This window comes from Ekhidna sp. (genome assembly GCF_040223195.1).
Taxonomy (GTDB): Bacteria; Bacteroidota; Bacteroidia; order Cytophagales; family Cyclobacteriaceae; genus Ekhidna.
Genome location: NZ_JAVKDX010000017.1, coordinates 173015 through 230685, shown reverse-complemented (window position 1 = coordinate 230685; position 57671 = coordinate 173015). Strand labels below are relative to the sequence as shown.

Genomic DNA, 57671 nt, shown 5'->3' with positions numbered 1-57671 from the left:
TGCCATCATTTCTGCGTCCAGGTGTATAGAGAGTACCAGGATTCTTTTTTCGACCTTGTAAGGCTCATAAGAGTTGTATTTGACATTGGCATAGAGACCAAATGAAGATACAAGGAGAATGACGGATGACACAATCTTCATACACCATTCAACGATTGACGTTTATTTGGGTGATTGGTGTTTAATCGTGATTTTTTAATGTGGAAAATACTTAAATGAAGTTTTTTAATAGGTTGATTAAAGTCAATTGCCTATCTTTTGTTTGTCATGTGAATAGGTACTCTTATCTCATACTTTTGGTAGTATAATTCAACAATAGCACGGAAATGAAAAAAATATTAGTCCCGGTCGATTTTTCAGAGGTGAGCGGTCATGCCACCAGGTTCGCTATCCAAATAGCAGAGAGCTTTGATGCAGAAATCACCCTTCTGAATAGTGTGCAATTCTATTACTTCACCGATTATGAATTTGCTTCATTTTCCGGTGCTAAGACACTCATGCAGGATGTGAAGGATGCCATGGTGAAGAAGATGGACGAGTTTGTAAAGGGCCTTGATTCGAAATGCAAGATCAACACCATTGTAAATGAAGACTCGCTCATTGGCTCCATTAAAACCATGGTGGCAGAGGAGGGTTATAATTTGGTGGTGGTAGGGACGCACGGCTCTTCCGGGCTTGAAGAGGTCTTCATAGGTTCCAACACAGAGAAGATTGTTCGAAATACAGATTGTCCTGTTATATCGGTTCCTTCTCCCACTTCGGTAAAAAAAATCAAGCGCATTTTGATCCCATTGGATATTCGGGAAATCAAAGCATCCTTTCTGGATAAGGTAGCCGCTTTGCAGGATAAGTTCGCTGCAAAGATTGAATTCCTGTGGGTGAAAACCCCGCACAATGTAGAAAATGAGCAGAGCGTATCTAAGGAACTTTCCAAAATCTTAAAGGAACATGGAATCGATAATTATGAATTTACCATTGTAAACAATGTCTTCCCTTCCGATGGAATCTTGATGCATGCCTACGACACTGAAGCAGATATGGTCGCAATGGCTACTCACGCCAGACGAGGCATTTCACATTGGCTATCCGGCAGTTTAGCAGAAGACACCATTAATCATATTAAGATACCGGTGTGGACGTTTAAGCTGAATAAGAAGGAAAAAGCGATTACATTAGACAGTGTAAAAAATGCTCACGGAAAACCAGAGTACAAGAAAATCCAAGTTTTAACATCCTAACGAAATCAAGTCCATGAAAAAAATAATTGTACCGGTAGACTTTTCAGATGAAGCGTCTCACGCACTCAATTTCGCTGTTGAATTCAATGAAAAAGTGGGGGGTGAAATCGTGTTGGTTCATGTCATTGAAATGCCCGTTGGTCATCTGAATTTTACCGGAGAAATAGACCACTCCGGAACAGAAGCCTTTTACACAGGAGAGTTTATCAAAGCCACACACAACAAGCTCGACGAATGGTCTAAACGCGTAGTGGAGGCAGGGCAGGATGTATCCGTCCACATGAAATATGGAAATGCCTATTCCAACATCAGCAAACTGATTGCTGAAGAGAAAGCCAGCTGGATTGTGATGGGCTCAAAAGGTGCTTCGGGCCTCAGAGAGGTGTTCATGGGATCAAATGCGGAGCGCATGATTCGCTTTGCAGAATGCCCGGTGATCATCGTGAAAGGAGAGACCCATTTAAAAGATATGAAGAGCATGGCGTTTGCCTCCGATCTGAGCCAGGAACAGGACCTCATCGCAGACCATGCCAAAGACCTTCAGAAAATGCTGGGGCTGAATATGCACGTGGTGAAGGTGAAAACACCGTACAACTGGTTGGATGAAACGCAGGCTAAGAAACATCTGGAGCATTTTGCTGAGAGAAACCACCTGGAAGATTTTACATTAAGTACGGTTGATGCTGACTTTGCAGATCAGGGCGCTGTGAAATTTGCAGAGGATGTAAAGGCCGGAATGATCGTGCTCGGAACCCATGGTAAGAAAGGACTGGCTCACTTTTTTGGTGGCTCCATTGCAGAAGACGTGGTGAATGAATCCAAAATTCCAATCGTCGTATTCAAGATTTGGGATATTAGTTAAGTATATTCTCAAAATCGGATCAACATATTTGGCCTGATTAGATGGGGGTTTTCCATAATCGTATTGTTTTAAATCGGATGAGGGTTTAGTGCTCTTGCTGATTTTGGAAATAATAGGTTTTGATAAGAATGGAAAGAGACACATCGCTTTTCCTAGGATTAATATCAATAATATTTGTATTGTTCGGGTGTGCAAAACCCGTAGACTTAAAATCTAGTAGGGAAGAATTGATAGTTGTAGATGCCAAGCTCTCAAATAAAATAGGTGGAACTAAAGTTAGAATCTACTCAAAAGCAGAAGGAGAGTCTCCAAATAAAAGCCTAAAAGGATGTAATATCCAGATTGTTGATAGTGAAAATAATACGACTTTTTTCTACGAAATATCACCAGGAGTTTATGAATTGGAGGACACAGAATTTGTAGGTGAGTTCTATCAGAATTATAAATTGATCATCAGAGACAGTTTAGGTAACCTAATTGAATCCTCGGCTGAGACTTTATATCCACCAGTTGAATTTGAGTTTAAGTCTGAAGTTGTTCTTAAGCCAGTTGAGGTGGCAGATGGCATACTCATCAATCAACGATTCTATGATATAATTTCTAAATTCGAATTGGATAAAGAGTCAAATTACTATTCACGGTATACTTTTAAATATAGCTATCTGGATTTCTTCACTGGGCTTCAAGAATTCGTAAATCTTCAAAATTATTCTCTTTTTGGTTGCGGAAATAATTGTGAAAAATTCAACGATTCAGAGTTAAATACTTTTTCGTTGGAAGATAGAGACTGGCAGTTTTTCAACAAGACTGCTGAGTGTTTGAATATCTTTAATAACCCAGATGGTCCAACACCTTCATGTGAAGATGTACCTATGTGTTGCATGAAGTTTAATGCTTATGAGGTATCATTTACAATTACCCAAGAGCGAATGCCTCAGAATCTATTTCTTTTTTGGGAACAGGCATCTGATTTACGATCAAATGATGGTCTAATATTTAATACTTACCCTTTCTCTTTGAAAGGAAATGTCAGCTGTGAAACATGTGATTATGAAGTTGTAGGATACTTTGGAGTTGTAGGAATCAACAGGTATTCCAAGCCTCTAGTATTGTAGTATTGGATCAATATGAATAGGTCTCCAATTAGAAAAAGCGATAATGAAAGTGTTTAGAATTCCAATTCATGAATAGAAGACTAATAATATTCATTGTCAGCATTGGTACCGGAGTAATCATTGCTCTTTTTGCCCAAGAAAGAAAGTTAGAAGAATACCTAAATGAAATTCACGACTCAATCGGGCATGAATTTTTTTATAAGAAAGATTGGATAGACACCTTAGTCGTTAACCCGGACAGAAATAAGGACTATTTAAGTAATATTTCAAATTCAATAGCTAATTCCGGATTGGAGGTATTTGTGAAGCAGGGAAACATATTCATATACCCTAATAAGATTGAGTGGGAGAGGATGAATAAGGTTGGTAATTCTACTTTGGATGATACGAAATATAAAAGAATAGGCAGTCCTTCTGAGTTTCATGAAAATGGTGAATATATTCTAACCGGGCGTGTTTCTAACAAAGATGATGAAGTTTTACAGGGTGCAATTATTGAAATTGGGGGAAAGAGTACAATATCTGATAAAAGTGGATTTTATAATGTCACGCTTGCCCCGGGAAACTACACCCTAAATACACACTATGTAGGTTTAGAGTCCGATAAGATAAATATTTCATTTTATAGTTCAGATACACTAAATACAGTTTTATATGAGTCTACTCAGCTCCTGGATGAAGTTGTCGTAAGTGGGGAGAATATCTCAATGAAACTAAGGGATCCACTTTTAGGAAAATCTATTATTGAGATTTCAGAAATTGAAAAGCTTCCTTCTTTTTTGGGTGAAAATGACGCATTGAAACTTGTTGTAAATATGCCTGGAGTCAATACTTACGGTGAGAGTTCTTCATATCTTAATATTAGAGGAGGGCGCAATGACCAGACTCTTATGATGATGAACGGAGTTCCAATTTTTGCTCCCGGACATATGCTTGGCTTTTTCTCTGTGTACAACAGTGATTTTGCCTCACAGATTAACCTATACAAGGGCAACATACCTTCAAGGTATGGTATTCGATCCTCGTCAGTATTTGACGTTAGGATGAATAGGTCAGCAGATAAAGACTTTGAGGTAAATGGAGGAATAGGGTTGATAAAGACCAATCTGGGATTAAGGAAAAAGCTGCTTGACAATAAGCTGGATATACATCTGGGAGGGCGAACCACGTACTCAGATTGGATATTTGATATTGTATCAGAAGAAGCATTCCTTAAGTCATCGGCCAATTTTTGGGACATGAATTTTAGCTCCCAATATGATCTTAATGCAAGGAATAAGTTTGAGTTCTCATATTACCATGGACATGATAGATTCAATTACGCGGATGAAGTCGATTACATATGGGATGCAAGTAACGCAATGTTAGGATGGAAGCACATAATTAATGATGACTACATTGTGAATTCGGAATTGTCATATAGCAATTTTGACAATAGGGTGAATCAGTATGAGAGATTCAATGGAACCAGACTGACAAATGGCATTGACTACTTTTCAGTAAAGAATTCTGTAAATGCAAATATACTTAAAGGAGAGACCGTTCTTGGTGTTGATTTGACTTTTCACAACATTACACCAAATTCTGTAGCTTATGAAGTTGACGATTTTGAAGTCCAGGAGGATGAAGATATCGAACGGATTCGGAATATTGATTTCTACGTAGACTATCTGACAAATATTACAGAGAAGCTCACACTTTCTGCCGGAATTAGATTATCTAACTTTGATAATTTAGGCCCTGGAGAGGTCAATATTTATGATAACAATCAGCCAAGAAATACGGATAGCATTATAGATGTAGAGCAATTTGAAAAGGGAAAATCTATGTCCAATTACAGGACACTGGAGCCAAGGATGGGGCTCAGCTATAATCTCAATACCCATTCTTTTAAGCTTGGGTACTCACGTACAAATCAGTTTCTCCACTTAATTTCAAATACTGCCCTAGTAAATCCCATTTCTGTATGGAAGGGCAGTGATTCATATATTGAACCCACTACTATAGATCAGTGGACAGTTGGCTACCTAAGGAAAATGAAAGGTGACTATTCCTTTTCTTCGGAAATATATTTTAAGGATGTCGATAATCTTGTAGAATATAGAAATGGGGCAGACCTTATTCTAAATAATGATCTGGAACAAGAGATAGTTTCAGCCGAAGGAAATACCTATGGATTGGAAATGGGGCTATCAAAAAATCAGGGTAAGCTGACTGGAGAAATCTCTTATACTTTATCGAGAGCCTTTACAAGAGTAAAACCAAGTCCACAATTTGAAACAATCAATAATGGGGAATCATATCCAGATTATACAGACCGGCCTCATAACGTTAAATTATACTTAACCTATAAAATGAATAAGAATTGGACGATATCTACCAATTTTAATTTCCACACTGGCCCACCAACCAACATACCGATAAATATCTATGAAATAGATGGTGTTTCAATTCCATATTATCGAGGAAGGAACCAAAATCGAATCCCAGATTATCATAGGTTAGATTTTTCTATAACATATGAATACCGAATCCGAAAGACTAAGAAACTTAGAGATAAATGGGTTTTCTCGGTATATAATGTCTATTCCAGAAGCAACGTTACATCTATGTTCTTTTCAATGGAGAACAATACTCCTCAGTTGTTCCAATTTGTAACTATAGACCAAATTATACCAACGTTAACATATCAATTCAAAATCTAATTGTGAAACTGTTTACGAAATGATGCAAAAGTTCTTAGCATATCTATCGTTCATCTTGACACTTTCATACTCAGCGAATACTCAAAGCATGAAAAGGGATAGTATGGAAGAAACTGTTTATGAACTATATGAATCGTTTCATAATAGGAATCCAAAGGAATTAGCCTTTTTGCATGTAGATGATCGATTATTTTACTCTAGTTCTTTCATTCCATTTAACCTGACAATCTTTGATCAGTTTTATTCCTTATCCAATAGTAGCAAAATTGTCTATGTGGCTCTATTGGCAGAAGACGGGGCTATTATGTGTAAAAGTGCATTTAGTAATTCAAATGGCAGAATAAAGGGGTCGCTTAAAATACCAGATGAAATAAATTCAGGGAATTATCAAGTAATTGCATATACAAAGTATATGAAGAACTTTGATGTTGACCTAGTATGCGGAAGAGCGCTTGTTTATGTTCAGAATCTGAATGAACCTCCAGGTCTAATAGCAAAGAGCATAGGTACGAATTTGGATAAGTCATCACTTGAAGAGCGGGCTGCTAGCAATACTGGTGATATAATCCAATTCAATGAATATAAAGGGAAATTCTTAATTAGAGTTGACCTAAGTGATCAACAACAAGACATTGATTATTATTTGATAAGTGAAGGGTTTCAGTCTATTCAGTTCGTAAAGAAGATCAGGTTTAAGAATCGGCCTTATGACTTGTCAATAGATAAGGATCAACTAATCAGCGAATTTCAAAAATTGATTCTAATCAATGAAAGATATGAAGTTGTTGATTATGAATTGTTTTTCCTTGAGAATGATTCCAAATCAGATCTGTCGGTAAGCTTTTCTAGTAACAAGCTAGCTCCAAGGCAGAATGTCCAAATGTCCTTCAATTATCAATTTGAAGACTTTGGAACGGTCCAATTTGGAAATTCTAAGATCCCATCTGATTCACTTGCTTTTTTCAAGTTTATTTACCGAAATTATTATAATATTCCAAGTGAGTATTCATTGGCGAATTTCACTTATGATGAGCTTATTGATACAAAAATCATAAGGGCTCTTACTATATATGCCAGGAATAGCTGGGCTGATATACTACTTGGATCAAATCAACAAATATCAAATTTTCAACCAGAAACATTTATTGAATTTGGAGGAAAAGTGCATGGCTGGGATTTGGATGAAGGATATCTGACGGCATATTTTCCTAATAACAGTCTAAATAAAAAAGCATCAATTGATAGTGATGGGAGCTTTTTATTTGGGATTTATATGCTATTAGGTAAGGATTATATGGTTCCATCCATATTTAATATGGGTGGTTTAGATATTACACCCAAGTATAGCATAGAAATAAGTAGAGATACCATTGAGTATTTTAATGTAGCAGGATACTACGACAGATCGTACACCGATTCGATCATTATTGCCAACCAAAAATTTGAATATGTCCTGTCCACCTTTAATGAGATTGATCAAAGTAGATATTTCTGGGAGTATAGAAAAATAGATAAAGTATTCAAAGTTTCCGATTATATTGAATCAATAGCAAGCCTTGAGGAATTTATTAGAACTGCCATTTTTAAAGCGATTTTGACCAAGGATAAAGGAAGCTACAAATTGAGAATTAGGAATTCTGAGGAGGAAACAATCTTTAGAAACGATCCTGTTATAATTCTAAATAATGAAATAGTAAGTATCGACGAAATCTTAAAGGTACCTATTGAAATGGTTGATGAGGTCGGCTTGGTTTATGAAAAATTTTCTCTTCTTAGTTGGGGAACGTACATTTCTGATGGAGTATTGATAGTAAAGACTCATTCAAACTATGAGAAAAAGTCAACCAACAATTATCCTATCGTATATGGATTTAGCAATGAGGACACGGAAAGCCCTGTTCATTTATTTAAAAGTAAGCTTTTATCAACCTTTTTTTACCCTTCTTTAAAAGATCAACTTAATTTCACAACAGGATTATTAGAAGGCAAATTCAGACTTCAAATAGAAATGTTTTCTAAGGAAGGGATTTACAATTACTATTCGAGAAATTTTACAATTGAGAACTAAAGATTGGGTAGCCTTACTTAAGCTCTAAAGGCAGAAGAAGGTGTAAGCTGCACGCTTTTCGGACAGGGTTAAATTAGAGTATTTTCATTTAAGTTGTATCTAATTCCAGTTTCTTATACTGCATTGGACTCATTCCCATAAGTGCCTTATGTGGATGGTTCTGATTGTAATCAATCCGCCATTCTTCGGACAGTTGCTTGACTTCATTGATGTGATCAAAGACGTATGCATCTAGGATATCTTCCCGATAAGTTCTGTTGAACCTTTCAATGAAGGCGTTCTGTGTAGGCTTACCTGGTTGGATGTACTGAATGTCTACTTGCTTATTCCGACACCATTGAACAAAGGTTCTGGAAGTAAATTCCGTTCCATTGTCTACCCGTATGGTTCTTGGCTTTCCCTTGAATAAGGTCAAGCGATCTAACAGGTCTACGACTCGTTGTGCAGGGAAGCTGTGAGATGCTTCTACCGCAATGGCCTCCCTGTTATAGTCATCGATCACATTAAGTACTCTAAACTTACGACTGTTATCCAACACATCATGCATGAAGTCCATGATCCATGTGGTATTCACTCCTACAGGAACTTTCAATGGAACTTTGACGTGTGCAGGAACCCTTCGTTTACGCTTCCTACGCAGTTTTAACCCCATTTCCAGATACACCCTCCGAATGCGTGTCCGCCCCACGAAAAGCCCATTTGTTTGAGTCGACCGACATACTCATTTAGTCCCCACGTGGGAAGCTTGTCTGCCAGTTTGTTCAATTCTATGATCAACTGACTATCATCTCGCTTGCTTTGGTAATACCACATGGATCTGTGGAGACACACCACTCGACATGCCCTCCCAACACTTGCACTAAACTCCGTGAGTAACCACTGAACCCGATCCCGACGATGAGAGAGCTTTAAAACTTTTTTTCCAGTACTTCTTTTAGCAGAAAGTGATCCAGACTCAGGTCAGCATACATCCGCTTCAAACGTCTGTTTTCTTCTTCCAACTCTTTAAGCTTTTTCAGCTGGGAGGTATCCATCCCTCCATACTTCTTCTTCCAATTGTAAAAGGTCGCCTCACTGATCCCGTTCTTTCGGCATAGGTCAGCAGCTTTCTTACCCGATTCGTGCTCCTTGAGAATCAGCACAATCTGGCTCTCTTTGAATTTGCTTTTTTTCATGATTTGAACAGTTTAAAGTTATCGTTTTCTCTACTTTTAAACTGTCCGATCTGGCGTGAAGGCTACATGAAGACACGAACCCAAAAATGGCTTGCCAGATAATCCATTTTAGCTAAAAAGGCAGCAAAATGATCATTCTTGAAAATTAGTCTTAGCCCCTCTTCAAAAGTATCCTGATTTTCAAATCCATATTGAAGATTAGGAAGCTTAAAGAATGGTGCTAAGGCAAATCTGTACTCTTGAGAAAAAGTTAGAATATGATAATAACTGATGTTGTAGACAACTTTTCGGGTTTTCATATTCAAATTAATAAGGATTCTGCGTTAAATTTCGTTCAATTATAGCAAATTTTCGCTCTACAATTTTATTAAATACTGCAATTGGATAATCCATTTGTTTTTTATTCAAACTGATTAGTGTTTTCACTGAAAAATCTTCATGCCACTATTCCTCTTTCCTCACACCACTCGCATACGCAATCCCCATCTTGATCTCACCCCATTTGTAGCTGTCGGGTAGGGCGCTTTTGATTTCGCCTGCTGTGGTATGGCCTTCATCGTAGCATTTCAGTATGGCTTTGAGTCGGGAGGGTTTCACAAAGTCAGTCACTTCGAGCTCGCCATTTTCTACATACTGCGCCAGATGGCTTTCGATGGTACTTTCTACCAGGCCTCTCTCTTCGGCTATCACTTTCACCGACTTGCCTTCTTTGTAAAGTTGGTAGGTGATCTCGGCGGTGGGTGTCTTGTCTTTTCCGGAAGCGGTGTTCAGCTCTTTCAGATTGGTATTCCCACGCAGTTTCTCTTTGGTGAGCGGCTTTCCTTCATGGATGTACTGGATAAGCATGTTGAGCTTCACCATCGTTTTGAGCTGGCTGGTGTACATGTCTTTCACTTCTACAAGCTCAGCCCGGTAGGTCTTGGCTTGGGTCTGGGTTTTGAGCAGACGGTACTGCGATTGAATACGGTCAATCAGTGCCGTCAGATGCGTGGTGAAGTAGTCCAGCGCTTTGGACATCCGCTCTACGAGCTTTTCTATGTCCCCATCCTTCAGCAGGCTATGTGCCTGTCTGGTGAACGTTTCTCCCACATCCTTAAGCGGGAAGGTTTCATTGATCAGGTCGTCTGTCCAGGGCAGGTGCTTCTGCTTCAGGGAGCGGTTTTCGTCTTTGTTGAAGGTCTTCTTATGATTTACCAGTTCCCTTAGCATTGGGTCTAGTAGGAAGGCCCGTTTGATGAATTCTGCGAGGAAGTTGGATTGATCATTCTCCAGTTGGCTGCTGAGTGAATCCGTACTTTCAAACCCATTGATGTATTCGGTCAGCTTCTCATCGATGGCGGGGGATCGCTCGGGTAGTCTGCTGGACAATACCAGTCCATCGAGTGAAGTAAGTCGGGAGAGCGCCACATAAAGCTGCCCCGCGGCAAACGTATCTTCCACATCCAGCACAGCCTTTTCAAAGGTCAGTCCCTGGCTTTTGTGGATGGTCACGGCCCAGGCCAGCTTGATGGGGTATTGGGTAAATGTTCCAATCACTTTTTCATCCACTTCCTTAGTGGCCTTATCCAGCGTGTATTTTATGTTTTGCCACTCGTATTGGGACACACTCACTTCTTCACCATCTTCAAACTTCACCTTGATACCATCCTCCAGATCGGAGATCGTCCCGATCTTACCATTGAAAAACTGTCCTTTGCCGGAAGGATCATTCTTGATGAACATAACCTGTGCACCTTCCTTCAACTGTAGTATTTCATCATTGGGGTAGGCATTCTCATTAAAATCACCGCCAATCTCTGCATAGAATGAAACCGGAGGAGACTCCAGCGCTTCAAGTTTGGAACTGTTGATGGCGTTGGCTTTCCGATTGTGAGTAGTCAGGTGAATGTATCCATCTACTGCTGTTTTCTCAGCATTTTGATCGTAATGCTCATTCAGCAGCTCAATATCATCATACACCAGCTCATTGTTTCTCAGCCGGTTGAGCAGCGCCACAAACTGATGATCGCTTTGTCGATACACCTTATCCAATTCTACCCGTATGGGAGGGTTGTCCTTCAGCGCTCTTGCATCAAAGAAGTAAGGCGAATCATAGTATCGACGGAGCAGGTGAAATTCTTCCTGTTTCACCACCGGGGGCAGCTGCATCAGATCACCGATAAAGAGGATCTGGAGACCACCAAACGGATCAAATCGTCGCTTGCGGAGGTAGCGAAGGGTCGCATCAATGCAGTCGAGTAGATCGGCCCTAAGCATACTCACCTCGTCAATGATGAGCAGTTCAAGTTCATTGATCAGCTTACGTTTCTGAGCCCCGAATCGGGCATCTTTAAATAGGGTGGATGGAGTGGTCACCTTAATGGCTCCCTCGGAGAACGGAATGTCCTCAGGAATATAGGTGCCAAACGGAAGCTGAAGGAGCGAGTGAAGTGTGACACCTTCTGCATTGATGGCGGCAATACCTGTTGGAGCGGCTACTGCTACGTTTTTGTACGTGTTTCGTACAATGTTTCTCAGAAAAGTGGTTTTCCCAGTGCCGGCTTTGCCAGTCAGGAAGATGTGACGATGGGTATTGTTTACATAATTGGCAGCCAGCTCAGCGATATCACTGTGGTTCATTTGACGAAGATAATTAGAGATTGCTACTTCGTACCTCATCGCTATGACGGTCCTGATTTAATTGCGTCATCGCGAGTTTACGAAGCGATCTCTAATTATAAGTTGTAATAAAAGAAAATGCTAATATTACTGAATGGCCAAGCAGAAGATCCATGCAGAGGTGGGCAGGCGCGTAATAGAGCTGTCAAATCTGGATAAGGTACTTTATCCCGATGATGATATTCTGAAGGCCGAGATCATTGAGTATTATCTAAAGCTGGCGCCCACGATCCTGAACCATATTAGGGGAAGGGCACTTTCACTGGTCAGATATCCGGATGGAATCTACGGTGAGCAATTCTTCCAAAAGCACCGCCCGGACTGGACCCCAGACTGGATAGACTACAAGAGATTGGGGCAGGAGCGAAAGAAGGAATATGTGGTAGCGCGAGAAGAAGCCACATTAGTCTGGCTGGCCAATCTGGCCTGTCTGGAAATCCATCAGATTCATTCGTTTTCTGAGAAAAGTGACAAGCCGGATTACATCGTTTATGACCTGGATCCGCCGGAAGATGGATCGATGGAACTAGAGAAGTTAAAGTCCATTGCCTTTGATCTGAAGGAGCACCTGGAGCGACATAACTATCATGTATTTGTGAAGACGACCGGAGGGAAAGGACTTCATCTGGTCACTCCAATTGAGGCAAACTATTCCTTTGAAGAATGCTTCCAGGCAGCCAAAAAGATCGCTACGGACTTCATTCAGAAGCAACCAGATACTACACTTCACATCAAGAAAGAATTACGAAAGGGGCGAGTATTGGTGGATATCTATCGAAACAGACCCTCACAAACGATTGTATGTCCGTACAGTCTGCGGGGGCGCAAAGGAGCTACTGCATCTACACCTATTACGTGGGAAGAGCTGGAATCTTTGAATGATCTGGGCTATTGGAACCTGCAAACCACTTTAGAGAAAGTATTGACAGAAGGGGATGCCTGGGAGCAAATAAGGGGGTGGGCTGTGCCATTGCATACCGATAAGAAAGCAGTGGTGGCAAAGGAATTACCTCCGAATAAACGTCACAAAACACCGGAGCAGTTGTCAGACTATGAGAAGAAGCGTGACTTCAACAAAACGCCAGAGCCATTGCTTTCTGATAATGAAGCTCCGGGAAGCAGATTCTGTATTCAGCGACACCATGCTTCACACTTGCACTATGATTTACGGCTGGAGCAGAATGGTATCCTGAAGTCATGGGCTATCCCCAGGGGTATGCCACCAATTCCGGGAGTAAAACGTCTGGCAGTTGAGACGGAAGATCACCCCCTCAAATATCTGACATTTGAAGGAGAGATTCCGAAAGGAGAGTATGGTGGTGGTATGATGTGGGTCTATGCGACAGGGCGATATGAGATTACTAAGGAAAAGAAGAATGGCTTCTATTTCCGTCTGTCAGGAAAGCAGATTAGTGCGGAGTACCGAATGCATCTGATGAAGGACAAGGAATGGCTCCTGGAGCGGGTGGATATCCCACAGCAAAATCTATTGGAGCAGGTGATGAGACCCATGCTGGCAGATGTGGCCAAACGAGTGCCCAGAGGAGATTACTATTATGAAGTTAAATGGGACGGTATACGTGCGCTGATCTACCTGAACGAGGGCCAGCTGAAAATCTACAGTAGAAACGGCAATGATATCACGGAACAGTTTCCTGAACTCAACGTACCTGAACAAGCTTTCAGAATCAATAATGCCATTTTTGATAGTGAGATTGTATGCCTGGATGAAAAAGGCCGGGCCAATTTCAAGAAGGTGATCAAGCGACTCATGTCGAAGAAGAACTTTGATCATGAATCGAGGCGTTCACCGGCGTATTGCTACCTTTTTGACTGCCTATACCTGGATGGTCGATCGCTCATGAACGATCCACAAGATAGAAGACGCTGGTGGATGATTGACTCGGTAAGGGCGGGAGAGACCAACTATCGAATTAGCCAGTCCGAGGAAGATGGTAAGGCACTCTTTGAGGCGGCAAAAGAACATGGAATCGAGGGAATAGTGGCCAAGCGAATAGATGCACGATATATTCCTGGGAAGCGAAGTGATGCCTGGATCAAGGTGAAGGTGAAAGAGACGATGGATTGCTACATCATCGGGTTTACCCAGGGTGAGGGCGAACGGGAACGATATTTTGGTTCGCTTCAATTAGCTCAAAAAAAAGATGGCCAGTTGATCTATCGAGGAAGGGTAGGGACTGGTTTCGATGATGCGCTTCTGAGGTCGCTGGCGGGGCAATTTATTGATCTGGTTGTGCCTGAAAAACCGATTGAAGAAGAAGCGCATGAGGAGAAGCGAACCGTCTGGCTCAATCCCAAATTGGTGTGCGAGGTGGAATACTCCATGATCACCGATAATGGAACCTTGAGAGATGCGGTGTTTAAAAAAATTGTGGAACCAGACTAGAAAGACTCGTTTCTATTGAAGTAGCTAAAGACATCCTTCATTCCATTCTCTTCTGAAATTTGAATGTTTCGGATGAAGATGTAATCCTTTACAGCTCGCTTATCAAAAAAATTATACAGATCTTTTTCCTCCGTTATCGGGGTGACCTCTCCATTTACGTGGGTGAAAAATATCTCTCTGGCCTGAAGCAGAGGGGTTTCACCGTGGACTAGCACCTTGTAGAATACTGTCCGGTTTTCCGATGAAATGGGCAGGTAGGTCTCCCGGTCCTCGTTGTTGATCCGCACCAACTCAATTCCCGAAAGAAACATTCGGTTTACAGAATCTTGCTGAATCATGATGGAGCCAGTATCGAAGTTGATTTTGATTTTTCCGTAGATGGTGTCCGATCGTACAATCGCATATCCATCTGCCGGATCACCTGCCTGGGCATCCAGCGGTCCAAAGACAAAAATCAACATGACGATAAGAAGTAGTTTTCTCATTGCTTAGCTGTGTTGGGGAGCAAAGTGAAGCAATGGACACAGCTTTAGATAGCCCCGGATAGCTTGTTGATGGAAAGATTATACGCTAGTAAAGTGCCATTAATATTAAAGCTCCGTTATTATCAAATCATAAAAAAAGCCTTCCCGGTAGTTACCGGAAAGGCTTTTAAGTCATAAGTAATTCGAACTATTCGTCGATGAATTCTTCAAACGATTTGAACTCGATTTGAGTCATTCCTTTACCTTCCATGAATTTCTCCATCTTAGGTACTCGCTTGGATTGAATGTAGCTAAAGTCATTTCTGGCTTTTTCATATCGCTCTTCAAGCAACTTGAGATTGTCAAGTTCTGAGGCCGAAGGTGCCTGGAATCCCGAAGCGATTTTTGAATACAGATTGGCCAGCTTGCCTCTTAGCTGAGGTTCCGCAGAAGCTACATAGTTATCACCGGTAGTTACCACCAATGTCTCTTTTAGATCATTCAATTCTTTGATCACCGCATCAGCAGATTTGGATCCTCCATTAGCTTTTACCTCTTCAGCTTTCGCCAGTATTTCATCGATCTGATAAACCATGTAGGCCAGCTGCTCAGACATATTGTACAACTTAATTACCGCTTCCTGATTTGCTTTACGCTCCTCCTGAGTGATGTTTGATTTTGGATCATTTACCAATGTGACAGAAGTCTCATAGGTATCTTTTCCTTTTTGCATCACTACCTTGTACGTCCCGGCAGGCATCCTGGGAGAGGTGAATCCCCCAAAAGCAAAGGATTTGCCTTTTGCAAGTTTAGGAGGGCGAATCAAGCCATTCCAGGTCACTACGTTGATCCCCTTGGATTTCCCTGGAGTGATCTCTGTCAGCGTTCTTCCAGATTCATCCTGAACCTCCATGTTCATTTTTCCGAAGATGTGTTTCTTCTTCAGGTAATAAGTGATCTTCACATCATTGGAGCCATTTGACCCAACAAATTCCATCTCAGTGGCTGTGCCGCCAAATGGACTGGTCTCTTCAATGATTGCAGGCTCGCTTTCAAAAAAGTGAACATCTTTGGCCAATACCTCCTGAGTGATTCCTCTCAGTGGGCTGATATCATCGATGATGATCACCCCACGGCCGTGTGTACCCATCACAATGTCATTGGTCTTCTTTTGCAAATCCACAAAGTGAACCGCCACAGGAGGCATATTATTGGTAAACTGATTCCAGTTTTTACCGCCATCTACGGTGATGTAAAGTCCGAATTCCGTACCCAAGAATAGGAGGTCTTCGTTTACATAATCTTCCTGAATGTTTCTTGCAAACCCGTAGATCTGATCCGTAGTTATCGATTTCCATGTTTGGCCATAATCCGTGGTTTTGAAAGCATATGGATTCATATCCCCAGTAGTGTGGCCTTCCAATACCGCATACGCCGTACCTTCTCCATGCACACTCGCTTCGATGTGATATACCCAGGTATTGTCCGGCACATTCGCAGGAAGGTTTGCTGTGGTATTTGTCCAGCTTTTGCCCCCGTCTTTGGTCACCTGGATGTTTCCGTCATCCGTACCTACCCAAATCACATTTTCATTGAGAGGGGACTCGGCAATAGTGAAAACGGTACAGTGATTCTCTGCTCCTGAGTTATCTTTTGAGATACCACCAGAGTCTTCCTGGTTTTGCTTAGCCTTATTGTTCGTGGTTAGATCTGGGGAAATCACCTCCCAGGTTCCGCCCATATCTTCCGATCTGTGCAGGTATTGGCTGCCCATGTAAAATCTGTCTGGCTGAGCTTCGCTCACGGCCATAGGAGCATTCCAGTTGAATCGTAGCTTCTCTTCACCTTTTGTCTGGAGGGGCTGCACTGTTTTGGTTGACATGGTTTCCATGTCATATCTCCACACATTTTCTGCACCCTGCATCTCAGAATAAAGGATGGGTTTGGATGGGTGCTTCAGCACGCGAAATCCATCACCATAACCTACCACGTTCCAATCCCTGGCTTCTACACCTCCCGGCGAAGAAGAAGGGCCGTACCACGAGCCATTGTCCTGAAGGCCGCCATATACATTGTAAGGTTCGTTGTTATCAACGCTGATTTGGTAGAATTGTGAGATTGGAAGGTTCGCCACAATTTCCATGGTGGTGCCACCATCCCAGGTTCTGTAGACTCCACCGTCAGTTCCTACATACATTCTGTCAGAATTTTTGATGTCAAACAGAATGTCATGGATATCGGCATGCATGTTGCCAAGACCTTTAAATGTTTTACCACCATCTCTACTGATGGAACCAAACAGGCCTGCTTTTACTACCACATCGGGGTTCTTAGGGTCAATCACAATTCTAGAAAAGTAGAACGGTCTCACTACCAGCCCGAAATCGCTGTTTAAGTGTGTCCAGCTTTTGCCAGCATCAGAGCTTTTATATAATCCTCTTTTATTCTCATCCTGTGTTTCCAAAACTGCATAAAGAATGTTGCTGTCTGAAGGGGCTACAGCGACGGCAATTCGTCCCAGCTTACCGGTAGGAAATCCGTTATGGATTTTGTTCCAGGTTTTTCCTCCGTCAGTAGATTTATAAAGCGCACTTTTCGTTCCCCCCGAATTGAATGACCATCCGGTCCTTCGGAATTCCCACATAGAGGCATAGAGTGTATTTGGATCATTTGGATCCATGATCACATCCCCGCAACCTGTGGTCTGGTCTATATATAGCACCTTATTCCAGGTTTGTCCACCATCCTCAGATTTATACACTCCTCGCTCTTCACTATCGCTCCAAAGTGCTCCAAGCACGCCCACATACATGATGTTGGTATTTTCTGGGTGTATTTCAATGCTGCTGATACGCTCTGACTTGTCAAAGCCCATCTTTTTCCAGTTTACACCACCATCTATAGACTTATAAAGGCCGTCACCAACTGACACACTGTTTCGAGTCCAGATTTCACCAGTACCTACCCAGATCACATTGTCAGGGTCTTTGGGGTCTAATTTCACTTTCCCGATGGACTGTACATAGTCATCAAAAATTGGCTGAAAGGAAGCTCCACCATTTGTAGACTTCCATACGCCTCCGCCTGCCGAACCAACATAGACGATTCGATCATTGGTAGGGTGGCCCTCAAGGTCGATTACCCGACCACTCATTAGGGCAGGGCCTATGTGACGTGCCCTCAGGTCTCCAAAGAGTTCATCTCCGGAGAGTACTATTTCTTCTTGAGCCTCCAGGGACGTAAAAATCCCCAGAGCCACAAGAGCTATTAATATCCTTTTCATCTGATCAGAGCGCTTTGATTAGTTACCAGTTGGAGAAGCCTGCTCTGCCGGAAATGCAAAAGCTGCGGCATCAATCTCTGGATTCACCTCAATAGATTCAATCATCAATGGCTGGGACGGACCATCCTTAATTCCCTGGGTCATAGAGAAAGGGAAATACAAGCCTTCTACTTCTTGGTAATCACTCATGGTAGAGCGGCCAATTGCGCCTGCCTGCGGACCAGCTTTTATTTCCTGATCTACAGCCAGAGGGACAAATGATTCTGCATCGAAATAGTAGAAAGAAACATCTTCCACTTCTTTGCCATCCAGCATTCTAGGTTCTTTCGTAAGCTTCACTTTGTAAGTTTCAGCTCCGTCAATAGTTTCTGTACCTAATAGCTCGGCAGTATACCCTTTGTCTTTGTAGTCAAGAAATGAATCAGGAAAATCATTCATATCTAGTTTGGAGTTTTCAGTAGTCTCTGTGTCAGCTTTTTCTGCCTTCATCGACTGAAAGTTTGTGCTCCACATCGTCTCACCGTCGAATACACCTTGCTTGATCTCCATTCCCTGGAAGGTGATCTTGGTGTATTGCTTACCATCAGCCAACTGCACAATTTCCAGCGGAATCTCCATTCCCCCCTGATTTACTTTGGCTGAAATTTTCATACCTTTCAGATTTCTCCAGGCATCTTTACCACCGGTACTTTCGAAATACCCGTCGATGATCTCATCGACTGTTACATCCTGAGCACTAGCATAGGATAAAGTGATTACAGCAAATGCTGCGAACAATAGTTGGAATTTTCTCATAATATTAATTTAATTAGGTATTGCAATTTAGATAGTCTTATGGATACTAGATGTTAATTCATGCTAATCGGTCAAAAAAATGACTAAATGGAATAATCAAAATAGCAAGTACCACTTTGATAAATCCTGAAAATGAATAATATTGTACTGATATATTTCCTGCCGGCAAATGGAGAATACCATGAAGAGAATCGTGTTGATTGATGATGATGCTACGACTAATTATCTCAACAAACTTATAATTGAGCGTTCCAAGCTTGTAGACGAAGTATTGACTTTCGACTCTGCGGAAGCTGCGCTTGTTTTTTTCAGGCAAAGTGCCTCTGAGGAAGATGAGGCTCTGGTACTTCTTGATGTGAATATGCCTGTGATGAATGGGTGGCAGTTTCTTGATCACTATCAGGCAATGAACGGGGCACCATCCAACAAGATTGTGATACTCACGTCCTCCATTAACCCTGCAGATAAGCAACTGGCTGAAGAGAAGGCCAATGTGATGGACTACAAATCCAAGCCACTTTCTGTAGATATGCTCAATGAACTAGTATCCAGCTATTTTAATTGACTTTGATGGATTTTCTCTGGAAGTGAATGGTAAATGATGAGCCCACGCCCTCTTCACTTTCTGCCTCAATCAATCCATTGATAGATATTACCCTGTTCTTTACAATGAATAAGCCTATACCTCTGCCTTCCGTATCCAAATGATAGCGCTGGTACATTTTGAAAATTTTGTCTCCAAATTTGGCCAGGTCAAAACCCCGGCCATTATCTGATATCCGTATGATGTTGTGCGTCTCGGTTTGATAGCTTTCAATTTTGATTTGAGGATTTTTTCCGGGCACTGAAAACTTGATGCTGTTGGAAATGAGATGAAAAATGGCATCATATAAATAAGGGCGGTAGGTCTTGATCTTTTTGACCTTGAAATGCTGAACGACGGAGATATGATTCGCTTTGATTTCGGTTTTTAGCAGGTCGAGGACTTCCTTTACCACCTTCTCTAAAGACACAAATCTAAAGTCAGCAGGCGTGGGGTCATTCTCATTTAATACGATGCTCAACTCCTTGATCACCCGATCGATTCGGTTGGAGGCATCTGAGATTTTCTCCACTATCTCGCCTGACACTCCCTGTTGCTCTGTATTTCCAAGCAATTCCGAAAAACCAATGATCTGAGTGAGAGGTTCCCGAAGGTTATGACTTATCACACTATTGAATTCCTGAAGGCTTTTATTCCTAATTCTCAATTTCTGAATCAGCTCTTCCTTTTCCTTTTGCAGCACATTGTTCCTATTCTTTGCAATAGCGGCAACAATCAAATCGGCAAGGGATCCTACATATCGCTGTTCCTGCACATCCCAATCCCTAATTTTATTGTAAGTCATAGCATAAGAAATAAACCCAACAAACTTGCCGTCTATAAGAATGGGTGCATTTAGTATGGATTCAATCTGAGCAGGCTTAAAATAATTGTTATAGATATCGGTCAACCGCGAGTCTTCACTCAGCCGGGAGACCGCCAGCGTTCTGTTCTGAAGAAATTCATCCAGAAAGCTTGGGAATTGTTCTTTCCGAAATTCAGCGGGAGGGATCTTCAATAATCCTCCACGCTGCTCTATAGTATGGAGATATATGACTTGTTTTTCCGCATCAAGCACCCAATAGGAAGCCCTGTCGCAATCCAGTACATCTCTTGATATAGCCAGCAACTCCCGTATGAAATGGGAGAGGTTGAGATCAACTCGGTTTAGCTCCCTGGATAGTGTTAAAAGTGTCCTTGTGAAAGTAGATTCAATTTCTGCTTCAAAAATGGCCTTTTGTCTCTTTCTAAACTGATAGGTAGTCACTGCCAGTCCCAGCACGATCAAAAACGCGAGAACCACCACGATCAATTTAGCATCCTGCTCAGAGTCCTTCTGCTGTTGCTGCTGTTTGAGTAGCTCATTCTCGGCTATAACTAGTTCTGATTTTAGTGCCGTTTTCATTTTATCCACATTAGAAATAAACTCGGCGTTTCTCAGACTGTCTCCCAGGTGTTTGTGTTTTTCCAGATACTCAGCAGCTTTTTCAATTTCCCTGTTTGATAAATAGAATGAGTAGAGGTTATCGTATGCCTGGTTGAGCAGGTCATTTGCTTGGTTTTGTTTGGAAAGGGTTTCCGCCTTGTTCCAGTAAAAGAGAGTGCTATCCGTATTTTGGTCAGCATTGAAATATGCTCCCAACTGGAGATAGGATTGCATGAGCCCTCGTTGATGATCTGCCCTTTGTCGCCCTTCAATGGATTTCCGCATTAAATCGATGGCCCGGGAAGTATTACTTTCCGTAAAAGCACATTCGGCCAGGCCATGATATCCATATCCGATCGCCCGGAAATCATTGGTTTCAAGCGCATTTTCAAGGCACAATGAGAAGTACTCCTTAGCTTTTTCAATGTCTTCCTGCATTAAACACACTTCGCCTAGGTTCGAGTAGATGATGGTCGGACGATAACCATCAATCCGATCGATAGCGATATTTAGAGCCTTATTGAAATATTTAATGCTGGAATCATACACCTTCTTTCTGCGATACACCTCACCGATATTGTTGGTGATTCCTACATAGTCCATGGTATATTTAGCCACATCAAAGGAAAGTGCTTCCAGGTAATAGGAAAGTGCCTGATCTGGTAACCCTACTACCAAAAAACTATTGCCTTTAAGAGTTATGGCCCGGATAATTCCACGCTCATAGTTCAATTCTTTGGCAGCCGCAAGTGCCTCATTGATATAGGAAATGGATTGCTGCTGATCGGAGAGAATGAGCTGAAAGGCAAGATCATTCAACAGGTTTATATAGGTTGTGTCAACACGCTCATACTTACTCAGAGCCTCTTTGAGACTATCCACCCGGGCTTCCTGAGCGTGCAGGAATATGTAGTGGCCAATGATTAAAAAAAGAAATAGAAATTTCCTCATTACAATTATCTAAGGTAGCCCTTACCTTTGGAAAATATGGCATCCGATTACACCGAAATCCTAAAGAACATACAGGGGGGGTCTTTTGCTCCGGTCTACTTTCTACAGGGGGAGGAGACGTTTTACATCGACGACATTATTAATAAAATTGAAAATACCGCTTTAGATGAAACTCAACGCAGCTTTAATCAGGTGATTCTCTACGGAAAGGACACCATGCTGGTAGATGTCATTGGTGCCGCACGCAGATACCCCATGATGGGAGACCGGCAGGTGGTGATTGTGAAAGAGGCGCAGGAAATGAAGGATTGGACGAAGGAGGATAAGCAAACGCTGGTGATCAATTACCTGGAAAATCCACTCCCGAGTACCATTCTTGTTTTTGGATATAAATACAAGTCCATAGATAAGCGGACCAGACTTGGAAAGATCATCGAGAAAAATTCCATATTCCTCAACGCCAAAAAACTGTATGATAATCAGATACCTGACTGGATCAGAGGCTACTGTAAGTCTAAAGGCGTGAAGATCAATGACGGAGCGGTGATGATGCTTTCTGAAAATATTGGAAATAACCTACAGCGGCTGGCCAATGAGATTGAAAAATTACTACTCAACATCAAAGATCAGGGGGAGATTGATGCTGCCATGGTTCAGCGATATGTAGGCATCAGCAAGGATTACAACATCTTTGAGCTGCAAAAAGCACTGAGCATGATGAATAAACAGAAGGCTCATAAGATTGCGGATTACTTTGCTGCCAATCCGGGCAATAATCCATTGGTGCTTACGATCTACAGTCTTTTCTCTTATTTCAGCAAGCTATTGCTCATCCACCATTCCAGTGACAAGAGTGAAAAAGGGGTTGCCTCTGCCATCGGCGTGAATCCATTTTTCGTGAAAGAATATTTACAGGCAGCACGGAATTATCCGGTGGGGAAAGTGGTTGAGAACATTAAGTATCTGCATGAGGCAGATATGCAATCAAAGGGGATTGGCTTTGCCACCAAAAAGGATGGCCCTGTTTTAACAGAATTGGTATACAAATTGATGAATTGACACAATTTCGTATCATTTATTCGTTGCTCTTGTTGGTCAAAAACGTTTCTACATTGAGAAAATATTTCTTTCTTCTGGTGACTATCACCCATTACTCGCTGGCTCAAAACGCCGTTCGCAGCGAGGACTTTGTTGAGCTGAGTTCATTCGAAAATTTTCAGGCCAGAAAATATCAGAATGTCATCAGCGAAATCGAACCTAAAACCTCCCGATCGTCAGACGAGGAAATCATTCTCCTATTAAGCGAATTGAAAACCGGGAAAAAAAAGCCTGAAGCAGTAGAGCGATGGTTGGAAACAAACCCCAAGCACCCGATAAATCCACTAGCCAGCTACCACCTCGGGGAATACTACTTCTATGACGGGGATTCCGTCAAAAGCCGCCAGTACCTCTCATCCATTTCACCCAATGATCTCACGAGAAGAGATCGCGCATCCTATGGCCTTATCTATGGGATCCATGAGTTGGGAAATGAAAAGTATCAGGACGCTAAGAACCTCTTTGAGTTTGCACGAAATAGTGATTTTAGCGAAGAAAGCAAGCTGAATTACTACACAGCTTATACCGATTATCATTTGGGTGATAACGACGGGGCACTGGCAGGATTCAATCGGGTGAAGAATTCCGAAGAGTACGGCAATTCATCCAGGTTTTTCATTGCTAAGATTCAATTGGAGAAAGGAGAGATCGATGCTGTCATTGCGCTGGCCCAAAATGAGCTTTCGGAAGAAAGATCCATCACCAACTCAGGATTCTATCAGCTGGTTGGCGAAGCATATGCTTTAAAGAATGATAAAGCCAAAGCGGATGCTTTCTTTGAAAAAGCCATTGAGGTTCACCCGGGCAAACCCTCTGCGGCATTGTATTACCAGGCCGGGGTTTCCAAATTCAAAATCGGCAATGAAGAAAAAGCCATTGCATTTCTGACCCAATCAGGTATTCAGGGCGGTGAGTATGCGCAGCTTAGCGCATTCCAACTCGGGAGATTATATGTCAAAAAGAAGGAGTTTGAAAAAGCCCTGACAGCCTATATAGAAGCTTCCACTTCTGAGAACGAAACGATCAAGGAAGAGTCACTCTATGAGGTAGCACATATAAATGCCCGACTTGGATTCTATTCTGAGGCAATCAATTACAGCAATGATTACCTCACCGCATTCAAAGAAGGAAAGCGGACGGGAGCCATCCAGGATTTGATCGTGCAATCATATCTGCGCACATCCAACTATGATCTGGCCATAGAGCACCTGAATCGAAACGGAATCAGCAATGAGACGCAAAAGAATGTTTATCAAAAGGTAACGTTTCAAAAAGCCCAATTACTTTTCAATGATGGCGAATTCACTGAGGCAGACAAATGGTTCAGGGTAAGCCTCAAATACACACCCGATCAGCAGCTAAAGAATCTGGCAAACTACCATTTGGGGGAAATTGCGCTCAGATCAAATAGCTATGATCAGGCCATCACCTTTTACAAAAGCCAATCTACCCTTGATCCTGTATCAAACTATGGGCTGGGCTATGCTTACTACAATAAACAGCAATATGGGGAGGCGGTTCCTTATTTCAGAAAGGCCAGAAACTCAGATAAAGCGAACCTTAAGAATGATGCTAGCGTTCGCCTGGCAGATTGCCTGTATGCTACCAAAAGTTATCAGGAAGCTTTTAGTATCTATGATCAATTGAGCACTCAGCTAACGTCCCCGTATTTGACCTTTCAAAAGGGGGTAACATTGAAAAACATCGGAAAAGGCCAGGAGGCTATTTCGAACTTCAGATCGATCTTCTCTGACACCCGCTACGGTGCAAACGCCCTTTTTCAGGCAGGCATGATTGAGTTTGAAGCTGCGGACTTCAAAGATGCCGAACCTTACTTTTCTCGGGTGATTCAGTCATTTCCCACAAGCAGTGAGGTAGTGGAATCCCTATTGAACCGCGGAATTTGCAAAAAGAACCTGGGTCAGCTAGAAGGGGCTAAGGCGGATTACGAAACGATCCTGACCGATCACCTCAACAATGAAATTGCCCTGAATGCCATTCTGGGTCTTCAGGAGCTTCAGCAGGCCGGCGTTTCGGTGAATAACCTGGATAAATACATCGCCAGCTACAAGCAGGCCAATCCGGAAAGTGGAAGCCTGGAGCTCATCGAATTTGAAGCTGCGAAAAGACGCTATTTCGACTTTTCTTACGTAGAAGCAGCAAAGGCATTTGATAAATACCTGGATGACTATCCACGCAGCGGCAATCGCACAGAGGCCAGCTACTACCTGGGGGATTCCTACTACCGGATGAATGACTATGCGAAAGCAAAGCCGGTATTTGATGAATTGAAATACATAAGAAATGCGCTGACAGGACGGATCCTCAGCAGGCTGGGAGAGATCAACAGACAGCTGGGCAATAAAGAAGAGTCTGAGGAAGCCTACCGGCTGCTGATCAGCCTCAATTTAACACCAAAAGACACCTACAACGCCCGCCAGGGACTGATGACGATGTATTTTGCGAGCGGCAGCCATGATGAAGTAATTGCTATGGCCAATCAGATCCTCCAGGCTGACTGGAAGCCCATCAATGGTGAGCAGGAGGCACTTCTACTCAAAGCAAGAAGCTGGATGGCGCTAGACAATCCGGAGCAGGCTGCTCAGAATTTTAAAGCCCTGAGCACCGGCAAGGATGTTTTTGCTGCAGAAGCCAATTACTATTTAGGGCTGATATCCTACCAGCAGGAAGAATATGAGAAGTCGCTCGACCTGCTCTTTGATCTGAATACAAACTTCGGCAGCTACACCATCTGGGTAGACCGGTCTTATTTGCTCATTGCAAAGAATTACATCGCCAAAGAAGAATTATTTCAGGCGAAGGCAACTTTAAGGTCAATCATTCAGCATTCTAATAATGAGGATGTTAAGTCTGAATCTCAGAAACTATTGAACGAAATAGAGCAACAGGCGGCAAGTGTGGATTCAACCCAAACAGGAAACTAAGATGAGAGCATATATATATATAGGATTGATTTCCTTTTTGTGTTTTGGTGCTCACGCGCAAAGTGACTCAACTAAAACCGGCCAGGTCGTTTCCGGAGAGGTGGTCATTGAAAAGGACAAGAAAATCACTTTGCCGCAGGCAGACAAAATCTTCTTAAAAAGTGAGCCCAAATCTTTCCAAAATGATCCGATCAATGTGCAGTTTAATGTGCAGGAGCCATCCTTCGAATGGCCGGATTACAAATCAGATGTCCCATACCAGTTTGTGCAGGATCCATATCCCATTGAGGAATATCAGAATTACGTCAAGCTGGGATACGGAAACTATGGCTCCCCACTTCTGGAGGCCGGATTGTTCAAAACTTTTGGAGGATTTTCCACAAACACGAAGTTGTTTTACGAAAGCTTCAAGAGCGGACCGGTCAATGATGAAAACAGTGGCAACAGGCTGGGAGGAGTTGATTTAGGCGGAAGCTACACTACGGGTTCGATCGTCATCAAGCCCTCCATTTCATTTCAACACAGACAATACAACTTCTACGGAAACGCCGACAGACAAAACACCGGCTATGATACGGTAGTAGAGGAAGTGCTATATGATCAATTCAATTTGGGCGTATCCCTATCCGGGCAAAGTGAGGAAGTGAGCTATGAGATTCGCCCCTCATTTGGTTTGAGCAATCAGCGCATAGATGGGGGAACAGATTTAAATAAAGAGTCTGTATTCAACACAACCGGAAATTTTAGCTACAAGATCGATGAGGCCTTTACTACCGGCTTTGAACTGGAGGGAAACGTTTCTTCTTATGACGGAGGACTATCATACGACCGTTCCTTGTTGAATGTCAATCCATGGGTGACGCATTACAGGGAGAACCTATCCATCACCGCTGGCTTCATGATTTCGTCAGGAAAAGTAGGTAGTGGATCAAAAACAGGCTTTTATCCCAACATCAGTGCCGAATACGACCTTTCGGATAAGTGGACAGTCTTCGGTTTGTTTTCCGGCGGCCAATCCTGGAATGGGCTGAGTCAGCTACTGGATGAGAACGAATTTCTGGACGATTCCCTTGCTATCACGCACACGGAGTACACCACAAAGTTTGGTGGCGGCATCAAAGGATCACCGATCAAAAACATGCTTTTTGAGGCTAGTATTACCAATTCAAGTACGAAAGGGCTGCCGTTTTATACCCCATCAGTATCCGATTCTTCCCGATACATCCTTTCGTATGACACAGAAAATGTGAATATACTCACGCTGGAATCGGGCATTTCCTACATGCCTACCACCACCAGTACGTATGGAGCCAAGCTTCAAATCAATGGCTATTCGGTGGAATCACTGGATCGTCCGTGGCACAGGCCATCGTTTGTTTTCGAAGCATACACCAGTCACAATATTCAGGAAAAACTCATCGTTTCCGCTCATTTGACAACCATTGGCGGCATCAGGGCACCCGCCAATGTGGACTTTGGATACGTGAAACTCCCAGCATTTACGGATATCGGCATTGGGGCTAAATACCTAATTACACAGAGGGCCTCAGCATTCATTGACGTAAATAATTTGCTTAATAATGAATACGAACGATATTTGGGGTACCCGATCCGAGGACTCGCTTTCAAGATTGGTGGTCAGTACCGTTTCTGATCCCAATATTTCCTAATAATTAATTTTATTTTATCTTGGTTCGGTCAATAAAAGATACCTATGGCTAACGACGATAAAAACAAAGACAAAGAACAAGACGACTTCTTCGGGGATGATGAGGATTTCGGTCTGCCAGAGTTGGATTACGAAGCGTTGGATGATGACGATTCTAGCGATACCGAAAAAACCGCTTCAGAAGAAACCCCTGCCGAACCGGAAGAGGAAACCGTAGAAGCAAGCAGCGATGATGACTCTGTCTTTGATAGTGATTCGATGGACGACATGGATGACATGGATATGGAAGACATAGGGGATATGGACGATATCGACATGGATGATTTGGGAGATATGGAAGGGATGGAAGACGAAGATGACGAGGAAATCCCTGATCAGATTTCCGATGAAGAGTTGGCAGCATCCATGAAAGAAGAGACATCAGATGAGGCTGAGACTGAGGATGTAGATGATTTTTATGAAGAGGAATCGTTTGACGATTTTGATGCGTCTGGCGATGACGATGACATGGACGATATCTCAGATTCTGTATTTGACAGTGACGTATTGGATGAGGATGAGTTTGCTCAGTTTGAGAAAGAACTCATGGAAACAGAAGAGGATATGTCTGACATGACTTCTTTTGAGTCGGATGATACGGATGCGCCTGCACAGAGCAAGGGCAAGTTTGCCAAAGTGGTGATATTCGGCGTAATCATATTTGCATCGCTGGGTGCGGCATTCTGGTTTTTATCTCCAATGGGTGGCGGTGAAGAGGGCGAGAAGAAGCCTGTGGCTGAAAAGACCACCAAGCCCGAGACAGAAAAGCCTGCCGAGACCACACCAGAAGAAACTACGGAGGAAACTCCAAAGGAGGCAGAAAACAATACACAGACCCAGGCCGCTAAGCCTGCAAACAATCAACCTAAAACAACTCCCGCAGCTAAGAAACCTGCTGCAACGAAACCCAAGGCTGTTGCTTCAAATCCGGGCACTGTAAATGAGCTCACGGACAGAACAGGGAACATGTACATCATCATCGGCAGTTTCCTTGACCGGGACATGGCGATTGATTTTGCCAATGAACTTTCTGCAGCGGGCAAAAGCCCATCTGTGATTCCTCCATTCGGAAAAGCGGTGACTCATAGGGTGGCCATTGCGGGATATGGATCACTGGCGGAAGCCCAGCGGGCAATCGACGGATTCAAGTCAGAGTTTGGAAACGATATTTGGATTCTGAGATACTAAAGAGCACTAATCTTTCGATTATTACGTTCAGTCTGTTTGAATGGCTATGCGTCATTCGTTTAACTCAAGATAAAAAGAACATATGCTTATTAGTGTTATGCAAGATCCTCTAATGGAGGGTCTGGAATCAGAAGAATCAATTTCATTGCTGGAATTACTAACGAATGGGGGCTACATGATGATCCCCATTTTGCTATTGTGGATGGTGGCAATCTACATCTTTGTGGAGCGCACCCGCACCCTTAGTGCGGCATCCAAAACCCCCGAGTCTTTCAAAGATCAAATCCGGTCGTTGGTTATTTCCGGCGACATCAGCGGTGCGCTGATGCTATGTGGGAAGACCGATACCCCCGTGGCGCGCATGATCGAAAAAGGGATAAGCAGGATCGGAAATCCACTGAAGAATATTGAAGTAAGCATCGAAAATGTGGGTAAGCTTGAAATCTACCGGCTGGAAAAAAACCTGAATTTGCTGGCCACCATTTCAGGTGCCGCACCGATGATCGGTTTCCTGGGCACTGTTACCGGGATGATACAGGCATTCATCGCCATTGCGCAGGAAGAGGGGGCCGTGAGCCCAAAGCTCCTTTCTTCAGGCATCTATGAGGCCATGATTACAACCGCAGCAGGGTTGTTTGTGGGCATTTTAGCCTATCTGGGATACAACTACCTCGTATCCAAAGTAGGGAAGTTGATCCACACTATGGAATCCAATGTGATAGATTTCATTGATCTCCTTCAGGAACCTAAAAAGTAGGCCATATAGCCTCAAATTATCGTATGGATCTAAAATCTAAACATAAGGTCAATGCCAGCTTTAGCATGTCATCAATGACGGATGTAATCTTCCTTTTGCTAATCTTCTTTATGCTGACCGCCTCTTTTATTACCCCGTCCGGGCTGCCGGTCAATTTGCCTTCTTCCAGGTCGTCAGAAATTGTGATGCAGAAAGTGAGTGTGACCATCACCAAGGACCTGCGCTATTTTGTAAACAACCAGCAGGTGAACAGATCGTCCCTTCAATCTGTTTTAAAGAATAACCTCACCGGAAAAGAAGGCATAGTGGTTTTGCACTGCGATGCTGCCGTGCCGGTGGAGCGGCTGGTGGAAGTAGCAGGTATTGCCACCGCATTAAAAGCTAAAGTTTCGATCGCAACGAAACCGGAATAATGGACGAGAGAGAAAAAAAAGATGAACGAAATAAGCGGATCGGGTGGCTGACATCTGTCGGTGTTCAGCTCCTTCTCCTGATTCTTTTCTATTTCATTGTGGCCTGGAAAGAGCCCTTTCCGCCCATTCCTGAGTATGGCATAGAGCTTGGGTTCACCACCTCAGCCGGTGCACCGGCCCGATCCACACCCTCCAGGCAGGCACCTGAAGAAGAGGTGGACGAGCAGGCCGAAGAAACCCAATCGACCACCACAGAAAAATCCGTGGAATCTCAGGAGCAGACTGTGACGGAACAACCCGTAACAAAATCCCAGGTGGAGAGCCCCGTGAAAGTGGAAGAAAGCAAAGCCACCGAGACCAAACCCGCAGAAGTGAAGCAGGAAGTAGACTCCAGGGCGGTGATGAAATCATCCGAAACGGATGCAGACAAGACCAGTGACAACCCTTCTGAGGGCGAAGAAGAGGAACCCACCGTGGATCAGCGTGCGATCTATGGCAGCCAGGGAAACAACACCGGTGATGCTGAGGGAGCTAATCTGGCTCTATCAGGGTGGATATGGGATTCCAAGCCCAAGCCCGATGACACGTCAGATCAGTCTGGAAAGATTGTGTACAGGATCGTGGTGGATCAGGACGGATACCTCGTTAAAATTGAAACCATCACCTCTACCGTATCTCCTGCCGTAGAGTTAAAATACAAACAAGCCGTTCAAAAGCTTACATTTAGTAAGACCTCAGACTATAAGGTTGCCCCTCAATCCACCGGAACCATTACCTTCATTATCAAGTCCAAATGACGTACGACGAGACACTCGGGTATCTTTTTACCCGGTTGCCCATGTATCAGCGGGTAGGGAAGGTGGCCTACAAAAAAGACCTCACCAATACCATCCAATTGCTTGATTTCCTGGGCAATCCACACCGTGATTTCAAAAGTGTACACATCGCCGGAACCAATGGAAAAGGCACCTCGGCCCATGGCATAGCGGCCGTGCTACAAACAGCCGGCTACAAGACCGGCTTGTATACTTCGCCGCACCTCAAAAGCTTCACCGAACGAATCCGGATCAATGGATCGGAGGTTTCCAGGGAGTTTGTCATTGATTTCGTGGAGCGGATCAAGCCCGCGATTGAGGCAATCAATCCGTCCTTCTTTGAGATCACTGTGGCGATGGCCTTCGAATACTTTGCTGCGCAAAAGGTGGATATTGCCGTGATAGAAACAGGGCTCGGTGGCCGGCTAGACAGCACCAACGTAATCACCCCGGAAGCCTGCCTCATCACCAATATCGGGCTGGACCATACGGACATGCTGGGGGACACCCTGGCGAAAATCGCTTTCGAGAAAGCCGGAATCATCAAGCACGGCATCCCTGTGGTGATCGGGGAGTTGATGCCGGAAACCCAACCTGTATTTGAAGAAAAAGCGAGACAGGAAGAAGCACCGATGATCTATGCCCCGCCCAAAGAGTGGAAGCCCAAAACCCTCGTCCCAAACTACCTGGTAAAGAACTTTTCGGGGATCTATGCGACCATTGGGGAGCTGATCAGGAAAGGGTGGAAAATTACCGAGGCAGACATTTTGGACGGATTGGACCACCTCAATGCGCTCACCGGACTGAAAGGCCGCCTGCAGGTGCTCTCTGAGCGCCCACTTACCATCGCTGACGTAAGCCACAATACCGAAGGATTGCGTGTGCTTTTTAGTCAGATGGATAGCTTATGCACAGGGACTATCCTCCTCGTGTTTGGCACGGTAAAGGACAAAGACCTGAACCCCATCTTCCAAACGTTCCCCTCCAATGCCCGTCTGTACTGGACCCAATCTTCTGTGCCGCGCGCCCTTCCGGTGGAGGAGCTGGCCATACAGGGCGTGATGAACGGAAAAGAGGGGGAGTGCTTCAGGGAGGTGAATGAAGCCATCAAGCAGGCAAAGGAAAAGGCAGGGCCCGATGACCTGATCCTGATTACCGGCAGCACCTTTGTGGTGGCTGAAATTGAAGGACTTTAAGCCCCCATCTGACACCCCAAAAACAAGAAGGCGTGATCACTCTCAGAACCACACGTGGTTTCGTCCTCAATCACACGTGGTTTCTGAGCACACCTAAAAAACGCCCTTTAAGACCATATAAGTACTTTTTGATAGAGCGCTTCTAACTTCTCAGATGCATTTGAGGAGGGAGGTGATGGCACTTGAAAATCAACGAAATTAACCGCACCCAATTCCCAGCCAGTTTCTGGGATCTTTAGATATCATGCTTCTCAGAGTTCGCTCTACTTATTCCACCAACCCCATGGTGACTCTGAGCGGGGAGAAAGCTTTCGGAAAGTTTCAAACTTTCCGAAAGGTAGGTTTAATGCACTATTTTATAATTTCCCCTCCGTGGTTTTCACAAACCATTGAAGCGATCGATTCGTGAGGACACGAACCGAGGCTGAGGGTTTTTTAAGTAGGTAAGAATCGTTGTTTAAGCCCATATGAGGGGTTTTGGGTGGATGGAAGTTACGTGTCAAAGCTGGTGGAAGCTTTCATTTTGTCAACCATGCGCTATAACGAATGCAATAGATGATTTATCTGAATGACTAATACTTACCTGCCAGTTATTTATTCCAAGACTATCGGCTATTTCCTTAACTCTGCCAGTAACTTCAATCGTTGGCTGTCCGTTCGGAAGTCTAAGAATTACAATATCTCTCAAGGAAATCCCATCTTCCATACCAGTGCCTATTGATTTTAGAAGAGCCTCTTTTGCAGCAAACCTGCCGCATAGAAATGTGATGCTGCTGTTTTCCTCGTAAAGGTCGATCTCATTCTTAGAGAATATCCTTTCAAGGACTCTTTTGTCAGAATTCCAATTTAATTTGTCGGTTACTTCGTGAGAAGTTATATCGCATCCTATTCCAATGATCCTAGACATTTCTCCTTTCGAATTGAGCTGTGCCTTCAATCATGTCATAATGAACTCTTCCTCCATTATTTGAACATAAATCTCGAAATAGCGAGTATCCTTTAAGAATGGCTTTTTCCCAATCTTTTTTAGATTTTATACTCACCTCAAATGGAGAAGTCATTTCTTTTATTTCATCAAGTAGTGATTCCTCCAACCGAGTTTGGTCTTCAAATAATCGCCTTTTCCGGGCTTTATTAAAAACCATCAGGGATATTGCTTCCTCTGTTATTGTTGCACGAGCTCCATCCTCTGTTTCGTCAATAAGTGGAACACTTTTGCGCTTTCGTTTCATAAGAGATCTGGTACAAGGAGACCAGCCTAAGAGGGCAGCATATGTATAGTGAAATACATCGTGGAACCTATATCCGTCCTTTTCTTTTGAGTTGTCATCAATCAGATCACCTGATTGGATTCCATTAATGGAAACTCTTGTCTTTGTTTTTGATCCAACAATTATCGATTCAAAATCCACACTGAATTTTCTAGGAAACTGCTCCATTGGATCAAAATCTGAATCAAAAAAAGTGTCAGTTTTTTTCATTTCCGTTTTTTGTTGTGGGTTCATTCAAAATTCGTTCCTTCTTTTTCTCCAAGCTATCAATTTGCAGTAATAACTCTTTCTTATGCTTAAGTAGCCCATTAAGAGTAGCCTCCATTTCTATCAGTTCAGCCTTGTCATTATTGCCATCTTTTAATCCCCTTGCATAGATGCCCCACTCCAAAAACAAGTTAAAACCAATAACTATAATTATTCCTAAGCCTGTTCGATAGATATAATTTCTTGATGTAGCTTTTGCATCTAAATCTTGATAATTTTTAGTGGCTTTTGTGTCTAGGTCTTGATAATTTTTATTAATCTTTTCAAGCAATACGTTTGGGGAGGCAAGTTCACTTAGGTTAAGATGATCGATATAATCGAGTGGAATACTGTCCAATCCTTGATGTTTACCATTGTATTGATCTGTATCACTTTTGGGAACATCTAATTCAGCAAACCAGATAAGAAAATACTGCGATCCTCTCTCAAGAGAAATTGGACCTGAACCAGCATTATAAACTGAGAAAACTAACTTTCCTTCAAATCCTGGATCAACATGGAAGCCAGAAACATTTATCAAACCTCTAAGTTTAATACCGGCCTTAATTGAAATAAAGGCAATTTTATCCTTGGGGACTCGAATACTTTCTTCAGTTAGTAGTAGGACAAATTGACCAGGGTTTATAACAACCTGTTCTTTTTTCTTTGTAAGTTCTCTTCTCTTACCGTCAACTGAATCTGTCTCAAACACCTCATCACCGAGCGATAATTCATATGCTCCATGCTTGATCTTTGCAGACAATTTTGACGAATCAGGTGTGGGGCTGATGATATTTTTAGATTCAATTAATTTTTTTAATTTCTCTGATCCTAAATAAGCCATATGCCTTTATTTAAATGTTTCTAAATGACCTTCCTTTTCAATATTTTCATTAATTCCCCATTTTGGAGGGAACCAAAATCTTAATGCTTTAGAGTTTACTCTATAGGACTGTTTTATTTTCGACCTATCACTATTTCCTTTTATTTCTGGGTGTTTTACTCTGGCATACTTATCAACTTCACAAAAGATATTTTGACAATCTATTAGCTGTAATGGTCGACCCCACAGAGTGTTGAATTTGAGCCCTAGTCTTTCAAATTCCAGTTCTTGCCTGTCAGTCATGAGCTTTATTACCTCCACATCACTGAGACCAGCTTTATCACTAAAACATTTACTTATCCCACCTTTGGCGCCTGGCCCTGGTACTACAAATTCAGATTCTGAAAAATCAATAATGGGAGAGTAATTAATATCTATTAAAAGTTGATATGCCAAGAAATCGCCTAATCCAGGAAAGCTCTTTATTATTTCAAAAGCCTGTTGCATCCTATTAGCATCTTGTAGTTTTAAGTGAGTATCCTCGCTAACCATTAACTCGATTAGCTTCAAATGATTTGAATGTTTGCGTTCAAAACCAAAGGTTGATCTGCCAGACGGCATTATGTAAGCTGCGGAATAGATCTTTTTTTTGTGAATTAGGGCATCAGTCAGAATATCATCGAACAGCGAAAAACAATAATCTTCAAATGTCAGAAGTCCAATTCTTTCTCTTAATAGCTCCCAAGTTTCAATTTTGTTGAATAGCTTGAACAGAAGAATTCTAAAAAGAACCTCCTTCGGAGAGTTTGGGAATTCATTATTGTAAATAACATTTCGGATTAAATATTGACTTACTCGATCCGATGCTCTGTAAACATTCGTAAATCGATATTTAGTAATGATTGTATCATTGGACCATGGATATGGCTTGTTTCTTAGTCGATTAAAAAAGGCATCCTGCCTCAACGCAGCAAACCTCCAATAACTATCATAAACTTCCGTTATCTGCGCTGGATACAATGGAGTATGAATCTCAACTTGAGCAACATGCGCGACCTTTTTAGAATTTTTTATCATATCCATTCTCAGATACTTAGCTCTAACTCTGTTTCTTCTAAAAGCTTTTTCGCCTCACTTTTAGCAATTTCCAATTTTTCAATACCTATGAAGCAATTAACTTGATCCAATTCGCAACCAGTTTCCTTTGCAATAAATTTTCCCAAATTGACCAACCCCAACCAGTTTCCATATGCTTTCCGATATAGAAGTTGAATTGCATAAAAGCTATTCAAAATAATACCTCCTGTATCCGACTTGTAAAATGTAACGTGTTGAAGGCAAGGAAAACCTTGATACGCTGAATTGATATGATCCAAGGTTGGATCAAAAACAGAGGCTTGTAGTTTTGATCTCCTCTTGACACCATCAATTTTATTCACTGAGCTAATTATTATTTCAAGTTGATTTACTCCGCTTTCATTCCCATAAGAAATTAATCTTCCGAAGTAAGTTCCTTTTCGATTGCTTTGGTCAATTTTCATTATTCGTGGAAGGTTCTTGGTATACTCTTTATAGAGTTCAAACCTATCTTCATCGAGGTATCTATATAAAGAATCAGGAAAAATTGTTTCGGCAACAGTTGTTATGGGATTCTGTCCATTTTTTTTAAGACTTTTATCAAGAGTTTGCCTTACTTCCTCATTTTCATCAAATCCCGTTAGAGATATTAATAAAGGCGTAATCTCATTTGTTCCTGAACTCGATAAGATGTTATTGACTGTTTTACACCATGCCACGGACAGATTAGTTTCTTCAATAATAATTGATGATTTACTCATATTTCTTTGTTTTCTAAATGACGATATTCTGCCAACCCCACATAATTTTTATTTTGTATTCTGACGAAACACCCAGTTTTTAAACTTTCATTATTTAATCTGGTAATTCCCCCGTATACCGCTTTAAAAACACTACTTATTCCTACTTCTCCTATTTTTACTAAATGATCACACTCTGCTTCATATCCAGTCGGGAGAATCAGTAAATTGGAAACTTCTAAATCAATGGGGATGCCAGTACCGAATTCATCCAAGATTTTGTAGTGAGTAGGTTGAGATTTTCCGAGTAATCCCTTCAAAATTTTTGCTGGGCTGTGTTTAAGCAAAGTTTTTTCTCTGTCAAAACCAATTAATCCATTTATTCTACAATGAGTTACTATGGTTCCATATCCAACCCCGAATATCGAGGCGATAATCATGAAGTCCAAAGGGCTACTCTTCTTTGGATCTTTGCCTCTTTGGATAAACTCGGCTTGTAGACCTGCCAAGGGCATGAGAAGTGCTCCCGCAAAAGAATCAACTAAAATTTCCTCATTATTATAAGAAGCATTCGCTCGCTCTTCGTCGGTCATCATGTCAACGCGTGTACCATGTCCGAATCTATGATGACCCAATTCATGTGCACAGGAATAGTTCCTTCTTGGTAATGGTCGTTGGTTTGAAAGGAGAATAGTAGGATGATGACCTTGATCAGAATACATACCTTCCATATTGACGTTCACAAAACGAACATCGATTCCCAGACTTTTGCATATATCATAAATATTGAGTGGCTCATATATTGATAAACCTAATTCCATTCTTACTCTATCAGCCTCCCTTATGGCATCTGTAAATAGTTGGTGGTTCATAATCAATAACTATTTACGAATCATTTTTAGCAAATCCATTACCTTTTGAAATTCTTCAGGGTCAAGCTTACTTAACTCCCTCGCGGCTAGCTTTTTTTGCGCTTCTTGAACCGTGTCCTGATCTTCATCTTCGAGAAGGAGCCACGATTTATCAACTCTGTATATATCTGCGAATTGAATAGCCTCTTGCAATGTCACCTTGCGTTTTGCGGATTCAATTTCAGAAATGGCAGGTCTTGGAATTTTCATTAGAGCAGCCGCCTGGTCTTGCGACAAACCAGCCTGATTACGAGCCTGCTTTAGACGAAGTGCAATTTGTTCTTTATCGGATAACGTTTGTTTATTTTCCATTCTTTACAACAGTTAAAAGTTTCTTAGCTGCACCTCTGATCGAAAGTTGTTGTCGATTGTTGCGGTCATGAAATATGTAACAATTGTCAGGAATGTGAATATCTAGTCTAGTCGCAATCCTTCCCATTACCGTAAGCAAGATTTGGCTCTGAATACCACATGCCCCGGGAATAAAGTCTCCATTGATCGTGTGATCAAGCTTAAATTTCTTTTTGATTTCATCTATTGAAGAAACCAACTCCCTCTCTACAGTTTTAATATCTAATATCATAATTGTAAGATTATCTTACAAAGATAGTAAGATTATCTAAATATCAAAACATTGTGAGTCAACTCTCGAATGAAAAGAAAGAATTGCCTCATGGCTAGCATTAATTAGGACTCTGAGATTGAAAATAAAAAAGGCTGTTCATTCCCTTTACCCGGTCACCAGCTTGCGCATGTAGTCCGCATTGATGTATTGCAGCTGCCCGAAGATGCTATTGTGGATGGTGGCATTGCTGGAAGAGAAGTATTCATTGATGGCGTCATACATTTCTGATTTGCTCAACCTCCCGTCCCGGTTGATATCCAGCTCTTTAAACGCATGGATGATGGACCCTCTGTTGAGCCCCAGGATTTGATAGAGCGTTTCAAACTCATCAAAATCAATGAAGCCGTCTTTGTTGTGATCGCACAGATCAAAGAGGAACCGAACCACCGAGGCAGAAAACCACCGAATAAAATATGATTTTTCCCGCCCTTCATTGGAGCGCTTAATGATCCGGATCCATTCGTGTATGGTGATTTTTCGCCCTTTCCCTTCAGACTCCATGAGCAGCCGGTCAAAGTTTTTGATGGTCATGTACCTCAGGTACCTTTTCTCTGCCGGGTTGAAGAGGCCCTTGCGGGTTTGGTAAAGACGCTCAAGCAGTTCATCAAAATCCCTGGGCTCCAGCACGCCATCTTTGTTGGCATCCATCAGGTAGAAGAATAGCATCCACTTGCGTATGGTATCGGTTATCAGCACGATTCATTAGACTTTATGCATCGAATCTATACAAGAGCGGCGAGACTTTTTAGGTTGTTTCGGTGTAATGAGCCATTATAGGTACGAGCTGTAAGCTGGCGGCAGGCAGGGAAGGATTGAGGAATAAAGTGAAGAGATCGAAAACAGATCAAAATATGCTAAGAAATCGTTACACCGCTAGCGCGCGTTTGCAACGCGTGCAACAGAAGTTCTATCTTTAGGTCATGTCTGAGAAATACAAGTTTGGCAATCAAGAAGGGCTATATTTTGTCACATGCACGGTGGTTCATTGGATTGACCTTTTCACTCGTAAAGAGTTAAGGCATGTAGTGATTAATTCACTTAAGCATTGTTAGAAAGAAAAAGGCTTGTCTATTCATGCCTGGTGCTTAATGCCCAGCCACTTGCACATGATCGTCAGTAGCAAAGATCAAAAACTATCAGAAATCTTCAGAGATTTTAAGAAGTATACATCTAAAGCGATTGTTGCAGAACTTGAGCAAATAAATGAAAGTAGAAGAGAGTGGCTGCTAAAAGCTTTCAGGAAAGCAGGGCAGGATTTGAAGCGCATCAGTAACTATAAAGTTTGGCAAGATGGCAACCAACCGAAAGAAATCGAAACGAACGGGTTTCTGGATCAGAAGTTAGCCTATATACATAACAATCCTGTGGAGTCAGAGCTGGTTGATGAGGCGGAGCACTATTTATATAGTTCAGCGCGTGATTATTGCGGTCACAAGGGGTTGTTGGATGTTGAGCTATTAGATTAGAAGCACGCGTTGCAAACGCGCGCTAGCATGATTGATATTCACGTATTTAAAAATTCAAAGATTCTTCACATTCGTTCAGAATGACACTTTTGAGACAGCTTCTTACTCAATTTTCAGTCACCTGAAACTATTAATCCTCACCCAAGTGCAGGTGATGCACATGCTCATCTATCAGGTCTATCTGCTTGGTCACCTCAATCACGTATTTCTTCAGTTCGGTTTCCAGTGCTTTTACTTCCTGCTTGTATTCCTTTCCGCCCGCAGCACCCAGGTTCTTTTCTATGTCGTTGTAGGTGTTGCATTCCTGGTGAATAAACCGACGGAAGGCCTTGGTGGTGTACTCGCTTTCCAGCGTCTGGATATCGTCCAGCGTCAGCTTGGCTTCTGCGTCTTCATTCGCGGCAAATTTCCGGGTCACTATTCCATACAGGAGCGTGTCGTAATGGTGAATTTCATCCAGCATGTCAATGATTTTCTTTCTGTACTGGGATTCCCCGCAAAAGTTGCCCAACCCTTCATAAGTTTGCAGCATTTCTGCTTCAGCATCCCATTTGATGGTAAGGTCATCCACGGCTTTCACTACACTGGCTTCATCTTCCTGAGAGAAAGCACAAAAGGTAAAAAGGCATAGGGTGGTTAGAAGTGAGATCGCTTTCATAGTTTTTTGTTTGAACTGGTAATTACTTTGGCTAAGAAAAATAAGTTAACGAAGTTTTCCGAAAATATGGCAAGTAAAAATGTCATTGAGCCGGGAAAAGAAATTTTTGAGACCATCCACGGAAAGTGGAGCACCTTCTTTGGGAATGATCATGAGCTGGTGATAGAGCTGGCCTGCGGGTGGGGGGAATATACCCTTTCTCTTGCCGAGGAATTTCCGGACAAAAACTTTGTGGGCATTGATATAAAAGGGGACAGGGTGTGGAAAGGCAGCCAATATGCACTGGCAAATAACCTGAATAACGTGGCTTTTTTGCGCATACATATCATTGAGATATTGAGCGCTTTTGATCAAAATGAAGTGGATGAGATTTGGCTCACCTTCCCCGATCCCCGGCCCAAAGACCGGGACGAGAAGCACAGGCTGTCCAATAAAAGCTTCATGGAAAAGTACCGACAGATCCTGAAGCCTGAGGGCTGGTTTCGGTTCAAGACAGACAACACCGAATTGTTTGAATACACCCTTCAGGTGCTCACAGCGTTTGACATCCGCGACCATGAGTTCACCTTTGACCTGTACAATTCCCCACTGTGGGAAGAGCACCACGGCATCAAAACCAAGTATGAGAAAATCTGGACCGAAAAAGGGGAGAAGATCAAGTACATGAAGTTTCGATTTGCGTGATCCTCAAGGGAACCTGTTTCGGTTTGATTTTGTATTTTAGGCCCGGTTTTAAAGAAGAATAAATGATAAAGAAAATCCTACTCCTGCTGGTTGTTTGTGTAATCGTCCTGCAATTTTTTCGTGGGTCAGAGCCAGAGGTTCGATTCGACAATCCAGATGATATTTTCCTCCATGTGGAAGCCCCGGATCAGGTCAAAAACATCATGCGAACAGCCTGCTATGATTGCCATTCGATGGAAACAAAGTATCCGTGGTATACCTGGGTTACGCCTGTTTCCTGGTGGGTTTTTGAGCACATCGAGCATGGCCGGGACGAGCTAAACTTTTCCGAGTGGGCCAATTTTGAAAAGCGCAGGAAGGTGCATAAGCTTAAGGAAATTGCCGAAGAGGTGGGAGAAGGGGAGATGCCGCTGGAGTCTTACCAACCCATGCACCCGGAAGCAAAGCTCACACAGGAGCAGCGCGACCTGCTCATTGAATGGTCTAAGGGCTTAGCCGCTCAAATGCAGCAGGGGGCAGAATGATCCTTTAGGATTCATATGCTATTTTTATCATTCTTTAAATAGCATAATAGATCCTTATGAACCTGCATCAACTGGAATATGCCCTCACCCTGGAACGCCTCGGCTCATTCACCAAGGCCTCCAAGGTCCTGAATGTGACACAACCTGCCCTCAGCCTTCAGATAAAGAACCTGGAAAACGAGATCGGTATTGCTTTGTTTGATCGCTCCAAGGCGCGGATATCACCCACTGAGCAGGGCCTGAAGTTTCTCCTGAAAGCCGGGGAGATCGTGATGGCCGGCAAGCAGCTCAAGGAATACGCCATGACCCTTGGGAGTCAGTATGGGGGCGTTTTAAAGTTGGGGATCATCCCTACCTTATCGCCCTACCTGGTACCCTTGTTTATTGATCCGCTCCTGCAAAAATACCCCGAATTAAAGCTGGAAGTTTTTGAATTGCTCACCGAAGAGGTGCTTCAGAAAATCCGGCTTGGCGATCTGGATGGTGGCATCATTTCCACACCGATCGATCGGCAGGGAATAGTGGTTACGCCGCTCTTCTATGAGTCCTTTTTCCTTTACAAAAACCATCCTGAGGATGGTGTGAGATCGCTCAAAGTGTCCAACATTGATATGAATGACCTCTGGCTGCTGGAGGAAGGTAACTGCTTTCGCGACCAGGTCAATGACATCTGCTCGTTCAGGGGCAAAAAGGAGGATGCCCACCTGACGTATCACTGCAGCTCCATTGATTCCCTGATCCGGATGGTTGATCATAAAGGGGGTGCGACCATCTTGCCGGAGCTGACCACCCTAAGCCTGGATACCCGCCAGGAGCAAAATCTGATCAAGCTGGAGAATAAGGTCCGGGAGGTGGGGTTTGTCACCCGCAAACTCACCGGCAAAGAACACCTCTTTGACGTCCTAAATGAGCAAATAAAAGCCAGCGTGCCAGCGCCCATGCGTGAGAAAAACGGGAGGGAAGTGGTGGACCCGGGAATCGTGGAAAGCTGGAAAAGCTAAAAGAGCGAGCCTGTTTTAGGAAGTGCTTGCCTTTTCAGGTGCTTGAGGTACAATTGAGCACATGCATTTGCATCGCTGAGCGCATCATGGTGCTGAAGAGGGATTTTGTACTTCTTGCTCAGGTAGGCCAGGCCCCTGCGATAAATAATCCGTGTGCATCGCACCTCAAAGTGCGGCTGGGCTATGTCATAATATGCCAGTGCATTTTGCAGGCAATTCACATCAAAAGCCGCATTGTGAGCCACCACCACCTGATCTTCTATCAGATGCCGGATGTCAAACCACACCTCTTCAAAGGGTGGTGAATCCAGCGTGTCTTCGGGTTTGATCCCGTGTACTTCTATGTTCTTGTAGAAATACTCATTTCGCGGGGGCTGCACCAATCGATTTACCTGCTCCGCTATTTCACCATTTTCTACCCTCACAATTCCCACCTGGCAAATGCTTGCCGGATTCCAGGTGGCCGTTTCAAAGTCGAGGGCAGAAAAGGATTCGAGATTCATCGAAGATTTAAAGTTCAGCGTCAAACTTAAGTCACTTGATTACAAAGGTTTATATATTCTAATCTATTTTTGAAATGCTAAGAACCGCCACTATGCCGAGATTATTTCTTGCAATCTTGTTAGTCCTTGCCGGGAGCCATCTGTCTGCGAATGGTGATTCATGGCAAAAAATTCTGAAGAATAAGAAAGGGACGGTCAAATTCTATTGGTATCCCAATAACGTCATCATCGGAAATTCCTTGGATATCATAGATGGAATAGAGCATGATTTGGCACTTTCATTTGCCTCCTACCTCGAATCCATGTATGGTGTGGAGCTGGAGCTTCAATGGATCGAAACGAAGAGCTTTGAAGAGGTGATGGAGTTGGTGCGGGTTGGAGAGGGTGGCACTTTTGGTGCATCATCGTTATCCATAACCCCACAACGACAGCAGTCCTTCAATTTTACTGAGCCATACATGGCCGACATTGCCGTGCTGGTATCCAGTGCGGACATTCCTGTGGCACTTTCGGAGTATCAGCTGAGCAAAGTGCTGGAAGGAAAAACGGCTGTATCGATCAGAAACACCACGCTGATTGAGGCACTCAATAGATTGAAGGATAACCTGGGAGTTGATTTCAATATTGAATATGCCACAAACAGCGGCAATATTTTAGACCAAATAGATGGAAAGGGAAACAGTTTCGGATATGTGGATATTGCCAATTTTTTAGTCGCCGTTGATAACAACGTCAATGTGAAACGTCAGTTCTTTTTCCCGGTAAAGCTGGAAGGGCTGGCGATGATTTTTCCAAAAAACAGCGATTGGATTAAGCCTGTCAACGATTATTTCAATAGCGCCCGGTTTCTGGAAGATCGTGCGAGGATCATTACAAAATACCTTGGAGAAAATGCAAGTGAGATAATCAACAGGATTTCCAAATCTGCCGAGATTGGGCCACTAGAGGAAATTGTGCTCTCCAACAGGGAAAAGGAGGCACAGTATGAGCGCCTTTTGGAAGCGGCACAGCGGGATAAGGATGCGGACAAGCTCAGCATCATTCTCATCGCGATTATAGTGGTAATCGCCGTGGTGCTTATGTTGGTGTATGCGCTCTACAGGGTCAAATCCAAAAACACCAGCCAGCTGCTGGAGCAGCAAAGGTTGGTTGAGGAAACCAACAATCAGCTCCGCAACCTCAATGAAGAAAAGAATAACCTGATACAGGTACTTGCTCATGATTTACGGGCGCCACTATCTACTTTGTCCGGCGGGGCAGACATGCTAAAGGCCAAAGAAAACTTGAGTGAGGAGGGAGAGAAGATTTTGGGGTTCATGCACCAGTCGTCAGAAAAGATGCAAGGGCTCATCAATAAGATTCTGGATGTGGATGCCATAGAAACCGGAAAGCATAATCTCAAAATCGAAGAATTCGATATACTGGAAGTGATCCGGCAATCCGTGCATGAGAATCAGCAACGAGCCGATGACAAGTCAATCGCATTGGAGATGGACGAAGCATCGAGCTTAACCGTAAAGGCCGACAAAGTGTACACCCTTCAGGTGATAGATAATCTGATCTCGAACGCAATCAAGTATAGCAATGAAAGCAGCAGGGTAGTAATATCCACGGAACCCCGGAGTGAGATGGTACAGATATCTGTGAAAGACCAGGGGCCGGGTTTGTCAGAGGATGATAAGAAGAGGATTTTCAGAAAGTATCAGCGCCTGAGCGCCAGGCCTACCAAAGGGGAATTATCCATCGGCCTGGGGCTTTCCATTGTCAAATTGTTCACTGAGCGAATGGGAGGTAAGGTGTCATTTGATACTGAATTGAGGAGTGGGACTACCTTTCATATTCAATTGCCAAAAGCTTAGTCTTCCTCGATTACTTCCAGCACATCCATGATTTGCCCGTAATCCTTAAATCCTGGTCGTTCTTCCTCGGTAGCCTCCAGTTCCAATCCCGGGAACTTGGCAAGGGCAGGATCAGTAGAAATACCATAGCCTTTCAGCAATTTGAGGTTGCCATTATAGTAACCGATTTGCGCATCCAACTCATCAAACAGTTCAGGATTGCCGGACTTAATACAGACCATCTTCACCAACTCATCCAGATAGCTCAAATTTGATTTTAAGGTATCCAGGTCTTCACCGCTATGAATGGATAATTGGAAGATGATTGGTTTGCCCAGCAGGTTCACGCCTTCCACAAGATCCAAATCAGCTATTTGAATATAATCCACAGGGTAATTCTTAATAGCCGTCTTGATTTGCTCAAGCGAGGCACGTTGAAACTCTCCCGCAAATCCTACGCCCGCCACCCATTCGGTTATTTCAGCAAAATCACTTTCGCTCACCCTTGCTTGGGAAGACGGATCAATATTAAAACCCAGTACATCCACCATCATGCCGGCACAATACCGCGCATCGGATAGGTTATTGATATTGCTGATTTTGACAAACGTTTTTAGTCCCATTGGCTTAAAAGAATTGGACTGCAAAGAAAACCTTCTGAGTGAAACAAATGGAATTTTTCTCCTGTTTTGAGCAAACCATTTTATGCTGGAACAGATTCGAAAAGTTTTTGAAAAGACAAAAGGGTTTATAAGTCCAAATGATACGATCCTATCGTAAATGAATTAAGCTATTTTCGCTCGGCATTTATCAAACTTACCTGATGGAAACATACTTAGATATTACCAAAGACATCTACAAAAGAGCAGCTGAAACACCGGATGTGGGGTTGTGCTGCACCACTACGCCTATTTGGGCTTTCCCGGGGTTAGACATCCCCAAAATCATGCAACAAATGAACTACGGATGCGGGAGCACGGTGCATCCACGAGACCTGGTAAACAATCCAAAAATTCTTTATGTCGGTGTAGGTGGTGGAATGGAATTACTCCAGTTCGCTTACTTCAGCAGGCAGAAGGACGGTGTGGTTGGAGTAGATGTGGTGGATGAAATGTTAGAAGCATCTGCCAGAAACTTCAAAGAAGCTGAGGGGCTGAACCCCTGGTTTAAGTCTGAATATGTAAGCCTGAGAAAGGGGGATGCGCTAAACCTTCCGGTAGAAGATGGGACAATTGACGTGGCAGCACAAAATTGCCTCTTTAATATCTTCAAAGAAGAAGACCTTAAGACTGCATTGAGTGAAATGTATCGCGTACTCAAACCTCACGGCAGGTTAGTCCTCTCAGATCCGGTCAGCGAAGACGAAATGCCTGAAAACCTGAAGAATGATCCGGAGCTCAGAGGGTTGTGCCTGAGCGGCGCATTGCCATTGAAAAAGTATGTGGACATGATCACGGATATTGGGTTTGGTACTGTAGAGATCAGGGCCAGGCGACCATATCGCATTCTGGATACAAAGCATTACGATACTGATAGACCGATTCATATTGAAAGTGTGGAAGTCTGTGCCATCAAAGATCCCATGCCTGCCGACGGACCGTGTGTATTTACGGGTAGGACGGTTATATACACTGGAGATCAGGAATACTTTGATGATCATGCCGGACATGTACTGATGTACAACCAGCCACTTTCTGTCTGTGATAAGACAGCAGGAAACCTGCTCACGTTGAATAATGAAGACATCTATGTAAGTGAGAGCACCTTCTTCTATGATGGGGGTGGGTGTTGTTAAGTTTGGCTAATTAGTTAAACGGTTTATTGATTAAGAATAGACCAAATAACTGATCAACACCTTAACTTTGCATGAATTGATGTATCAACCGTGGCTGTGAACCCGGCAGAAGTACGAAGCAAATGAGTAAAAAAGGACGAATTTTAGTCGCCATGAGTGGCGGCATCGATAGCTCACTGGCTGCAGTGATGCTACACGAAGAAGGATATGAGGTGATAGGCATGACCATGAAAACCTGGGACTATCAGACCTCCGGTGGAAGCAGCAAGGAAACGGGCTGTTGCAGCCTGGACTCTATCAACGACGCGAGAAACATCGCCGTTAATCTCGGTTTCCCACATTTTATCATAGACATCCGGCAGGAATTTGGAGATGCGGTTATCGATTATTTCACCGATGAATACATTGCAGGAAGAACACCAAACCCGTGTGTGATGTGCAACACGCATATCAAATGGGATGCCTTGCTGAGGAGAGCAGATAAGCTGGATTGTGAGTTTATTGCTACCGGCCATTATGCTAATATTCGCAAAGAGAATAGCAGGTTTGTGGTAAGCAGAGGGGCGGATGGTTACAAAGACCAATCCTATGCCCTATGGGGTATTTCCCAGGAGAGTTTGAGCAGAACCAAGTATCCACTGGGACATCTGAAAAAATCGGAAATCTATGACATGGCGAGGGAGCGCGAGTTTTACGAGTTGGTATCAAAATCAGAGTCTTATGAAATTTGCTTTGTGCCAGACAATGATTACCGTGGATTCCTGAAAAGGAGAGTGCCAGAGCTGGAAAAGGAAGTGGCTGGCGGGGAATTTATCCTGGAAGGAACGGGCGAAGTGGTGGGACAACATGAAGGATATCCGTTTTACACTGTAGGTCAGCGAAAGGGATTGGGTATTGCTTTAGGTTATCCGGTATATGTTACTGAAATACAGAAAGATACGAACAGGGTTGTTTTAGGTACTTTCGATGAGTTAAGTCGTGATGGAATGTATGTAAAGCAGCTGAACATGCAGAAATATGCCAGCATTGAAGGTGAGCGAATGGACACTGTAACTAAAGTGCGATACAATGACAATGGAAACCCTGCCGTTATTGAGCAGGTGGGAGATACCATGAAAGTGTACTTTGGAAATGGAGTAAGCGCCATTGCGCCAGGGCAAGCTGCCGTATTTTATGAAGGAGACGATGTGATTGGTGGCGGTTGGATTACCTCAAGCTTTCATCAGAATAGAGAAAATTGATGAGATCAATACAAACATCCCCCTTGCCCCCTTCAAAGGGGGATTATTTCCTTGAGAAGGTTCAGCGATTCAGCATCATGGGGGTGTTCTTAACAATGCTACTGACCTTCCCAATTTCCTGCAACGATAGCCGGGAAGCGAATCCTGAAACACTTGGCTATGATTACTATCCATTGAATGTAGGTGAATACCGGATCTATGATGTGGAAGAGATCAGGTATCTGGTGACCGGATTTGATACTTCCGTTTTTCAGCTTCGGGAAATCATTTTTGATTCAATCCCCTCCAATGATCAAATCACTTACTTACTGCGAAGGGATGTGAGACTGGATGAAAATGAGGACTGGGAGAGTGACTCAGTATGGTCAGTGGTTCGAACTTCCAACTACCTGTCTGTCACGGAAAACAACATCCCGTTGATCAAATTGACCTTTCCTGTAAACGAAGGGAAAGAATGGGATGGAAATAGTTTAAATAGCAGAAGCTCCAATACATACCGCTATCAGACGCTCAGTGAATCAATTGTTGACTCAGTTTCCGGTACTAATCACATTCGTGTGATCATAGAGGATATTGAAGAGAATGTAACCGGCGTGGACCTGAAAAGTGAAGTCTATGTGAGGGGCATTGGACTGGTAGAAAAAGACTACCTGACGCAAAAAAGATGCACCTCTAGCGATTGTGGGGATGATTTGGGGGAAGTGATTGGTGGGAGATCGCTCAAACAAATGTTAATTGAAACAGGAAATGAAAAGTAGACACGTACTCATACTTGCCTTGATCACAGTGAGTTTCCTCGGTAAAACTCAGGATACAGAAGTGAGCCGGGTCAACCGGTATTTCATCTACTTTTCCAATAAATCCGGGAGCGCCTATCCATACTCCATTTCAAATCCGGGTGCCTTTCTTACACAGCGTGCCATAGATAGAAGGGCGAAGCAGGGGATCGCCATCAACGAATCGGATCTTCCGGTAAACCCAAGCTATGTGCAGGGATTACGAAATGAAGGGATTGATGTGTTCTTCACCTCTCGGTGGATGAATGGCGCACTGGTCAATGCGGACACCACGCTGCTAGATGCAGTGGCTAAGCTATCATATGTTGACAGCATTGCATTGATTGCCGACACCACGGTACTTAGCTACGAACAAAACATACCCGCAGATCCGGTCTCATTCGACCCGCCCATCTCTCAAAATGGGGATTCAAATATCCAGCTGGGGATGCTTGGAGCCTTCTACATGCATACCGATGATATCAAAGGGCAGGGGATGCGAATAGCAGTTCTGGACAATGGCTTTACCGGGATAAACCAATTCTCCCCATTTCAGCACATCTGGGAAAATGATCGCATCATTGCCACCAAAGACTTTGTCAGAAACTCTGGCAATGTTTTCCAATACGGGGATCATGGAACATCTGTTTTCTCCATCATCGCTGCAAACCATGAATCGCCCGAGGGAGATTTGATCGGTATAGCCCCTGAGGCAGAGTACATTTTGTGCGTCACGGAAGAAAACGGTAGCGAAGATCGGGTGGAAGAATACAATTGGTTGCTGGGCGCAGAGTTTGCGGACAGCCTGGGTGCAGATGTGCTTAATGCTTCGTTGGGCTACAATACCTTTGACATCCCCGAGCACAATTATTCAAAAAGCGATCTGGATGGACGTACGGCGGTGATCTCAATGGCAGCAGAAATGGCTGCCAGGAAAGGCATGATCATCGTGACAAGCGCCGGGAATAGCGGACGTAGAAATCCACCGGAAAACTTAATTAGCCATCCGGCAGATGCAGATCGCATTCTTTCAGTTGCGAGCGTCACTCCGAATTTTGAACGGTCAGAATTCAGCTCGATAGGGCCTACTGCCGACGGACGTATCAAACCCGACATTGCAGCGTTTGGCGATGGGACCGCCGTGATGCGGGGAAATGGAGCCATCGAGCGAGGGGGAGGCACAAGCTTTGCCTCACCTTTGATTGCTGGCTTTGCTGCATGCATCTGGCAAGCCAATCCGGAGCGGACTTACAATGAGGTAATTGCCGCCATCAAAAACTCCGGGCATCAGGACCATAAACCGGACACTTTACTGGGATGGGGAGTACCCAATTACGTCTATGCGAAAGATGTGAAAGCCCTGAATGTGAATGATATTTTGGAAGACAAAGTCACGTTTTATCCCAATCCATTCAGAGGAGATACCTTGTTCCTAATTACAGATGGTGAGTTCAAAGAAGGCATGCAGATCAAAATCCTTGACCCAAAAGGTTCATTGATCTTCAATCAGGAATTCAAAAGGAATGACATCAAAGAAAACATGGAATTGAACATTGATGGTAGTCAACAAGGAGTTTATTTCTTATTCTTGCAAATAGGAAATAATCAAAAGATCGTCAAACTGCTCAACTTCTAATGTCCCAAAGATTAATTGCCCCCTCGTTTCTAGCTGCTGATTTTGCAAATGTGCAGGCAGAAGTAGAGATGCTCAACAACAGCCAGGCAGACTACATCCACATTGACATTATGGATGGAGTTTTTGTTCCAAACATTTCTTTTGGTTTTCCTGTTTGTGAAGCCATTCACAGGCACGCAAAGAAGCCGATGGACTTTCACCTGATGATAGAGCATGCAGACCCGTACCTGGAAGACTGCATGAAGGCCGGGGCAGAAATCATCACGGTGCACGAGGAAGCTTGCAGGCACCTGCATCGCACGGTTACCGAGATCAGAAGGCTTGGCGCAAAGGCAGGGGTGGTTATTAATCCACATCGGCCGGTGAGTGCCCTGGAAGAGATTCTACCTTATGTTGATCTGGTATTGCTCATGTCTGTAAATCCGGGTTTTGGTGGTCAGAAGTTCATCGAAACCATCTTTGAAAAAACGAGGAAGCTGAAAAAGATGGTAAATGAGATCAACCCTGAAATCATCATCGAGATCGATGGGGGAGTGAATGATCAGAATGCAGGTCAACTTTTTGAGGCAGGTGCAGATATGCTTGTGGCCGGAAGTTTCGTTTTTAAATCTGATGACCCAGCCCAAACCATCGCCAATCTCAAAAAAGCCTAGTCCTTTGAAGGGGTTAATTCTAACGTTGCTTCTTGCAATACCTTCATTCATATTCGCTCAGTCTGATTTCATTGAGGGCAGAATTGTGGACGAAAATGGCGAACCCATTCCGGCGGTCAATGTCATCCTAAAATCAGATAGATCTGTAGGAACTATTGCCAATATGGACGGCTACTTTATGCTGGAGCTGGATTCCGGTACGTATGACCTCATTTTCTCCCATGTCCAATATGGTTCGTATGAACTGTCTGATATCCCCACTGGAGTCGGTGATTTCACGGTCACCATGCGGCCCAGCGCCACCCGGCTGGACGATGTGCAGGTAGAAGGTGAGCGGGAGCGGGACATGATCAACCCTGCAACAAAGATTGACCCTAAGTCAGCCAAGAATCTGCCGTCAGCATTCGGAGACTTCAATAAGGTGCTGCTTACCTTACCCGGGGTTGCTGGCAATAATGAGCTATCATCGGCATATAATGTGCGAGGTGGGAATTTTGACGAGAACCTGGTGTATGTAAATGACATTCCGGTCTATCGCCCGTTTCTTTCAAATGCCGGCAGGCAGGAGGGACTCAGCTTTGTAAATCCCGACCTGGTTGGCGACATCAATTTCTACGCAGGAGGGTGGGAATCCAAATATGGCGACAAGCTTTCTTCCTCATTAAATATTGACTACAAGGAACCGGAATCACTCGAAGGGCAGCTAAATGTCGGCCTACTGGGCGGTTCGGCTTACATTGGAAACCGGATCAATGATGATGTACAGTACCTGTTTGGTGCACGTCACAGGGACTCTCGCTATCTCCTGAATACACTAGAAACCAACGGTCAATATTTACCATCTTATACCGATGCACAGGCTTTGCTCACATTCGATCTGACTGGAAAAGGGAGTGATCAGATTAACCGCACCAAACTCAACTGGCTCATGGCCTATGGTCGAAACAGATACCTGACGTTACCGGAATCTCAGACTACCGAGTTTGGATCTGTCTCTCAAAATCTTAGAATCCAGACTGCTTTTGAAGGGCGCGAAGAACTTGACTATGACACCTATCAGAGTGGAATAAACCTGTCTCATCGTTGGTCAGACAAGTTTTTGAGTCGATGGATAGTTTCAGGGGTGTACGCTTCCGAGAGGGAAAATTACAATGTGGAAGGAGCCTATCGGATATGTGATGTAGACAACAATCCGGGATCCAATAGTTTCAATGAATGCGTGGTTGTCCGGGGAATAGGTACAAACTTCAATTATGGTAGAAATAAGCTGGAAGCCCAGATTTACAATGCAGAATGGAGAAATGAATATCTGCTATCTGATTGGTCAATCCTGGAAGCAGGAGTAGGTTATAATCGGAACGTCATTGACGATGAGCTCAATGAATATGCCTTTCTGGATTCTGCCGGTTTTGTAAGCCTGAATGAAAGCGCATTTAATAGCCTTGAGCTAAGGACAAACACCATCACAGGATACCTACAAACCACGATTTTTACGAAAGACTCCATGCATGCCGTAAATGTTGGTGCACGGGTGAATCATCTGGACTACAACGGAGAAACATTAGTTAGCCCACGGCTGATCTATCGCTTCAAGCCTAAATGGGAAAACGAAACTTCCTTCAGGTTTTCAATCGGAAAATACAGCCAGACACCCTTTTATCGGGAGCTTCGTGATCGCTCCGGTGATATTAGGGAGGATGTGAAAGCACAGCAGTCCATCCATATTATTGCTGCCATGGAGCGGGTGTTCAATTGGTGGAATCGACCCTTCCTGTTCAGTTTCGAAACCTATTATAAGAAGTTGGATCATGTGATTGCATACGACATTGACAATGTACGCCTGCGGTACTTTGCAAACAATGACGCCACGGCTTTTGCCTATGGATTCGATTTTCGAATCAATGGCGAGTTTATCCCCGGAACACAATCCTGGTTTAGTCTTGGCATCCTCAATACGCAGGAAGATATAGCCGAAGATGAGAAAGGGTACATTCGCAGGCCCTTGGATCAGCGAATCAACCTGGCTTTCTACTTCGAAGATCACCTGCCTAATGACCCAACGATGCGCGTCTATGTGAACACTGTATTTGGATCCGGATATCCGCTGGGGCCACCCAATGAAATAAATGCAAGAAATATTTTTTCTGGTGATGAATACTATCGAGTAGATCTGGGGCTTTCAAAATCATTTGAATTAAAGAATCATAAGTATCTGAAAACCTTTTGGTTAAGAGCCGAAGTACTGAACGTGCTTGGAGCAGATAATACTTTGTCATACTCCTGGATTCAGGATGTTACCGGTGCACAATTAGCGATCCCGAATTCATTATCGGCAAGGTTTTTGAATTTCAGGATTTCAGCAGATTTTTAGGTGTAGGTTCACCTATCTTTGTTTTATCAAATAGCAATGAAAATGAAAAGAATCACTCAATTATCCTCAATAGTACTTGCAGTTATCGTGTTGGCATCCTGCACCAGACAAGTGACCCGAATCAACCCCGACCAACAGGTAGATCTTAGTGGTAGGTGGAACGACACAGACTCTAAGCTGGTAGCTGAAGAAATGATCCAGGATGTGACGGGAAGACCATGGCACAATGACTTCCGAATTGGAAATGACAGAAAACCGGTTGTAATTGTCGGATATGTTCAAAATAAGAGTGCTGAGCACATCGAATCCGAGACATTTATCAAAGACATTGAAAGAGAGTTTATCAACTCAGGTTTCGTGAGAGTGGTTTCCAACTCTGTATTCCGTGAAAAACTCAGAGAGGAACGAGCTGAGCAAGGTGAATTTGCGTCTCCTGAAACTCAGGCTCAGTGGGGCAAAGAGCTTGGAGCAGACTTTATGATGTTTGGTGTGATCACTGCAGTCACTGATTCTTATAAGAAGGAAAAAGTGGTGAACTACAAAGTGAACCTTGAGCTGACCAACATCGAGACCAACGAGAAAGTGTGGTTGGGTGACAAGGAGATCAAAAAATACATCAAGAACTAAAAGTCCATAGTCATTTTTAAAAGGGTCAGTTTCTGACCCTTTTCCCAAACCACTGTCACCACGCTTATGCGGATGAATCACCTCATATTGATGGTAGTCCTGCTAGGACTTTCAGGCTGTGCCTCGTTTTACGAGCTCAACTATGAATTCAACAAGAGTTTTGAGCAGGGAAAAATAGAGGAAGCGGCAAATCTTCTGGATCAAAACAAAAAGGCAAGCAAAAGCAAAACCCGTTTTCTATATTATGCCAACCAGGGTGTAGTGGAGCATCTGCTGGGTAATTATCAGGAGAGCAACAACTGGCTGGAGCAGGCTTACCTTTTCGGTGAAGACTATCACAACAATTACCTGAATTTTGCGGCTTCCTATTTCCTGAATCCCAACCTGATCGTGTATCCGGGTGAAGATCATGAGCATCTGATGCTTCTGTATTATAAGGCGCTCAACTTCCTGAAAATGGATGATTATGAGTCTGCATTGGTAGAGTGCAGAAGGCTTAACCAAAGGCTATATGAGCTTGGAGATAAGTACATTTCGGAGAACAAATACCAGAAGGATGCATTCGTGCATACCCTCATGGGTATCATCTATGATGCAGCAGGTGATTATAATAATGCATTCATTGCCTACCGAAATTCCCTGGAGATTTATCAAAATGAATATGCTGAAATGTTTGGCCTAAATGTGCCGGATCAGCTAAAGAAGGATTTGCTCAGAACCGCTTCACTAGCTGGCTTTCCTGAGGATTTGGATCGGTACAGCGAAGCATTTGGGATGGAATATGATGCCGCCTTACCGGCGGGAGGTGACCTGATTTTCTTCTGGCATAATGGACTCGCGCCGGTAAAGGACGAATGGTCAATAAACTTTGTGGCGGTGAAAGGAGATGGGGGACAGATCTTCTTTCAAAATGAGGAATATGGTCTCAACTTTCCATTTTTTTATGATACCAATGAAAGTGGAAATGCAAGCATCACTGATTTAACCGGAACCCGTGTCGCCTTTCCAAAATATGTAGAGCGCGAGCCCTACTTTATTTCTGCCCGTCTCGAGACAGGAAGTCAGGTACACCCTTTAGACAAGGCAGAAGATATCAATGCCATTGCTTTCAAAACCCTACGGGAGCGCATGCTGGAAGAACTGGGCAAGGGATTGTTGCGCGTTGCTCTTAAGAAGACTGTGGAAAAGCAGGTGCGAAAAGAAAATGAAACACTCGGCTTTCTGGTAGGTATTGTAAATTTTGCTTCCGAGCAGGCAGACACACGTAACTGGCAAACTATCCCACACAGTATCCATTACACCCGAGTCCCATTGAAAGAAGGAGAAAATAGGATCGAACTTGTAACTGAGGGGCCCAGAAACGAAGAAACACAGGTTTTTACCTTCAATGGTGTAAAAGGAAAAACACAGTTCCAATCCTACCAGTCGCTGGAAAGCAAAGTGGCCTTCTAAGGGTTACCTGTCCAGCCTTTTTTCTTCCATCGTTACGTCAGATTTGGTTCGAATGTGCATTTTAATGTTCACCAACATCTCCTCGCATCCGGCATCTATGACCGCTTGCTGAGCGGCCCTGGCGACCTCCTGAAGTTTGTCGTAAGGCCCCTTCATGACAGTCTCCATGGGAGTAATCACATATTCCACGCCAGAGTTTTGGATAACCTCAATGGCAGCATCAATTTTCTCATACACTTTATCGTCTCGTGTAAGCGGCACCACCTGAATAGCCAGTTGAATGTTTTTATCTGTCATATCATTGTCTTTCCTGCGAAAATAATTCTCTTAAGTTCTGCCTCAGAACTTTTCCCTATTTAGTTAAAAGGCTTTATTTTGAGGCTTGTAAATAACCAACCCCTAAGCATGTTCACCGAGTACGAAATTGAGTCAATGTTGGAGTATCCTGAAGTAAAGGAGGCTACTATCACATTAAAAAGGGATTTCCTTAAAACAGAGGCACCTTATCTTGAAATTAGCGACGATGATTTCTTTTCATTGATCATTATGGCACCAACCATTGGTATAGCCATGGCAGATGGAAAAATTACGCTTTTTGAGGAAATGGCGCTCAACAAAAAAGCCCGGAAGCTATCTAAGGGCGGCTATTTCATGAAAAAGGATCCCGTGATTTATGCCATGAAGTTTTTGATCAAAAACTATTACAACTGGTCTGATAAGTTCATGGATGTCCTCAAGAAGACCATCAAAGTGACCTGCGGATTAGATACACTGGTACAGGCTCCAGTAGAGAAAAAGGGAGAAGTCAACTATCAGGAATATCGGCAGGCAGTATTGCACTCTCCATACCTGCTCATTCGTTTCATCGCCAGCTTCTTCCTGGAAAACGATGAAGATATCATTAATCAGAATCATAAGGTAGGCAAGGAGGAATACCAGCGGATGTTGCTGATTGGAGAAAAACTGGAACTTGATCGTGTGCCGGTTTTTCAGATGTTTTGTAAAACGTTCCAATAATCTTCGTTCACTTAAGACGTTGTTGGAAGTAGTGAAAAGATCGTTAGCCATACTCATACTTATCTACCTGATATCTGCTTGTGGTAGCGATGACGTGACCACTACCTCAGCGGATGAAGAAATCCAGGCATGGCTGGACACCATGAACATTACTGCAAGCAGGGATGACAATACAGGCATTTATGCGTATGAGGAAGTCACCAATCCCGCTGGAGCCCCCGTCACAAATGGCAGTGTGACTGCTATCTACTATATACTTCAGGATTTGAATGGCAATACCATCGCCAGCCACCAGCGATCCGATGGCGATTCATTGATCTTCAAGGTAGGAGCCAATGCCGTCTATCCAATAGGGGTGGATTTCAGCGTCACGCAGATGCGGGTTGGAGAGACTTATCATTTCATTTTGCCACCCGATCAGGCGTATGCAGACCTTACTTCAGGAGCGATAAACCCCAACCTGATTGCCAATCTCCAGATTGAACTTGTGGGGGTGCACAATGAAAATGACCTATTCGCTCAGGAAATTACGGCTATCGATGATTACATATCAGACAATAATTTGAATGATGTGGTAGCTAACCCTACAGATCCTGTGGAGCAGTTTTCAGCCTCGGGGATTTCATATAAGAGGCAAAGGGTGGGAACAGGCTCCATACCATTAAATGGAGACACGATCGTTGTAGACTATTCTGGAAGATTTATTGATGATAGTCCGTTTGGCGCAGATTCTGGATTTGAATGGATTTATGGTTCCGGTCAGCCGAGGGAATTGTTAGTTGGCTTTGAATTTGGCGTATCCCTGATGCAAACAGGGGAGCAGGCGTTGATCTTGATCCCGTCCTCTCAGGCGTATCGGGAGAGCGCTTTGGTGATTCCGGCTTTCATTTCAGGAGACCTTGTCGAAGATGGCATCATTCCTGATTACGTTACCTCAATACCTCCATACAGTACTTTACTTTTTCAGATTAGCAGAATTGATTAGTGAATGAGGATAATTTTCAAAATAATTAGGTCAATAATATTGGGAAATCTCTGGACAGGTTTTGGTCACTACTATCTCACGGATACCATGTAAATTTGGGAAGATTTGCTCGCCGCTACCAAACGATATGGATTTCTGATTATTCTCTGCTTTTCATCAATCAAAGGCATGACACAGGATATCTATGAGAAATATGACATCTACAGAAATCCTGTTAAAGTTTTTCTCAACAAATTCAGCATCACAGCTACAACAGGTATCGGGATTACAAGCTATTCTCACCAACTCAGCGGAGTGTACTTTTATCAGGATGCTGGCAATCAGTTCATCTTCTCCAATGAAATCGAAAACCTGGGTAGCACTTTTTCCGGGTATACGGATTGGCTAAACGACCCCCAGGTTGGTTTCGAAACATCCCTGGAAAATCCCTATGCCATACCATTCGATTATCTATCCAATCCTGTGTATAATCCGGGGTTAGGAGATCAGACTTTCCTGGTTGATACAGACACAACAGATTTTGGATTTAAAGGTGGATCGAGAGGAATTCCAATCACTTTGTCCCTTCATTACAATTTTGACAAATTCAGGGTAGGATTGGGTTACTCTTATGAATTTCATTTCCTGCGTAGGCTGGAGCCTACAGCATTTACCGACCAGGTGCGAAACTATGAACCCAACACAGTACGCACTCGCTATTCAAGATTTTTTGGTATGGTAGGCTATAAGTTCTATCAGTTTTGGAGCTATGATTTTGTGGCCGAACTCCAATTTGGAAGGATCAGCGCAGGCAAGCAGTTTAACAATGGCGCTATCTCCAGAGGCATTTACACCAACTTCGGAATCAGTATTGAGAACAATTGGTCCGAATATTTCAGAGTAGTTATCAAGCCAAGTATTG

53 protein-coding genes and 1 pseudogene (2 of these 54 running past the window's edge) are annotated in these 57671 nt (G+C 43.3%); 31 read left to right on the top strand and 23 right to left on the bottom strand.

Features of this window, described 5'->3' with window-relative positions:
- A protein-coding gene (locus RLN88_RS11545) for a hypothetical protein (RefSeq protein ID WP_350221559.1) crosses the window boundary here: on the bottom strand, positions 1 to 141 show its 5' portion. It extends 432 nt beyond the left edge of the window; the window shows 141 of its 573 coding nt (coding positions 1-141); its start codon is at positions 139 to 141; the stop codon falls past the left edge of the window.
- A gap of 185 nt (positions 142 to 326) precedes the next feature.
- On the opposite strand from RLN88_RS11545, the gene RLN88_RS11540 reads away from it, so the two are divergent.
- From RLN88_RS11540 to RLN88_RS11520, 5 genes are all read left to right on the top strand, one after another.
- The gene (locus RLN88_RS11540) at positions 327 to 1238 is read left to right on the top strand and encodes a universal stress protein (RefSeq protein WP_350221558.1); all 912 of its coding nucleotides are present in this window, start codon (positions 327 to 329) and stop codon (positions 1236 to 1238) included.
- Between the two features lie 13 nt (positions 1239 to 1251).
- Positions 1252 to 2100, top strand: coding sequence for a universal stress protein (locus RLN88_RS11535; protein ID WP_350221557.1), 849 nt, complete (start codon positions 1252 to 1254; stop codon positions 2098 to 2100).
- Between the two features lie 128 nt (positions 2101 to 2228).
- Complete coding sequence (locus tag RLN88_RS11530; RefSeq protein WP_350221556.1) at positions 2229 to 3215, top strand: DUF4249 family protein; 987 nt, start codon at positions 2229 to 2231, stop codon at positions 3213 to 3215.
- A gap of 68 nt (positions 3216 to 3283) precedes the next feature.
- A complete protein-coding gene (locus RLN88_RS11525; RefSeq protein ID WP_350221555.1) occupies positions 3284 to 5920 on the top strand; it encodes a TonB-dependent receptor in 2637 nt (878 codons plus the stop codon).
- 88 nt (positions 5921 to 6008) lie between these two features.
- Positions 6009 to 7988, top strand: a complete 1980-nt coding sequence (locus tag RLN88_RS11520) for a hypothetical protein (RefSeq protein WP_350221554.1) — start codon at positions 6009 to 6011, stop codon at positions 7986 to 7988.
- An 88-nt stretch (positions 7989 to 8076) separates the two neighbouring features.
- Here the strand turns inward: RLN88_RS11520 and RLN88_RS11515 are convergent, their stop codons facing one another.
- The 5 genes and pseudogenes from RLN88_RS11515 to RLN88_RS11495 form a co-directional block, all read right to left on the bottom strand.
- Positions 8077 to 8640 carry an integrase core domain-containing protein gene (locus RLN88_RS11515; RefSeq protein ID WP_350221717.1) on the bottom strand — a complete coding sequence of 188 codons (564 nt, stop codon included), beginning with the start codon at positions 8638 to 8640 and terminating at the stop codon, positions 8077 to 8079.
- Positions 8631 to 8801, bottom strand: coding sequence for a hypothetical protein (locus RLN88_RS11510; RefSeq protein WP_350221721.1), 171 nt, complete (start codon positions 8799 to 8801; stop codon positions 8631 to 8633). Before RLN88_RS11510 ends, RLN88_RS11515 begins: the two co-directional genes overlap by 10 nt.
- 101 nt (positions 8802 to 8902) lie before the next feature.
- Positions 8903 to 9163, bottom strand: a pseudogene (locus RLN88_RS11505) (transposase); the annotation flags it as partial.
- A 62-nt stretch (positions 9164 to 9225) separates the two neighbouring features.
- On the bottom strand, positions 9226 to 9462 hold the full coding sequence (locus tag RLN88_RS11500; protein ID WP_350221552.1) for a hypothetical protein: 237 nt from the start codon (positions 9460 to 9462) through the stop codon (positions 9226 to 9228).
- Between the two features lie 145 nt (positions 9463 to 9607).
- Entirely contained in the window at positions 9608 to 11782 is a 2175-nt protein-coding gene (locus RLN88_RS11495) for a helix-turn-helix domain-containing protein (protein WP_350221551.1), read from the bottom strand.
- Positions 11783 to 11915: 133 nt separating this feature from the next.
- Between RLN88_RS11495 and ligD the strand changes: the two genes are divergently transcribed.
- Positions 11916 to 14228, top strand: coding sequence for a non-homologous end-joining DNA ligase (ligD, locus tag RLN88_RS11490; protein ID WP_350221550.1), 2313 nt, complete (start codon positions 11916 to 11918; stop codon positions 14226 to 14228).
- Here the strand turns inward: ligD and RLN88_RS11485 are convergent.
- The 3 genes from RLN88_RS11485 to RLN88_RS11475 all read right to left on the bottom strand — a co-directional run bounded on the left by RLN88_RS11485 (position 14225) and on the right by RLN88_RS11475 (position 18770).
- The gene (locus RLN88_RS11485; protein WP_350221549.1) at positions 14225 to 14713 is read right to left on the bottom strand and encodes a hypothetical protein; all 489 of its coding nucleotides are present in this window, start codon (positions 14711 to 14713) and stop codon (positions 14225 to 14227) included. The genes ligD and RLN88_RS11485 overlap by 4 nt on opposite strands.
- 187 nt (positions 14714 to 14900) lie before the next feature.
- Positions 14901 to 17975: a WD40/YVTN/BNR-like repeat-containing protein gene (locus RLN88_RS11480; protein WP_350221548.1), complete on the bottom strand. Its 3075-nt coding sequence runs from the start codon at positions 17973 to 17975 to the stop codon at positions 14901 to 14903.
- A gap of 18 nt (positions 17976 to 17993) precedes the next feature.
- On the bottom strand, positions 17994 to 18770 hold the full coding sequence (locus RLN88_RS11475) for a LolA-like protein (RefSeq protein ID WP_350221547.1): 777 nt from the start codon (positions 18768 to 18770) through the stop codon (positions 17994 to 17996).
- A gap of 181 nt (positions 18771 to 18951) precedes the next feature.
- Between RLN88_RS11475 and RLN88_RS11470 the strand changes: the two genes are divergently transcribed.
- Complete coding sequence (locus RLN88_RS11470; protein ID WP_350221546.1) at positions 18952 to 19335, top strand: response regulator; 384 nt, start codon at positions 18952 to 18954, stop codon at positions 19333 to 19335.
- On the opposite strand, the gene RLN88_RS11465 is transcribed toward RLN88_RS11470, so the two are convergent.
- Complete coding sequence (locus tag RLN88_RS11465) at positions 19328 to 21730, bottom strand: tetratricopeptide repeat protein (protein WP_350221545.1); 2403 nt, start codon at positions 21728 to 21730, stop codon at positions 19328 to 19330. The two genes, RLN88_RS11470 and RLN88_RS11465, sit on opposite strands and share 8 nt — an antisense overlap.
- 36 nt (positions 21731 to 21766) lie before the next feature.
- Between RLN88_RS11465 and holA the strand changes: the two genes are divergently transcribed.
- From holA to RLN88_RS11425, 8 genes are all read left to right on the top strand, one after another.
- On the top strand, positions 21767 to 22789 hold the full coding sequence (gene holA / locus RLN88_RS11460; RefSeq protein ID WP_350221544.1) for a DNA polymerase III subunit delta: 1023 nt from the start codon (positions 21767 to 21769) through the stop codon (positions 22787 to 22789).
- Between the two features lie 53 nt (positions 22790 to 22842).
- Positions 22843 to 25773, top strand: coding sequence for a tetratricopeptide repeat protein (locus RLN88_RS11455; RefSeq protein ID WP_350221543.1), 2931 nt, complete (start codon positions 22843 to 22845; stop codon positions 25771 to 25773).
- Between the two features lies 1 nt (position 25774).
- The gene (locus tag RLN88_RS11450) at positions 25775 to 27427 is read left to right on the top strand and encodes a TonB-dependent receptor (RefSeq protein ID WP_350221542.1); all 1653 of its coding nucleotides are present in this window, start codon (positions 25775 to 25777) and stop codon (positions 27425 to 27427) included.
- Positions 27428 to 27487: 60 nt separating this feature from the next.
- Entirely contained in the window at positions 27488 to 28669 is a 1182-nt protein-coding gene (locus RLN88_RS11445) for an SPOR domain-containing protein (protein WP_350221541.1), read from the top strand.
- 97 nt (positions 28670 to 28766) lie between these two features.
- Positions 28767 to 29426 carry a MotA/TolQ/ExbB proton channel family protein gene (locus RLN88_RS11440; protein ID WP_350221540.1) on the top strand — a complete coding sequence of 220 codons (660 nt, stop codon included), beginning with the start codon at positions 28767 to 28769 and terminating at the stop codon, positions 29424 to 29426.
- 23 nt (positions 29427 to 29449) lie between these two features.
- A complete protein-coding gene (locus RLN88_RS11435) occupies positions 29450 to 29839 on the top strand; it encodes an ExbD/TolR family protein (RefSeq protein WP_350221539.1) in 390 nt (129 codons plus the stop codon).
- Entirely contained in the window at positions 29839 to 30636 is a 798-nt protein-coding gene (locus tag RLN88_RS11430) for a hypothetical protein (protein ID WP_350221538.1), read from the top strand. Before RLN88_RS11435 ends, RLN88_RS11430 begins: the two co-directional genes overlap by 1 nt.
- On the top strand, positions 30633 to 31850 hold the full coding sequence (locus tag RLN88_RS11425) for a bifunctional folylpolyglutamate synthase/dihydrofolate synthase (RefSeq protein WP_350221537.1): 1218 nt from the start codon (positions 30633 to 30635) through the stop codon (positions 31848 to 31850). The genes RLN88_RS11430 and RLN88_RS11425 overlap by 4 nt, the downstream gene beginning before the upstream one ends.
- Positions 31851 to 32376: 526 nt before the next feature.
- Here the strand turns inward: RLN88_RS11425 and acpS are convergent.
- From acpS to RLN88_RS11380, 9 genes are all read right to left on the bottom strand, one after another.
- Positions 32377 to 32757 carry a holo-ACP synthase gene (gene acpS / locus RLN88_RS11420; RefSeq protein WP_350221536.1) on the bottom strand — a complete coding sequence of 127 codons (381 nt, stop codon included), beginning with the start codon at positions 32755 to 32757 and terminating at the stop codon, positions 32377 to 32379.
- Positions 32750 to 33331 carry a MazG C-terminal domain-containing protein gene (locus RLN88_RS11415; RefSeq protein ID WP_350221535.1) on the bottom strand — a complete coding sequence of 194 codons (582 nt, stop codon included), beginning with the start codon at positions 33329 to 33331 and terminating at the stop codon, positions 32750 to 32752. The genes acpS and RLN88_RS11415 overlap by 8 nt, the downstream gene beginning before the upstream one ends.
- A complete protein-coding gene (locus RLN88_RS11410; RefSeq protein ID WP_350221534.1) occupies positions 33318 to 34211 on the bottom strand; it encodes a dCTP deaminase in 894 nt (297 codons plus the stop codon). The genes RLN88_RS11415 and RLN88_RS11410 overlap by 14 nt, the downstream gene beginning before the upstream one ends.
- A gap of 6 nt (positions 34212 to 34217) precedes the next feature.
- The gene (locus RLN88_RS11405; protein WP_350221533.1) at positions 34218 to 35273 is read right to left on the bottom strand and encodes a nucleotide kinase domain-containing protein; all 1056 of its coding nucleotides are present in this window, start codon (positions 35271 to 35273) and stop codon (positions 34218 to 34220) included.
- A gap of 2 nt (positions 35274 to 35275) precedes the next feature.
- Positions 35276 to 36028, bottom strand: coding sequence for a thymidylate synthase family protein (locus RLN88_RS11400; protein WP_350221532.1), 753 nt, complete (start codon positions 36026 to 36028; stop codon positions 35276 to 35278).
- A complete protein-coding gene (locus tag RLN88_RS11395) occupies positions 36025 to 36879 on the bottom strand; it encodes an ImmA/IrrE family metallo-endopeptidase (RefSeq protein WP_350221531.1) in 855 nt (284 codons plus the stop codon). The genes RLN88_RS11400 and RLN88_RS11395 overlap by 4 nt, the downstream gene beginning before the upstream one ends.
- Before the next feature lie 9 nt (positions 36880 to 36888).
- Positions 36889 to 37230 carry a helix-turn-helix domain-containing protein gene (locus RLN88_RS11390; protein WP_350221530.1) on the bottom strand — a complete coding sequence of 114 codons (342 nt, stop codon included), beginning with the start codon at positions 37228 to 37230 and terminating at the stop codon, positions 36889 to 36891.
- The gene (locus RLN88_RS11385; protein ID WP_350221529.1) at positions 37220 to 37501 is read right to left on the bottom strand and encodes a hypothetical protein; all 282 of its coding nucleotides are present in this window, start codon (positions 37499 to 37501) and stop codon (positions 37220 to 37222) included. Before RLN88_RS11385 ends, RLN88_RS11390 begins: the two co-directional genes overlap by 11 nt.
- 147 nt (positions 37502 to 37648) lie before the next feature.
- Entirely contained in the window at positions 37649 to 38239 is a 591-nt protein-coding gene (locus RLN88_RS11380; protein WP_350221528.1) for an EF-hand domain-containing protein, read from the bottom strand.
- A gap of 368 nt (positions 38240 to 38607) precedes the next feature.
- On the opposite strand from RLN88_RS11380, the gene RLN88_RS11375 reads away from it, so the two are divergent.
- Positions 38608 to 39009 (top strand): transposase, encoded by a 402-nt coding sequence (locus RLN88_RS11375; protein ID WP_350221527.1) that lies wholly within the window; start codon positions 38608 to 38610, stop codon positions 39007 to 39009.
- Between the two features lie 130 nt (positions 39010 to 39139).
- Here RLN88_RS11375 and RLN88_RS11370 read toward each other — a convergent pair whose 3' ends face one another.
- Positions 39140 to 39667, bottom strand: coding sequence for a hypothetical protein (locus tag RLN88_RS11370; protein WP_350221526.1), 528 nt, complete (start codon positions 39665 to 39667; stop codon positions 39140 to 39142).
- Positions 39668 to 39673: 6 nt separating this feature from the next.
- Here RLN88_RS11370 and trmB point away from each other — a divergent pair, with 6 nt between their 5' ends.
- The 3 genes from trmB to RLN88_RS11355 all read left to right on the top strand — a co-directional run bounded on the left by trmB (position 39674) and on the right by RLN88_RS11355 (position 41876).
- Positions 39674 to 40351 carry a tRNA (guanosine(46)-N7)-methyltransferase TrmB gene (gene trmB / locus RLN88_RS11365; protein ID WP_350221525.1) on the top strand — a complete coding sequence of 226 codons (678 nt, stop codon included), beginning with the start codon at positions 39674 to 39676 and terminating at the stop codon, positions 40349 to 40351.
- A 62-nt stretch (positions 40352 to 40413) separates the two neighbouring features.
- Positions 40414 to 40875, top strand: coding sequence for a heme-binding domain-containing protein (locus RLN88_RS11360; RefSeq protein ID WP_350221524.1), 462 nt, complete (start codon positions 40414 to 40416; stop codon positions 40873 to 40875).
- 56 nt (positions 40876 to 40931) lie between these two features.
- The gene (locus tag RLN88_RS11355) at positions 40932 to 41876 is read left to right on the top strand and encodes a LysR substrate-binding domain-containing protein (RefSeq protein WP_350221523.1); all 945 of its coding nucleotides are present in this window, start codon (positions 40932 to 40934) and stop codon (positions 41874 to 41876) included.
- On the opposite strand, the gene RLN88_RS11350 is transcribed toward RLN88_RS11355, so the two are convergent.
- Positions 41873 to 42379, bottom strand: coding sequence for a 3'-5' exonuclease (locus RLN88_RS11350; protein WP_350221522.1), 507 nt, complete (start codon positions 42377 to 42379; stop codon positions 41873 to 41875). The two genes, RLN88_RS11355 and RLN88_RS11350, sit on opposite strands and share 4 nt — an antisense overlap.
- Before the next feature lie 92 nt (positions 42380 to 42471).
- Between RLN88_RS11350 and RLN88_RS11345 the strand changes: the two genes are divergently transcribed.
- Positions 42472 to 44238: an ATP-binding protein gene (locus RLN88_RS11345; protein ID WP_350221521.1), complete on the top strand. Its 1767-nt coding sequence runs from the start codon at positions 42472 to 42474 to the stop codon at positions 44236 to 44238.
- Here the strand turns inward: RLN88_RS11345 and RLN88_RS11340 are convergent.
- The gene (locus RLN88_RS11340) at positions 44235 to 44840 is read right to left on the bottom strand and encodes a hypothetical protein (protein WP_350221520.1); all 606 of its coding nucleotides are present in this window, start codon (positions 44838 to 44840) and stop codon (positions 44235 to 44237) included. The two genes, RLN88_RS11345 and RLN88_RS11340, sit on opposite strands and share 4 nt — an antisense overlap.
- A gap of 200 nt (positions 44841 to 45040) precedes the next feature.
- Here RLN88_RS11340 and arsM point away from each other — a divergent pair, with 200 nt between their 5' ends.
- The 8 genes from arsM to RLN88_RS11300 all read left to right on the top strand — a co-directional run bounded on the left by arsM (position 45041) and on the right by RLN88_RS11300 (position 54768).
- Entirely contained in the window at positions 45041 to 46012 is a 972-nt protein-coding gene (gene arsM / locus RLN88_RS11335) for an arsenosugar biosynthesis arsenite methyltransferase ArsM (protein ID WP_350221519.1), read from the top strand.
- 122 nt (positions 46013 to 46134) lie between these two features.
- Positions 46135 to 47253: a tRNA 2-thiouridine(34) synthase MnmA gene (gene mnmA / locus RLN88_RS11330; protein WP_350221518.1), complete on the top strand. Its 1119-nt coding sequence runs from the start codon at positions 46135 to 46137 to the stop codon at positions 47251 to 47253.
- Complete coding sequence (locus RLN88_RS11325; protein ID WP_350221517.1) at positions 47253 to 48011, top strand: hypothetical protein; 759 nt, start codon at positions 47253 to 47255, stop codon at positions 48009 to 48011. The genes mnmA and RLN88_RS11325 overlap by 1 nt, the downstream gene beginning before the upstream one ends.
- Positions 48001 to 49665: a S8 family serine peptidase gene (locus RLN88_RS11320; protein WP_350221516.1), complete on the top strand. Its 1665-nt coding sequence runs from the start codon at positions 48001 to 48003 to the stop codon at positions 49663 to 49665. The genes RLN88_RS11325 and RLN88_RS11320 overlap by 11 nt, the downstream gene beginning before the upstream one ends.
- Positions 49665 to 50318 (top strand): ribulose-phosphate 3-epimerase, encoded by a 654-nt coding sequence (rpe, locus tag RLN88_RS11315; RefSeq protein WP_350221515.1) that lies wholly within the window; start codon positions 49665 to 49667, stop codon positions 50316 to 50318. The genes RLN88_RS11320 and rpe overlap by 1 nt, the downstream gene beginning before the upstream one ends.
- Before the next feature lie 4 nt (positions 50319 to 50322).
- Positions 50323 to 52689 (top strand): TonB-dependent receptor, encoded by a 2367-nt coding sequence (locus RLN88_RS11310; protein ID WP_350221514.1) that lies wholly within the window; start codon positions 50323 to 50325, stop codon positions 52687 to 52689.
- A gap of 42 nt (positions 52690 to 52731) precedes the next feature.
- A complete protein-coding gene (locus RLN88_RS11305) occupies positions 52732 to 53316 on the top strand; it encodes a penicillin-binding protein activator LpoB (RefSeq protein ID WP_350221513.1) in 585 nt (194 codons plus the stop codon).
- A 72-nt stretch (positions 53317 to 53388) separates the two neighbouring features.
- Positions 53389 to 54768, top strand: coding sequence for a COG3014 family protein (locus RLN88_RS11300; RefSeq protein WP_350221512.1), 1380 nt, complete (start codon positions 53389 to 53391; stop codon positions 54766 to 54768).
- 3 nt (positions 54769 to 54771) lie between these two features.
- On the opposite strand, the gene RLN88_RS11295 is transcribed toward RLN88_RS11300, so the two are convergent.
- Positions 54772 to 55065: a thiamine-binding protein gene (locus RLN88_RS11295; RefSeq protein ID WP_350221511.1), complete on the bottom strand. Its 294-nt coding sequence runs from the start codon at positions 55063 to 55065 to the stop codon at positions 54772 to 54774.
- 108 nt (positions 55066 to 55173) lie between these two features.
- Here RLN88_RS11295 and RLN88_RS11290 point away from each other — a divergent pair, with 108 nt between their 5' ends.
- The 3 genes from RLN88_RS11290 to RLN88_RS11280 form a co-directional block, all read left to right on the top strand.
- Positions 55174 to 55785, top strand: coding sequence for a hypothetical protein (locus tag RLN88_RS11290; protein WP_350221510.1), 612 nt, complete (start codon positions 55174 to 55176; stop codon positions 55783 to 55785).
- A gap of 31 nt (positions 55786 to 55816) precedes the next feature.
- Positions 55817 to 56770, top strand: coding sequence for an FKBP-type peptidyl-prolyl cis-trans isomerase (locus RLN88_RS11285; protein ID WP_350221509.1), 954 nt, complete (start codon positions 55817 to 55819; stop codon positions 56768 to 56770).
- A 105-nt stretch (positions 56771 to 56875) separates the two neighbouring features.
- Positions 56876 to 57671 carry the 5' portion of a hypothetical protein gene (locus RLN88_RS11280; RefSeq protein WP_350221508.1) on the top strand. It continues 296 nt past the right edge of the window, so only the first 796 of its 1092 coding nucleotides appear in the window; its start codon is at positions 56876 to 56878; the stop codon falls past the right edge of the window.

Excerpts from the sequence above, each read along its gene's own strand:
- RLN88_RS11540 (WP_350221558.1), top strand. The coding sequence starts at position 327 with ATGAAAAAAATATTAGTCCCGGTCGATTTTTCAGAGGTGAGCGGTCAT.
- RLN88_RS11535 (WP_350221557.1), top strand. The coding sequence starts at position 1,252 with ATGAAAAAAATAATTGTACCGGTAGACTTTTCAGATGAAGCGTCTCAC.
- RLN88_RS11530 (WP_350221556.1), top strand. The coding sequence starts at position 2,229 with ATGGAAAGAGACACATCGCTTTTCCTAGGATTAATATCAATAATATTT.
- RLN88_RS11525 (WP_350221555.1), top strand. The coding sequence starts at position 3,284 with ATGAATAGAAGACTAATAATATTCATTGTCAGCATTGGTACCGGAGTA.
- RLN88_RS11520 (WP_350221554.1), top strand. The coding sequence starts at position 6,009 with ATGAAAAGGGATAGTATGGAAGAAACTGTTTATGAACTATATGAATCG.
- RLN88_RS11515 (WP_350221717.1), bottom strand. The coding sequence starts at position 8,640 with ATGGGGTTAAAACTGCGTAGGAAGCGTAAACGAAGGGTTCCTGCACAC.
- RLN88_RS11510 (WP_350221721.1), bottom strand. The coding sequence starts at position 8,801 with ATGTGGTATTACCAAAGCAAGCGAGATGATAGTCAGTTGATCATAGAA.
- RLN88_RS11500 (WP_350221552.1), bottom strand. The coding sequence starts at position 9,462 with ATGAAAACCCGAAAAGTTGTCTACAACATCAGTTATTATCATATTCTA.
- RLN88_RS11495 (WP_350221551.1), bottom strand. The coding sequence starts at position 11,782 with ATGAACCACAGTGATATCGCTGAGCTGGCTGCCAATTATGTAAACAAT.
- ligD (WP_350221550.1), top strand. The coding sequence starts at position 11,916 with ATGGCCAAGCAGAAGATCCATGCAGAGGTGGGCAGGCGCGTAATAGAG.
- RLN88_RS11485 (WP_350221549.1), bottom strand. The coding sequence starts at position 14,713 with ATGAGAAAACTACTTCTTATCGTCATGTTGATTTTTGTCTTTGGACCG.
- RLN88_RS11480 (WP_350221548.1), bottom strand. The coding sequence starts at position 17,975 with ATGAAAAGGATATTAATAGCTCTTGTGGCTCTGGGGATTTTTACGTCC.
- RLN88_RS11475 (WP_350221547.1), bottom strand. The coding sequence starts at position 18,770 with ATGAGAAAATTCCAACTATTGTTCGCAGCATTTGCTGTAATCACTTTA.
- RLN88_RS11470 (WP_350221546.1), top strand. The coding sequence starts at position 18,952 with ATGAAGAGAATCGTGTTGATTGATGATGATGCTACGACTAATTATCTC.
- RLN88_RS11465 (WP_350221545.1), bottom strand. The coding sequence starts at position 21,730 with ATGAGGAAATTTCTATTTCTTTTTTTAATCATTGGCCACTACATATTC.
- holA (WP_350221544.1), top strand. The coding sequence starts at position 21,767 with ATGGCATCCGATTACACCGAAATCCTAAAGAACATACAGGGGGGGTCT.
- RLN88_RS11450 (WP_350221542.1), top strand. The coding sequence starts at position 25,775 with ATGAGAGCATATATATATATAGGATTGATTTCCTTTTTGTGTTTTGGT.
- RLN88_RS11445 (WP_350221541.1), top strand. The coding sequence starts at position 27,488 with ATGGCTAACGACGATAAAAACAAAGACAAAGAACAAGACGACTTCTTC.
- RLN88_RS11440 (WP_350221540.1), top strand. The coding sequence starts at position 28,767 with ATGCAAGATCCTCTAATGGAGGGTCTGGAATCAGAAGAATCAATTTCA.
- RLN88_RS11435 (WP_350221539.1), top strand. The coding sequence starts at position 29,450 with ATGGATCTAAAATCTAAACATAAGGTCAATGCCAGCTTTAGCATGTCA.
- RLN88_RS11430 (WP_350221538.1), top strand. The coding sequence starts at position 29,839 with ATGGACGAGAGAGAAAAAAAAGATGAACGAAATAAGCGGATCGGGTGG.
- RLN88_RS11425 (WP_350221537.1), top strand. The coding sequence starts at position 30,633 with ATGACGTACGACGAGACACTCGGGTATCTTTTTACCCGGTTGCCCATG.
- acpS (WP_350221536.1), bottom strand. The coding sequence starts at position 32,757 with ATGTCTAGGATCATTGGAATAGGATGCGATATAACTTCTCACGAAGTA.
- RLN88_RS11415 (WP_350221535.1), bottom strand. The coding sequence starts at position 33,331 with ATGAAAAAAACTGACACTTTTTTTGATTCAGATTTTGATCCAATGGAG.
- RLN88_RS11410 (WP_350221534.1), bottom strand. The coding sequence starts at position 34,211 with ATGGCTTATTTAGGATCAGAGAAATTAAAAAAATTAATTGAATCTAAA.
- RLN88_RS11405 (WP_350221533.1), bottom strand. The coding sequence starts at position 35,273 with ATGGATATGATAAAAAATTCTAAAAAGGTCGCGCATGTTGCTCAAGTT.
- RLN88_RS11400 (WP_350221532.1), bottom strand. The coding sequence starts at position 36,028 with ATGAGTAAATCATCAATTATTATTGAAGAAACTAATCTGTCCGTGGCA.
- RLN88_RS11395 (WP_350221531.1), bottom strand. The coding sequence starts at position 36,879 with ATGAACCACCAACTATTTACAGATGCCATAAGGGAGGCTGATAGAGTA.
- RLN88_RS11390 (WP_350221530.1), bottom strand. The coding sequence starts at position 37,230 with ATGGAAAATAAACAAACGTTATCCGATAAAGAACAAATTGCACTTCGT.
- RLN88_RS11385 (WP_350221529.1), bottom strand. The coding sequence starts at position 37,501 with ATGATATTAGATATTAAAACTGTAGAGAGGGAGTTGGTTTCTTCAATA.
- RLN88_RS11370 (WP_350221526.1), bottom strand. The coding sequence starts at position 39,667 with ATGAAAGCGATCTCACTTCTAACCACCCTATGCCTTTTTACCTTTTGT.
- RLN88_RS11360 (WP_350221524.1), top strand. The coding sequence starts at position 40,414 with ATGATAAAGAAAATCCTACTCCTGCTGGTTGTTTGTGTAATCGTCCTG.
- RLN88_RS11355 (WP_350221523.1), top strand. The coding sequence starts at position 40,932 with ATGAACCTGCATCAACTGGAATATGCCCTCACCCTGGAACGCCTCGGC.
- RLN88_RS11350 (WP_350221522.1), bottom strand. The coding sequence starts at position 42,379 with ATGAATCTCGAATCCTTTTCTGCCCTCGACTTTGAAACGGCCACCTGG.
- RLN88_RS11345 (WP_350221521.1), top strand. The coding sequence starts at position 42,472 with ATGCCGAGATTATTTCTTGCAATCTTGTTAGTCCTTGCCGGGAGCCAT.
- RLN88_RS11340 (WP_350221520.1), bottom strand. The coding sequence starts at position 44,840 with ATGGGACTAAAAACGTTTGTCAAAATCAGCAATATCAATAACCTATCC.
- arsM (WP_350221519.1), top strand. The coding sequence starts at position 45,041 with ATGGAAACATACTTAGATATTACCAAAGACATCTACAAAAGAGCAGCT.
- mnmA (WP_350221518.1), top strand. The coding sequence starts at position 46,135 with ATGAGTAAAAAAGGACGAATTTTAGTCGCCATGAGTGGCGGCATCGAT.
- RLN88_RS11325 (WP_350221517.1), top strand. The coding sequence starts at position 47,253 with ATGAGATCAATACAAACATCCCCCTTGCCCCCTTCAAAGGGGGATTAT.
- RLN88_RS11320 (WP_350221516.1), top strand. The coding sequence starts at position 48,001 with ATGAAAAGTAGACACGTACTCATACTTGCCTTGATCACAGTGAGTTTC.
- rpe (WP_350221515.1), top strand. The coding sequence starts at position 49,665 with ATGTCCCAAAGATTAATTGCCCCCTCGTTTCTAGCTGCTGATTTTGCA.
- RLN88_RS11305 (WP_350221513.1), top strand. The coding sequence starts at position 52,732 with ATGAAAAGAATCACTCAATTATCCTCAATAGTACTTGCAGTTATCGTG.
- RLN88_RS11300 (WP_350221512.1), top strand. The coding sequence starts at position 53,389 with ATGAATCACCTCATATTGATGGTAGTCCTGCTAGGACTTTCAGGCTGT.
- RLN88_RS11295 (WP_350221511.1), bottom strand. The coding sequence starts at position 55,065 with ATGACAGATAAAAACATTCAACTGGCTATTCAGGTGGTGCCGCTTACA.
- RLN88_RS11290 (WP_350221510.1), top strand. The coding sequence starts at position 55,174 with ATGTTCACCGAGTACGAAATTGAGTCAATGTTGGAGTATCCTGAAGTA.